Source organism: Paenibacillus massiliensis 2301065 = DSM 16942, assembly GCF_000377505.1.
Lineage (GTDB): Bacteria > Bacillota > Bacilli > Paenibacillales > Paenibacillaceae > Paenibacillus > Paenibacillus massiliensis.
On the sequence record NZ_KB898193.1, the window covers coordinates 115,343 to 173,013 of the forward strand.

Genomic DNA, 57,671 nt, shown 5'->3' on the forward strand with positions numbered 1-57,671 from the left:
GTTGTCCCGTGTGACCAGGATGCTCTCGGGACTATACAGCGCAATATCATCCAACAGCTGATGATGCGCTCCCTCCTCAACCAGTTCTGACTGCCAGTCGGAACGAGAGATGGATGTCGCCAAAAAGCGGTGCAAATAAGGCATATCTTCGGCATTGATCCCCCGTCGGCGTTCCTGCTGATGAATACCGGAGAAATCTACATACTGATGCGCAGCAGGCAATTGCTCCCGGTACAGCTCCAGCACATGCGCGGCAAGCTGCATCTGCCGCAGCTTATCTGCTGCAGGATATTGCTCAATCAGTAGTCTCAGTGCACGAAGGCGCATCGTTTTATATTCCCTGGGATTCCGAAGCTCATAATCCTCTCGCAAAATTCGTCCCAACAGCTGATGTAATGCTAGACCACCCGGGACCATGCGGATACAAGATAACCTGCTCAGCGATGCATAGTCTGATGCTGATAGCGAACGCTCCAGCAGTTGATTGAGGGTCATCTGGTCCGCAGCCGGGAATAGCGCGAGCAATTGCAGGGCCTCATACATGAACGGATCTGACACTTCTTGCAACAGTTCTGCACTAAGGATTCTTTGCAGTTGACTAGAGCGCTCCAATATGTCCTCCCCCTGACGTCGCATCATGTCAACCGTCAATGCAAGCAGTAGCGGATGTCCGCCCGTTCTATGCGCTACGTTCTGCTGCACATGCAATGGTAGCCCGCTATTATGCAAATATTCATAAATTTGCTCTCGGGTGAATAGCTCCAGAGGGAAGGTCTCGATTCGATCAGCCCATGCAGGATGTATGTGCCATTTTAGTGGCAGACCTGGTCGTGATGCCATCACCAGCAAGCATGGGGCTTGAGCCAGTCTGGGAAGCAGACTGCCCAGTAACCAGCTCTCGATTCGCTCCAGCGACTCGCAATTATCGATCAGGATCACCGTGCGCTGATGGCTCAATTCGTTTAGGACATGGGCCATCAGTGTCTCCTCTTCTCCTCGAACGCTGCCGTATTCGGTCTCAAGACACATATCCAGATGTGTCAACAGCGCTCCTGGCGTATGCAAGCAGACCTGCCCATCCACCCACAGCGTCCTTATTTCCGACCTGCGGGAAAGAGCAGCCATTTCCGTGAGCAGCGTCGTTTTCCCGATGCCACCAATCCCTGATACAGCAAAGATCTGTGCAACCGCATCAACCGTCTCCAACCATCTGGATAATGCCTTCATTTCACGGACATAGCCGACAATAGGCTGATGGGGAACGCTTCGATCCATTGACGAATAATTCATGCAGCACGCTACTTTCATTCAAATTTGAAACAAAAACGAAACATCCTATTCATCTAAATATACTATAATAATTTCGGATCAGCATAGTGCTTGAATGGAGTCAAGTGCCAATGGTTGGCACTGTAATATGTCCAGCACCACATCGGAATCTCATAATTTCAGTCTATGCCGTAATACACCATGCTAAAGGGGAAGTGGTTCATGAAGAAATCTCGAGCTGTTACAAGAATTACAAGCATCTTTCTCCTGAGCGTTATGTTCACAGGACCTCTCGGATGGATCGTTGAACCTGCCGAGGCGCAATCGAGCATTGACATTCAGGCCGTTGAACTGCCGTTAATGGACAACTGGTTGGTTGTGTCCACCACAGAACAACTCGTCTACATCAACGAGCATCAGGAGCAGTATCTAGACAACCACATCCGTCTTGATCACGACATTGATCTGACGGGAGTCTCCTGGATTCCACTCGGCGGCAATGAATATGCTCCGTTCAGCGGGATATTCGATGGGCAGGGCCATACAATTACAGGCCTAGTCATTGATGGAGATACCCGCACCAATGTCGGCTTCTTTGGCGAGGCATCTGGAAGCATCCGCAATGTTAACCTTGAGGTGGATATTACTGGCGGCTCAAGAACAGGCGGGGTTACTGGCTACCAGTCTGGGGGGAGCATCGAAGGAGTCTATACGAAAGGCAGCGTGACGAGCCTGACAGCGCTTGACCCGAACAAGGTTATTAGTACAGGGGGAATTACCGGGGGGCTCATGAATGCAACAGTCAATCGTTCCTCCTCTAGTGCCTCTGTTACCATTGGTTGGGGTTATAACATGTATGGCGCAGGAATTGCCGGTTTTAGCTCGGGTAGTACCATCAGCGATTCCTATTTTGATGGTCAGGTACGCAACGTAGCTGATGTTGGTAACTCGTTTGTGTTTTCAGCAGGAATCGGCGCCTATTTTCACAGTGGCGCAGGTAGTCAAAATACCATTAAGAATACGTACTCACGTGGTTACATGCATCCCGACAACCCCGGCTCGTTTACGGATAGATCCGCGATTATCAGTTATCCGAGCGGCACTGACATTTACAGCTCCTACTTCAATCAGGAGACTACAGGTGTCAGTGCAGGGGTGGGTAGCTACTATAATACGGATACATTCGAAGCTGTGCGGAAATCGATAGCGGAAATGAAACAACAGTCCACTTATAGCGGTTGGGATTTCAATCAGACCTGGAATATGCATCCGAGTGTTAACGATGGCTATCCTTATTTTCGTCCGAAGATACTCACCGAGGAGATCCAACCCGCAGTAGCCGGGGAGCCATATTCCCAGAAATTATCAGGATGGGACGGTGCGCATGCAGGGCTGACCTGGAGCGCAACAGGTCTTCCGCCAGGCATGAGCCTAAGCCCGACAGGAGAGTTACAAGGCATACCGCTTCAACTCCTGCCCGGCAACATGAAGTACATCGTTGTCGTCACAGCAACTGATGTAGGGGCTGCTGCCGCTGTGCATTCATTTCAGCTTGAAGTCAAGACGAAGGCACCAGAGCTTGTGAATGCGTCAGTTCAACCGGGAATCGCGGCAGGCTCGACATCCATTATGGCTCTCCCTCGACAGGCAGGACATACCTTTGCTTACGTACTCAATCATGCAGAAGCTAGTCCTCCGTTGATAGGAGACACACTCCCGGCAGATGCAATACCATATATCCCGGGAATGCCTATCCCCGGCGTGAGTCCCGGGCAGACCTTGGATGTGTACGAGGTAGATAGTCAGCAGCGCATACAAGGATGGCAGCGCTTCGTGCTGGAGGAGCAGCATATTCGACAGTTCATCCCTGTCAGCAGCATTCGTCTTGAGCCGCCTGCCCTTACTCTAATGGTTGGGGAAGCACCCACCCAGCTCATCCCAACCCTTGAGCCGGCTGAAGCCACCAATCGAACCGTTACTTGGCTATCCAACCAACCAACGGTAGCTTCAGTTAGTCCAAGCGGAGAGGTGATTCCCCTGGCACCAGGCGAAGCTGTCATTACGGCTACAGCTTCGAACGGCTCTACTGCGGATGCTATCATAACAGTGATACCTGCAACTGGCACGGTAACGGGGTCTGTATACAGCAATGTGAGCAGTTCCGTCTATGACCCAGAGCTGGTTCCGCTGACTGGTGCAGCAGTATCTATAGGCAGCAACAGGTCACTCACTGATGATGACGGAATATTCCAGCTCGATCAGATTCCCGTGGGTCTACAGACTATAATTGTAGAAGCCTCAGGATATAGAACGTTCGAACAGACCGTGAATGTTCAGAGAGGAAAGAGCACTGACACAGGGATGATCACACTCATGCTCAGTGAGACCTCGGAGCCTGAGCAGCCGCAACCTGAACCACATCCAGGTCCTGAGCCCGAGCCGGAGACGCCTCAGCCTCAGCCTGAACCGGAGCCCGGACCCAAACCGGGAACACCGCCTGTGAACGAGCCTACACCAGAGCCGGGACCATCTCCTGCACCAGATCAGGGCTCCAGGGACCGCGACGATCGTTCTTCTAATATGCAAAGTTTCCCAACAGCCTCATCATTAATAGAAATATCTATGAATGATCAGAACGTATGGGTACCAATCTCATCGGAGACAACAGCTGACGCTCAGAAGGCCATTCGCCTGAAGCCTGATGCCGCCTCACTGATCAAAGCGTTCAATGCTAGCCATGAATTGCTTATTAAGGTGGATGACAGCAGTAGCCCAGTTGTATATCTCGATCTGCCTGGTGAGGCTCTTCTTGATATGTTGAAGCAATCTGAAGCGAATGCAATGAATCAGGGGATTACGCTCGCAGTAAACAATGTAAGTTATCCATTACCCTTGGATCGCTTACGTAATCTTGGACCTACTTTGGAGGTCAACACCGTGGTTACAATGGTAATTGGCCATGCTAATGCATCTACGGTCAGCCGTCTAGAGGCTGTCCTCGCAGAGCAGGGTGCCAAGCTCATCGGCAGTCCTGTTACTTTCTCGCTTGAAATTAATGGACAGACGTCAGACAGCCTGGACAATATGAAACCGAGTATACACACACCATTGTACTCAAAGCGTTCGATGGCCCTGCCCGTTCCAGTGGACCCGACTCGCTCTACCGCTGTATGGGTGGATACCGATGCCACGATTCACTTTGTACCCACTTTATTTCATGCCAATGAAGCCATTAGCGAAGCTACAGGGGTAGGTGAACATGAGAAGGACAATACGAGGAATTCGTCTATGAAGACTTCTGCTGTAGCAACGATCTATTCGCCGCACGATGGATTATTTGCGGTGATTACATCTAATCATGTCTTTGCAGATACACATGGGCATTGGGCGCAGGACGATATCGAGCTGATGGCCAACAAACAAATCGTGCAGGGGGAAGGGAACTACATTAGCCCAGATACTCCCATCACCCGTGGCGAGCTGGCAACGCTGCTTGTTCGCTCACTAGGGGGAATTGAATCTAGTGCAGCCAGTTCTTTCACCGATATATCAGCGCAAGCCGGGTATGCCAAGGCTGTGAGTACAGCCCAAGGGATGGGCTTGATTGAAGGGTATGATGATGGAACCTTCAGACCAGACGCTTTTGTGACTCGTGAGCAGTTGGCCGTTATCCTCTCGCGAACTCTCACACTCACAGGGAAGATGCCCCCGTCGAGATCGGAAGGGCAGGAGGTATTCTCCGATCAGAAACAGATAGCTGCTTGGGCTGTCGAACCCATAGTCCAACTGCTAGATTCCGGTATCATTCGCGGCACAACAGCAGCAGAATTCTTACCTAAGGAGCCTGCAACCCGGGCCCATAGCATAGTCATGCTAAAGCGAATCCTGCAGCATCTGGAGTACATGAACTAATACTCTGACTGATACTGATTTAATGACTGGAGAGCGGGGGCGTTGGCGGAGGCAAGTAAGTCCACCCGTACGACACCCTCGCCTCGTGACCCATGCGGAACCTTAACCGCATGGGTCTTTTTCCATGTATATACATACTTAAAAGGTTGCTTCTATGATCGGCTTCGGAGCAGACTGTGCCGCCACATCAATGTGTTGGACTGGTAGCGCCGAGCTTTAGAGACTAATCGACAGTCATTCTGTCTCCCCGGGTCGTTGGCTGCGAGATGACAAGGAATTCTACATCTGCCTCCGATACATTAAGCATCTGGTGAGGAATCTGTGGCGGCACCTCTGCTCCTTCCTGTGCGTGCAGATTTACGATCTCTCCGTCAATCTCCAGCGTAGCTATCCCCTTCAATACGAAGAAAAACTGACGGGACACCTGATGCACATGTCTGATCTCAGCCGTGTGAGGCGGCATTCTTTCGTGAATTACACTGAGGTCCTGACCCTTAACGAGATGCCAGCCATCGCAGACCTCTCCCCATACATAATGCTCTGCATTATGCTTGCTGATGCTCAGTTCGCCGCTCTGTTGTACACTTGATTCTCTCTTGTCTTGCTCCACTTGCATTCCCCTTCCTTGTTGCCTGTAGCATGAAGTAGTTCTTTCTAGCTTAACTCAATATATTACACAAATTTAACAGCTCCATCACATCATGTCACGGACAATCTGGTCTACATGCGTGAAGGGCCTTGAAAATCTATACTCGGCGTATGCTCTCTTCCTTCACACATGCTCTATTATGATTTGCAGTCGTATTACCTAGGCGTTACAATAGGGACAACTTTTCGCTTACACAAGGATGATGTCATTATGCTCGAACACTTCGTACTACCGGACGGAAGGCTGGATTACAGCAAGCTGTGGTGTGGCAGACATGAGATATTATACAAAGGACTGGGCGGACGAGATGTGGAGCGATTCTACATTTCTCGGGATCAAAGCTATATCTTCAAGCCCGTCACTCAGCAAGGACAGCAGCATAAGGAACGCTGGGTTCACGATCATGTCCTGGCGCATTTTCCTCCTATTTATCCTCAGATCGTGACACACTCAAGGATGGATACAGCGCCTCACAATAGCTGGCTCATTCTGGAGGATGCTGGCCCCCTTACGCATACTTTCACCATGGAGACGGCACAGCAAGTTGCGAAGCATGCCGCCTGGTGGCATGCACTGCCGCGTGCTTCTTTTCCTGAGCTGGGTCATCAAGGGCCGAAGCCAGCCATAGCACAGATGAAAGGGCATATCCTGAAGCGGCAAAATGAAGTAGTAGAGCTGCTCAGTGATCTCCCGCTAGACGAGCAAGCAATTCAGCTCATACTCCAGCTTCTGCATGATTACCAATGTCCCTCAGAGCTGGTCATGTCACACGGTGATCTGCATCTGGGCAACTATGCCCAGACTCCGCACGGACTGGTGATTCTGGACTGGGAGCATGCTCACTGGAATACACGCTACTGGGATCTGATCCACCTGCTGGATATGTCCCATCCGCTATTTCCAAAACGCATTACACCTGATATACGTAAGCAAGTACTGCACGGTTATCTGGCGGAGACAGTATTACATGGGAGTGCGCTGGATGCACAATCCTTCATGCAGCAATACATGATGTCCGTCTGTGTGCTGTCACTCTGGATGCTTCTGCTGATTGAGACAGATCTGAGGCAGGAACAGGGACCATGGCCGAAGCATGCACTTCGAAGACAACGAATCGAGACCACAGACAGTCTCATCCAATGCGCGACGGAATTACTTAAGGATATTGATAAAGGTAAGGTGGCTGGTTAATGAACAAAGTAGGATTAATCATGCGAAAGATCCAATTCAGCGAGGCGCAGGGACCACGAGTATTCGCGGAGCGTCTGCGGCAGATCGGTCAGGAGCTGGGCGTAGAGATCATCTTCATATCTCCGGAGCGGCACGTCAGTGGCCATGACTGGATTCCTGGTTACGAGCATGAGAAGGGTGATCTGGTCAACTATGATATTGTGCTGGACCAGATCTATAGCCAAGGGATTGAGCACGTCATCTATACCGTCTCTGGCTTTACTTTTCTAAATATGTTCCTGAAAAATAGTGTCCTGTTCCCTCACAGCTTTCCCGACCCGGCACTGACTGGGTACGAGATGATGAAGCCATTTTACTCCATTGTAGACAAGGCCATCGTCCAGACTCCTTTTCTGAAGCGGGAGATGGCTGCACAGTTCGGCGTGAACGATGTGACGGTCATTCCCATAGGCTTCAATGAGCAGCTGGTAACCAAGCATTTCGATCCAACCGGCATCGTAGATAATCGCATTCTCTGGATTGGTCGGGATGAGGCCAACCGTCGCCCTGATCTGGTGCTGGAGTATGCCAGACGTAACCCCGACAAGGAGATATTCATGGTGTTCGGCGGGGAACGCTATCGGGAAAGCATGAAGAAATACGATATTCCGCATAACGTGAAGCTTCAGTTCGCCTTGACACAGGACGAGGTCTTCTCGCTCATGAACACAGCCAAGGTATACTGGAGCTGCTCCGCCTTTGATACCTTCGCCATGCCGCTGACAGAAGCAATGGCCATGGGGAAAATAATCGTCAAGCCAGAGCATCCCTGCTATGGTCACATTCGTGGCCCCCATGCCTTCGCAGGCAATGAGGCGAACTGGTTCGAGCTAGTCAATATGGCTGCCTCAAGTCCGATCAGGACCTCTCGTGAGCACCAAATCTACGCTCATGAGCAATTTTCCAGCCGAGTGATGAAGGAAGGCTATAAGCAATTCTTTGAGCGCTGGCTAAGTCATTAGGCTCACACATCCTCCTTGAGGAAAATAGATCAGGTGGCTGCCTGACAATCCTCCTTGCGCAACTTTAGAGAAGCAAAAGAAAGTCCGCTAACGAAGACCGGGTACCTGGCGAACCCGTCCTTGTCTAGCGGACTTTCTATTTCAATATCAATCTATATTACGTCGAAGGTCCCACCCGCATTTAATCAGGTCAAGCTATTCGTGTGTGAACCTGTGACTTAAACTAGCCTCCAATAACGAGCTTATTCTGCTGCGGATGGAGACGGCAATCCCAATGCCTCTGCCAGACGTGTACCGAATTCAGCATCTGCCTTGAACCAATGCCCCACCTGACGAATCTTGATCTCTTCCCGTTCTACAGGCTGCATAGCTCCTGCAATATTAGCGATCAGACGCGAGCGATCCTCTTCGGACAATAATCGGTACAAATCTCCCGCCTGGGTGTAGTGATCATCCTGATTGTAATCGGTGCTGTCGGCCATGCCGGATACCGCAAATGGTGTTGTCTTGTGCTGTGGCGCCTCCTGCGGACCACCAAAGCTATTCGGCTCATAGTATACGGCATGACCACCATTGCCATCCGAGCGCATCTGTCCGTCACGTTGATAATTCTGTACTGGGGCAGCAGGACGGTTAATCGGCAACGTATTATGGTTCGCTCCGACACGGTAGCGATGAGCATCGGAATATGCGAACAGGCGGCCCTGTAGCATTTTATCCGGTGAAGCCTCGATGCCTGGCACAAAATTCCCGGGCGAGAAAGTCGCCTGCTCTACCTCGGCAAAGTAGTTCTCCGGGTTACGATCCAGTACCATACGTCCAATCTCAATCAAAGGATAATCTTTCTGCGACCAGACCTTGGTCACATCGAACGGATCCCAGCGGTAGGCTGCTGCCTCATCGACTGGCATAATCTGCACACTCACCTTCCAGGATGGGAAGTCTCCCGCCTGAATCGCGTTGAACAGATCCTCCGTATGATAATCCGGGTTCTCGCCTGCCAGCTTGGCCGCCAGTGCCACATCCAGATTCTTGACTCCTTGCTCTGTCTTGAAATGATATTTCACCCACACAGCTTGCCCCTCGGCATTCACCCACTTGAACGTGTGGCTACCGAAGCCATGCATGTGACGATAAGTAGCAGGAATCCCGCGATCTGAGAACAGAATCGTCACCTGATGCAGGGATTCAGGGGATAGTGACCAGAAGTCCCAGACCGCGTTCGGATTTTTGAGATGCGTCTGGGGATGACGTTTTTGCGTATGAATGAAATCCGGAAATTTGATCGCATCACGAATGAAGAATACAGGGGTATTATTGCCCACCAGATCATAGTTGCCTTCCTCGGTGTAGAACTTCACAGCAAAGCCGCGTGGATCACGTACCGTATCGGACGAGCCCAGTTCACCAGCTACTGTCGAGAAGCGAATAAATACCGGTGTACGCTTGCCTACCTCTGACAGGAATGCCGCCTTCGTATATGAAGCGACATCAGCGGTCACCTCGAAATATCCGTGTGCTCCAGCACCCTTGGCATGAACCACCCGCTCTGGTACACGCTCGCGGTTGAAATGTGCTAGCTTCTCCAACAAATGTACATCTTGAATGAGTGTTGGTCCGTTGCTACCAGCTGTCATGGAATGCTGATTATCTCCTACCGGAGCTCCCCAGCTTGTCGTCATGTTCGATTGTCTGTTCATGAGATCACCTCGTCTTTAATATTTCGAGCGGAGCATATCTGACTGAACACTGTGACTGAATACAGTGGCTGCGTCCTCTATGCGTTATTTTCGTTATGGTTCACTATAGCAGAGATCATTCAAAAATCAATCTTACTTTAAAGTAATTATAAACTAGGCGAAAAGAACCAAAATCCCTTATATATCAAGGGCTTTGGGATTTTTGAAGAGCATATTAAAGCTTCTATTCATCTATTCTTCATCAGAATTTTAACTATTGTTCATGAGAACTTTATCTACTGTTCATTTCATCGTGTGTGGAACCCTAATGGATAGACGAGCACGGGACCTGCTTGTTAGGAATGAAGGAAATTGGGTAAAAAGATGGGTATATGAGTCCTCTTCGCAGGGAACAGATAAGACACACGCCAACTAACACTAATCGTCGTATGTAAGCTTTCACATGTCTGGCTATTGGAAGCTACTTCTCGAAGTCGTAAGCTGACTTACGAATACAAATCGTATGGTAGAAGCTTCGGCTTCAAATCAGGCAGGTGACGGACACTCGTGCTATATGGCTTGAACTAATAGAAGCTATTCTGTAGTTCAATTGATGTAGATCGCATAAGAAAGCGTAAGGGGAAGTGAAATGATGAGCATATCACATGAACAACGTCTTGCTTTGCACGGCTTCAACAATCTGACCAAGTCACTCAGCTTCAATATGTATGACATATGCTATACCAGGACCAAGGAGGAACGTCAGGCTTACATTGAATATATTGATGAACAATATAATGCCGATCGGTTGACCAAAATCCTGAAGCATGTGACCGATATTATTGGGGCTCACGTCCTGAACATCGCCAAACAGGACTACGATCCACAGGGTGCTAGCGTGACGGTGCTCATCTCAGAAGGACCTATCACAGATGTATCCAAGGAGACTTACTCCGAATCTCCAGGTCCGTTACCTGATTCCATCGTCATGCACCTGGACAAAAGTCATATTACCGTTCATACGTATCCTGAGTATCATCCCGATGAGGGGATCAGCACCTTTCGGGCGGATATCGACGTGTCTACCTGCGGAGAAATCTCCCCGCTGAAGGCACTCACGTACCTTATCCATTCCTTTGATACAGACATTATGGCGATTGACTACCGGGTAAGGGGATTCACACGTGATGTGAATGGACACAAGCTGTTCATTGATCATGATATTAGCTCCATCCAGAACTACATTCCTGCGGATGCCCGCGATATGTACGATATGATTGATGTGAATGTGTATCAGGAGAATATCTTCCATACTAAATGCAAGCTGCGTAGATTCGATCTCGATAATTACCTGTTCGGATATACGAAGGATAAGCTATCTGCAGAGGAGCAGTCGGAGATTACCGAGCGCCTGAAGATAGAGATGGATGAGATCTATTACGCGAAAAATATAAAATGACTATAACAAAAACCTCCCAGTCCGGTCTTTACCGCGACTTGAGAGGTCTCTGTGCCGTGCAGCTTATATTCATGGCTCTGCTACCGTCTGGAAGGATCTGAGGGGGATTCCTGTGGTACCGAAGCTGACACATTCCTTTACCGTACCTTTGCGAACCATGTACTTCAAGTAGCTGCGAACGGTCGTGAGACTGATCCCCGTTTGCTCTGCAATCTGGCGGGAGGTGAGCATGGCCTGATCGCCTCCCAATATCTCTTGAATGCGTCCAAGAATGGCCGGTTCCATCTCTTTTTTGAACATCGTTGTATTGGAAATGCTACTGGACTGCAACTTATTCTCGGGTAGTCTCGTCTTTAGTACGGATAACGAATCACGACGCATTCGATACTGCCGATAGCTCTGAAGAGTATCCTGCAGTCGTCTCGTATCGAAGGGCTTCATCAGATACCCGAAAATATCCAATTGGAGTCCCTTCATCATATAGTTCCAGATCGGCCCATTCAGAACTAATACGACATCACAGGAGAGATTCATCCGATCCATATGATGCAGCAATTGCATTCCTGATCCATCAGGCTGGCTTACCTCCAACAGGACGATATCAGGCTGCTCTGCCGAGATACGTTCCAGTGCACTTGCACTATCATCGGACAGGCCGATAAGCTCATAGCCTTCGAGCATGGTGACCGTAACTCCACATAGAGAGGCGATACCGTAATCATCTTCAACAACGAAAGTACGCAGAGGTGCGACAGACATCATGTTCCCCCTTCCAAAATGACTGTACAACCGTGATTTTTGTCACTATAATCTATGGCATAGTCACTCACCGAGCTGCAAAATACACATGCTCCTCACGCGTCTAGGTGAATGTACCCAAATTCTTAATACCAAGCATAATACAATCCACTAACACTGAACATCATGAATTTTGATTTTTCGCAAAGATCATTTGAAAGCGGTATCAAAATTACTACTTTAGTGTTATATACGGATGCTTTTCGTTATGCTTCGGAATCAAGCTATTAAAAAATTGTACAAGGGGGGCCTTCAGATGCAGAGCGGAATCGGCGGAAAGAACATCATTTTGCGTCTTGAAATTTCCATTGAACAGGTTAAATTTGGACAATTAATCACCCTTATCAATGACAATGGTGGGGACGTCATAGCCATTGACGTCATACGTACATCAGAGAGTGTTACCGTGCGAGATATTACTGTTACCTTCACTGATCCAACCATCATTGACCGGATGCTCGAACGGATTCGGCAGACCCCTGGTGTACGAGTGCTGTCGGTTTCAGACCGCACCTTCCTCCTCCACCTCGGGGGCAAAATCGAAATGCAGCCCAAAGTCCCGATCCAGAACCGTGACGATCTCTCCAGAGTCTACACACCTGATGTAGCCCGTGTATGTATGGCTATTCACGAGGATCAGACGAATGCCTTCAAGCTGACAATCAAGCGAAATACGGTAGCTGTGGTCTCGGATGGTAGTGCAGTTCTGGGACTGGGGAACATTGGACCCTATGCGGCTATGCCGGTCATGGAGGGGAAAGCCATGCTCTTCAAGCAGCTCGCTGGCGTTGATGCCTTTCCCATCTGCCTGGACACTCAAGACACCGAAGAGATCATCCGTGCAGTCAAACAGCTTGCTCCAGGCTTCGGAGGGATCAATCTGGAGGACATTGCGTCTCCCCGTTGCTTCGAGATTGAAGAGCGGCTGCGTGAGGAGCTCGACATCCCGGTATTCCATGATGATCAACACGGCACAGCTGTCGTGCTATACGCCGGATTAATCAATGCACTCAAAGTCGTGAAAAAATCCCTGGCAGAGGTCAAAATTGTCGTCTGCGGCATCGGGGCGGCAGGTGTAGCCTGCACCAAAATCCTCCTCTCTGCCGGGGCAACGAATATCGTGGGTGTAGATAAGAATGGTGCGCTCTCCGCCGACCAGCCTGACCCTCACCCGATGTGGGAATGGTATGCCCAGCATACGAATCCTCACCGGCAAAAGGGCTCGCTTAGTGAGGTGCTGCGCGGAGCTGATGTCTTCATTGGCCTGTCTGCTGGCGGCATCCTCCAGCGCGAGGACGTCATGGGAATGAACGAAGATCCAATCGTCTTCACTATGGCGAATCCGACTCCAGAGATTCAGCCAGAGCTCATCGAAGACGTGGCTGCTGTCATAGCGACCGGGCGCTCGGATTATCCTAATCAGATCAACAATGTGCTGTGCTTCCCCGGCATCTTCCGTGCAGCGCTGGACTGCCGTTCTGGCGAGATCAACGAAGCGATGAAGCTTGCCGCATCCGAAGCCATTGCTGGCACCATCCGGCCTGAGGAGCTGAATCGTCTCTATATTATTCCAGGAGTATTCAACGAGGAGGCTGTACAGCGGGTCCGGCAAAAGGTCATTCAAGCTGCGATGGAGACTGGTGTAGCTCGCCGGATTCCACGCGATTTCCGGTAGCCGTTACTGCGGCACCTTCGTAGTAACATATCAAATTAGCATGTTACGTTAACATATGAAAGAACCTTCGTGTCCACAACTAACGTGGATATCGAAGGTTCTTTTCCTGACTCGTATTTTCCTGAACTCCTATTTTCTGAACTCCTACAGCTTCCAGCGCTTAAAGAAGCCATTCGCGCGATTGGCGAATTCCTCAAGATTCATATTGGCTTTATCCAGCCGATTATACCACTTCTTGATCGTATCCAGAATTCTCGCAGGGATCGGCTTGCCCGAGATCCTTGGATAAATGGTGCGATATGCCCATACAAGATGCTCCCAGCGGTTATCATTTCCGTCCTTGATGTACTCCGATACATCCAGCACCTTGGCACGCTCTCCCTGTAACAGTACATTCTTGAGATGAATATCACGTGGGTTCAAGCCCTGTGCCCTCACATAGGTCCTGGCATCCTCTACATCCTGAATGACCTGCTCCGGGACTGGAATGCCTTGAATAAGACAATCCAGCAAAGTAGGACCTTCCTCATGACTGATGACAATATAGTGAGCTCCCCTGCCGTAATATACCGGGAAATAGGGGCAGCCACGTAAGCGCTCATACACAGCAACCTCTGCTTCAATTTTGTCCTGAGACAGCTCGGAATAGATTTTAAAGGCATATCCCGGAAGCTCCTTCAGTAGAAAGACTGCCGCATCCGTACCAATGCCTATACACACCGCGCCCTGGGGATGACCATTAATATCGACAAGCTCATTGCCTTCTGTTCCTATAATCTCAATCTGGCTTATTATACGATCTGCTTGTCTCCAGTGCTCATCCATGTCATCGCCTCTTTTCGCTAATCAGATCTCGATCTTATGAGACATCAGCAGTCCCCGCAGCTCTTCATAGCTCTCGGCTGTACCGAATGGCATGTGCTCCGTCTCCGGCGAGGTGCGCCTGTGATTGAACCATATGACTCTCCAGCCAGCCTCGGATGCTCCGACCACATCATTGCGCCAGGAATCTCCAATGTACCAGCAATCCTCCGCAGCCGTGCCTGTCAGTTCATTCACTCTGTGAAAAATTCGCGGGTCTGGCTTCGCAAAGCCAACAGCACCGGAAATGAATATATGCTCAGGCGCAACATCCGTCTCCAGTGCCAAGGCACGGATTTTACTTCCTTGGTGATGCTCCGCTCCATTGGTAATGAGGCCCACCAGTGTCCCTTCCTCCCGCAAGGCTCTAATGAGCTCCCTCGCTCCCGGGAAAGGATCAATTCGGTATTGCAGCTCCAGATACTTCTCCTGAACATCTGCTGCCTCACTCTGGCTGAGCTTAATGTCGAATTCTTCTAACGCTAACATGAACCTTCTGACACGCATCGTCGCCAATTCCTCGGGACTGGGATCACGATCAAGAAGACCGTCTGCGTCAGCAAGGATATCACTGTAGTAGCGTATTCGGTGGTACGCCTGCTCAAAAGGAAAGCTATCCTCCAGCTTCAGTACATGCTGCAAGGCTTCACGCGTAGGCTGCAAATGGTCATACATCGTATCATCTACGTCAAAAAAAACGGCACGCGGTTTTTTGGAGTTACTCAGCTTCAACACTTCCTTCATTCACATTTCAACGTGATTTATCGACTATTATATAGTTAGCATCAGCCTGTCTTCAACTGGGATCATACCACGAGGGCCTGACCTGCCGAAAATAATTATGATCCTCCAGAACCTTGTCCATATGACCTTGCATCGTATCCATCGTCTCAGGTGCAGTCTTCAACGTCCAGACGACTGAAGAGAACAACGCCATTGCCGTATAGAGAGAATACAGCGTCCAAAATTCCTCATCCGGAGCCTCTCCATCCAGATATCCTTGAATCTGGCCGATGCAATAGGGAATGCTTACATGACGACCGAAGAAGCCCAGCTTGAGGAACTCATGAATTGGATCTCCCCAATCATAGCGCTCAAAATCAATGATTCCCGCCAGATGGCGGTCCTTCACGACAAGATTAGCGGGGTGAACATCATCATGCTGGAATAGATTCGGTCTGTCCTGCATATAGCGAATATGCTCATCAATGAATGCAATAATTCGATCCTCATTGTTGATTCTTAATGGACAAGCTTCATATTGCTCCATATATCTATAGTGCTTGCGCACCTTGCGCTCATACCAGGAAGATACGTCCTCCGGCGCCTGTAGCTGATGCATTTTACGAAGCTCTACTCCCGTCTCGATCCCGATGTGTAGCTGCTCCGCATCCGAGAACTCCGGTAAATTCCGCTCCGCATCCTCTCCATCTATATAGCTCACGAGCATATAACCAGCCCAGGATGTATGACCGAGCTCTAGCGCTCGGGAGGATTTCACTCCATAATGCTCCATCTCCTGCAAGATAGAAAATTCCTTCTGTTTATTGTCCATTCTAGCAGGATCAAACACACGCAATAATCGCTTCTGCTCTCCCTCGAGGCCTACAACGTATTTACGGTCACTAGAGAAGCCACCGTAGATCGGCAAGATCCGCGCCCCTTGCAGTGACGTAATCTCCTGTCCAAGGCGTTGGATCTCCTCAGCTACTAACCTGTCCATGATCGTTCCCCCCATATGATGATCAAAATTCTTCATAATGGTCGATACAATTCATTCGTAAACGCTTCATTTATGTCCGTCTCACTTTACAATTATAGCCATCTCACTATAGCAACTTCGTCTACTAGAGTTTACTTATACGTTCTCGAATCATGCCGAGGAGAGCCTCCCTCTCCTCTTCAGGAATCCATTCACATAGTCGTGCCGCTGCGACAGGCAGCAGCCATGCGTCAATGGATGCAGCAGTGAGGCCGGATTGAAGGAGATAATGCTGCTGGTATATCTCTAACAGCTGCTCCCTTACCTCATTGAACTGCTTGACCCGTTCGGCTGGCGTCTCGTCAGGCATTGTGCCATACATGAAGAGCAGCAGAGTTCTGGCCGCATCGCCCGCCGGATTCCCCTCCATACCTGTCATCCAGTCAATGATCCAATATTTCTCATCAGGGGCCTCAGACTCAGACAAGATAATATTATCTGGATGAAAATCCCCGTGACAGAGTCGGGTACCTGTCGGTAAGCTCTCCAGATATTCGTGGATGATACGCTTCTCGTCAGCCATGAGATAGACAGAATCGTGTACCTGCCGAGAAAGCAGCTTCTTCTGGGAACGCTTAACACCTGTTCCATCATAGGTATGCAGCTCAGCATGAATCACTGCCATTTGACGGGAATATTCCTGCACCTGTCCCGGATATCGTAGCATTCGCCCGAGCATGGTATGGCCTGCTAGGTACTGATATCGTATTCCAAGCCTGCCGTCGTATTCCTCCAGGTCATAGGGTCTTGGGGTGCTCACTCCTAGCTCATACACATACTTGCTGATCTCATACTCCACTCGCGCATCCCCTTCTGGGAAGCCTTTACGTAGCAGCTTGAGAATCGTTCTGGAATCGAGTGTATAGATATCCGCAGTTCTTCCTTGACCAACGATCTTCATGACCTTATCCCCCATTAGCCTAATGTATAAGCATTAAGTATGTAGAGCACTAAATATGTAATGCGTCAAAGTATGGAAATGGACGTCTGCAATTCATTATAACCTAATATAAGTACTTAGCTGTTAACAATCAGACAGGCTACTCTCCATAGAAGACACCGATCCAACACAAGCGATGACTAGATTACATACATTGTTAACAGAACTCCTGATCAAGAAGCATTCGGCTTGACAAATCCGATTTTTTACAAAACCATGCTTTATCCTGTACAATCCCTTAAGGGCGGATTCTCCCCCAGCAAGAACAGCGCTTCCAGGGATCTCGATATTCATCGTAACAGGTGCCATAGGGCCTTAACATATTATATTTTGTAAAAATATAAAGCTATCATACTGCGAATCATGATCGTATATATAGAAATAACCCATCAAGAGAACATGCACGGATAAGGAGGAATTAGCTATGAAGTCTGGATCTGGCGGTCTTTATGGCTCCGCTACATTACTGATCCAACAGCTGATTGAATTCGAAGAGGAGCTGGAGGAGCAACGACATTCACTGGAGTTCGATCTGGGCTTGATTATGGAGCGTGAGCGTGGCATGCGTGACATGTCTACGCCACCTGATGTTATTCCTTTCGCACGTGCGGGGGTGGATGGCATTCATTATGGCTTCTGCACGGATTTCGGAGCAATCAAGGACATAGGGACGGCCCCGATCGTAAGCGTATCCCCTATTCATCGCAACGGGGTATGGCTGGTCGCGCGCAATATGCAGGATTTCCTTAGTGTCGTATATACAGATAGTCGGCCTTTAACGAATTATTATCCGCATGCTGAGGACTATGTACGTCATACCCGTGAGCATGCGGCAGGAGTATGGGATGATCGAAAGTTGCTCGTACGTGAGCTATTTCGGGAACGCTTTGCGATCACCCCTATTCAGGATATGGAAGCCTATATCTCGGAGCTGCACAAAAGTCGCCTTGAGCAGATTGTCGTTGCTACGGTGAACAACCTTGGTATTGCTGCGCTGTCACCTGGCAGCACCATGCATCGTGTACTGGAAATCAACGAGCAATTCAGTTGGGAGCACGAGCAAGCCCAGGTACTGGAGCTATTTACAGAGGGAAGTCTTGAGGCGAGATTGGCATTCATTCGGGATGCGCAATTCTATCATTTGTTCAGAGACGCCCGTGTGCGTTGCTTCGTCGCTGAACAGCTCCGGCTTATGGGACTTGCAGAGGCAGCAGAGCACCTCCATGAATCATATTATTCCGTCCTACTTGAGCCCTGAACACCGGAAAGTTGCTTCCCTGCCCTTGAGCGTAACTCACTTGAGGAGCCGCTTGATCAGCTTCAGCTTTCCCGCGTAGGGTGGATATAGAAATGGCAGATTAAGCCGGGTGCTACGGGTCAGCACGCTTTTGTGATGCGAGAACGTATCGAAGCTATACCGCCCGTGATAGGAGCCGATACCTGAATGACCCACGCCTCCAAAGGGCAGCCGTGGATTAGCAACATGAGTTATCGTATCATTGATGCAGCCTCCACCGAAGGAGACCTCGCTCATCACTTTGTCCTGCAGCTGCTTGTTCGCTGTGAACAGGTATAATGCAAGTGGCTTGGGACGCTCACGAATGAAGCTTAGTGCCTCATCAATGGAACGATAAGTCATAATCGGTAGCAAAGGGCCGAAGAGCTCATCCTCCATACTGGCAGCCTGACCGTCGTCCGCATTAATTAGCGTAGGTGCAATGAAGCGGTCTGCCTCATCGCTCATACCTCCGTGAATAATTCGGCTGCGATCCTTCTCCAGAATCGCATGGAGTCGGTGGAAGTGGCCCTGATTCACAATTCGCCCATAATCAAGATTATGACGGATATCCTGTCCGAAGAAGCTTTCTATAGTCATGATCATCTTATCTATTAAAGCATGACGAACCTGCTCATGGACGAGCAAATAATCCGGTGCAATGCACGTCTGTCCCGTATTCAGCAGCTTGCCCCATATAATTCGCTGTGCTGCCACCTCCAGATCTGCTTCGCGATCGACAATGACAGGGCTCTTACCGCCCAGCTCCAGTGTTACCGGAATGAGATGATCAGCGGCAGCCTTCATGACAATTTTGCCGACAGGGACGCTACCTGTGAAGAATATATAATCAAATCGTGCATGAATCAGGGCGGTCGTGGTCTCCTTCGCACCCTCTACCACCTGTACATATTCAGGCTCGAATACAGAGCCGATAATCTCGCGGATGACAGCCGATACGTGGGGGGTGTGCTCGGAGGCCTTCAATACGGCGGTATTGCCCGCAGCGATCGCCCCCGTCAACGGCTCAATCAGCAGCTGTACTGGATAGTTGAATGGCCCGATAATGAGCACGACACCATAAGGCTCGGAAATGACCTGGCTGGATGCTCCGATCAGCTGATACGGTGTTCTGGCCTTTTTGGGTTTTGCCCAGCTTTTCAAGTGTCTTACGGTATGCGAGATACTATCCAGCACGAAGCCAATCTCCGTCGTATAAGATTCGAATTCACTCTTGCCCAGATCCTCGTACAACGCCTCAACTAGTCGGGGTTCATATTCCTTGATAGCCCTCTTCAGCCGCTGCAGGCGCTCAATTCTCGCAGTGACTGACCGCGTCGCTCCTGTTTCAAAGAATGACTTTTGCTGCTGTAGCAGCTCCTCTACCTGCGCACTGCTCCACTCCTGCTGTACATGTATGCTATCCTCGCTCATCTGCTTTTCCCTCCTTGTGTAGTGCTATTTCTTCTTGCCACGTGTGCCTTTCTCACGCTCTTGCTATCAGAGCAGAGATTATAGACAATCTTCCTCCAGCGCAGCTACAAGCTCCTTCAGCCGCTGTACCGATGCTCCCAAGGAAGCTGCATAGTAACGCTGGGTTCCTTTTTGCTCCACCGTAATTAGCCCCTTCTCCAGCAGCAGCTTGAGGTGATGTGATACGGCTGGCCTGGATAACTCCACATGCTCCGTGATTTCATTGACGCTTAATGCACCTCGTTCATTCAGAACGAGCAGTATTCCTTGTCGATGGGGATCACTCAATACCTGAAAGAGTGGAATGCACGATTGAAAAATCGCCAGTGCTCGTTGTCCCATAGCTATCCTCACTTTTCTATATAAAAATTTTCCGAACATAGGATCATTCGTCAGATAATTCGTTCAAATGTTTAAACCTTTAAACGTTATACACATCATACTCCAACCCAATCGTCAAAATCAACCCTCCGTTACGTTACATTCACATCCTCTTTCACTTCATGTTACAATGAGTGTCATATGGCTGTGCAGCTCGTTAGAGGCCTAATCCTGCTGCCTGTCCCAAGCTCAACAGATCGAAAGAGAGATGGTTATGAACAGCGAAGCCTATTCCAGATATCACATTATAGAAGTCTGCCTGCTCGCAGCCAAGGTCATGCTACAAAGTGGAGCCGAGACCTATCGGGTAGAGGACACCATGAGCCGTATTGCAGCTGCATACGGTATTTATCATTCACATAGCTATGTAACGCCTACCGGTATTATTTTCTCGACGGACGGCACTGAGCCAGCCAAGCTGATTCGCATCATGGAACGGACTACGGATTTGCACAAGGTTGCCGAGGTAAATGATATTTCGCGTCGTATTAGCGCAGGAGAGCTGTCACCAGAAGAAGCCATGAAGCTGCTCAAGGATGTCGAGGATGAACCGCTAGCCTACACTATGAAGGTCCAATTAGCTGCTGCTGCTCTGGCAAGTGGGTGCTTCATGATCATGTTCAAGGGGACCTGGATCGACTTTCCAGCGGCTTTCATTTGTGGAGGGGTGGGATTTGCTGCGGTGCAGTATTTCCAGCGGCTGGTGCAGGTCAAATTTTTCGCCGAATTCACCGCGTCGTTCCTGATTGCATTATGCGCTTATTTGTTCGTGCTTGGCGGGATGGGACAGCATATTGATAAGATCATCATTGGCTCGGTTATGCCACTCGTTCCCGGTCTGTTGATTACGAATGCGATTCGAGATCTGATGGCAGGTCATCTGGTCTCGGGACTGTCGAAGGGAGCCGATGCTTTCCTGACCTCCTTCGCGATTGGAGCCGGCGTAGCGCTTGTCTTCTCGATTTGGAAGAACGGGGTGATCTTCTGATGGTAGCTCAGCTCATTACAAGCTTCATCGCCTCTGCTGCCTTTGGGATTCTCTTTCATGCCCCTCGCCGTTCCCTACTGCTATGTGGACTCGTTGGTATGGTGGGCTGGATCGTCTACGATCTAAGTGTGGGCAACTGGGATTCCGTGCCGGCGACCTTCGCAGCCACCTTTGTCATTGGTGTCGTGAGTCAGTTCTTCGCCAGGCTGTACCGTATGCCCGTGATTGTGTTCAGTGTCGCAGGAATGATTCCGCTCGTGCCTGGGGGAATTGCTTATGATGCCATGCGGCATTTTGTGCAAAATGACTACAGTGCCGCTACGGAGCTTGCTGCGCAGGCTCTCATGATCTCTGGCTCCATTGCGGTCGGGCTGGTGCTGTCGGAGGTATTTAACCAGATGCTGCGGCGGCGCTCTTTCAAGCTTCCACGAGAACAAGGGAAGAATTGAGACAACATCACAGCTATGAAGGCTGAGGATATGTAACATGAAGCTGTAGGTGGGGCGGCTAGTACCTTAGGCCATCAAATGTGAGTATAGAGTCGCTCCAAGCGGAGAGCCCTGTCGACCATTGTTAAGCTTGCTACTTACAAGTGCGCTAACTATATGGAAAAGTATCCTTCTTAGCCCACAGTCTGTATATCCATAATCCAGACTGTGGGCTAAGCTGTCTGCTGTGCCTACTCCACTCGCCTGCCTACAATCACCAAGTCGCGTTCAATACCATCCAGTACCGCTATACGCGGATAATGCCCCCATTGTTCAAAGCCAAATTTCTTCAGAAGTGCCAGACTCGGCTCATTATGGCCAAATACGAAGCCTAGCAGTGTGTTCACACCCAACTGTGGACACGCCTGCAGAACATGCTTGACCAGGCGGCTACCCGCTCCAATCCCTCTTGCTTCCTCATGAACGTAAATGCTTAGTTCCGCTGTCCCTTTATAGGCAGGCCTTCCATAGAAGGACTGAAGGCTGGCCCAGCCCATCATGCGTCCATGCTGGCGCAGTACCCATAGCGGTCGCTCATCGCGCTTATGCTCCTCGAACCACGGAATTCGACTCTCTACCGTTATAGGCTCCAGATCAGCCGTTGCCATTCTGCCCGGAATCGTAGCATTGTAGATATCTACAATAGCCGGAAGGTCCTCACGCTCCGCATATTCAATCACAAAATCCTGTTCCATCTTTGCGCCTCCACTCTGCACATTTCATACGTATGAGTTATATCAGTTACCTATAAATCTGGATTGCTATATTGTACAGGAACACGGTACAAGCGTCACCTGTCTATCTTGTCTAGCCTATCCGACTTGTTCATACTGTTAATGTGTTGTATTCCTATACCGAGCATTCCATAAGCCTTCTACTACTTCGTTCACATACGACTTCGTTCACATATTAGTTCGCTCATCCTTTTTGCATCCTGCATTCGCGCTACTTTATAATACAATTAACTAGGATTTGTATAGCTTGTCGCTTAAAAACAGATAAGGAGGTATGATTCATGCCTATCAGCTCACATGTAACTGTACTTAACGTTCCTATGGAATCAACCTTTGGACCTTCGGTTATTCATCCTGTCCTGCTGAAGGATCAAGATGGTCTGACTCTGGTCGATACCGGCATGATCACCCAATGGGACCGCATAAAGGATGCCATTGCCGAGCAAGGCGAGGACTACAGGCAGATCAAGCGAGTGATCCTGACCCATCAGGATATTGATCATATCGGCAATGTACACAGCCTGTTGGACGAGCTCCCGGATACAGCATTATTGGCTCATGAAGACGAGATCCCTTATTTGACAGGCGATAAGCCTTTTATAAAAATGACCCCGGAACGTATCTCGCAGCTCCAAGGGATGATGCGGCAGGATGCGGACGCCCTTCTGGCTCGCTTACCGGATCTGCGATTCGTCAAGCTGCTCCAAGACGGTGATGTCCTTCCTTATGGGGGAGGCATCCAGATCCTTCATACCCCAGGACATACGCCTGGTCATATCAGTATCTATGTTCCTCGTGAAGGGCTGCTACTCGCTGCCGACGAGCTACGGGTGGTGGATGGAGAGCTTGTCGGCCCGATGGAGGTAGCCACACCGGATATGAAGCAGGCTATTCTAAGCCTTGATAAGCTTCTGGAGCTGGAGATCCGGCAGATTTTGTGTTACCACGGCGGACTTTACTCCGATGATGATACCGCTAACACACTTCGCTCATTACGGGAGTCACTACGATAACCTTCCTTGAGAGTAGCCAAAGCTGCATATCCCAAGCCTATTGCAATGAGAGGACATAAAGGAAGTGCAAGCATCGGACCTGCCAACTACCAAAAAGCTGTGCACCAGACATAAGGGATAATCCCATATGACTGGTACACAGCTTCTTTTGTTGACTGATAACAGACAGCCAAACACGTTCGAACTGGATCAATAAGCGGTGAGTACGACCCTTTCCCTGCAGGACCTGAGGGTGAATATCCATCATGTGAACGAGTGCCTTGCTCCCCAGCTGGACGAACTATCTTCTAATTCCGTGGGACCAGGGCCAGCAGACGATCATCCTGGTCTGTAGGACTTCCACGGCCATCACGGTTGTTTGTCCAAATATAGATAGTACCGTCCTTACCCTCCATGACTCCGCGAATCCGGCCCCATTCCCCCTCAAAGCGCAGCTCTGCAGAAGGACTTGTACCAGCATCCGCTAACGTACTCCCTTCTTCCTGAGGTTCAATCAGGAGCAACCCTTCTCCTCGCAGACCTGCTACGACTAACTTGCCCTGCCAAGGTCCAGCTTGTATTAGCTCCATGCCCGAAGGCGCCCAGGTATCTTGGCCACTGTGAAGCAGTGGTGTACGAAGCTCCTCGCTACTCTCGTCACTGGCAGCCTCGTCTCCCTGGATTAGCGGCCATCCATAGTTGGCACCTGCTTCAATGACATTAATCTCATCATGGGCGGAGGCTCCATGCTCCGAGCTGTACAGCTGTCCAGACGTCAGGTCCCACGCCAGACCTTGGGGGTTGCGGTGACCCCAGCTATAGACTGGGGAATTCGCAACAGGATTGTCTTCAGGGATGGTGCCATCGAGCTTGATGCGAAGAATTTTACCTGCCAGACTCTCACGATCCTGAGCAAGCATAGCATCAGACTTGTCACCTGTCGTGACGTACAGCGTACCGTCTGGGCCGATCCGTAGTCGTCCACCATTGTGATTCGAGCTGCCAGGAATTTGATCTAGCAGCACTTTATCAATGGTGGCCTGATCCTCCTTGATATGAAGCCGCAACACCCGATTGAGTGTCTCCCCATTCTCCTCATAGGTATGATACACATATGCATAGCCATTAGTCATGAACTCCGGGTCCAGTGCGAGGCCTAACAATCCACCTTCTCCGCGACTAAGAAATGGCGCCGGCACCTCCAGAAGTGGTTCATTCCTCACCGAACCATTCTCCAGCACTCGCAAGACACCCGGACGCTCCGTGAAGTACATTTTGCCATCCTCAGCCTGCACGAATTCCCAGGGTACATTCAGTCCCTCGGCAATAAGCCTGATTTCAAAATCATGTCCAGGAACGCCTGCTTCAATATTAGCTTCTTGTCCTTGAGCCTGCTCCTGTTGTGGTGCTCCTGACTGGAGCGGCGGTGCGGCTGGAGTATCGGCTGCTCCTGAAGAACAGCCCATCGCGAATAGCAACACAGAGCCACTGATCATGGCAGATAATCTCATATTAGACACGTTGGTTGTAGCCCCCTTTTGAACCTCATCAGCTTGTACAGGTTAAACACAGAATAAGCACAGATCACACAGCTTACATCGAGCATTACCCCGACTGCTCTGGCTCTAAACGTTCATTCATAGCATTATGTTCAGGCGCAGGATGCAGATGATCTCTGCTTGAATTATAATATAGAGCATGTAAGTTCAGCAGCCTACAACAATTATGCGTCAACTCTAGGCTGCAGGAAAGGGATGAATAGAAGTGAATAATAACAAGCTGGACAACCTTCACGCCCAGATGGTAGAGCATGGATGGCAAGGCATCCTGATTACCGATCCGAAGCACGTATACTATCTGACTGGCTTCGCCAGTGAACCCCATGAGAGATTTCTTGGATTGCTCCTGCTGCAAGGAGAGGAGCCTGCACTTATCGTTCCTGCACTGGATGAAGAGGCCGCAAGACAAGCTTCAAGCGTGTCCCGAATTCTGAGTCACACAGATACTAGTGATCCATACGTACTGCTGCAGCAATTGACCGGCACAGCGATGGAGACGCTCGCGATCGAGAAGGAGCATGTCTCTGTCTCCCGCTTTGAGCTCATGAGACAAGCCATTGGAGCGAAGCAATATGCTGACGTGGGTCCAGTTCTGCGTGATATGCGGGTACGCAAATCGCCTGAGGAAATCCAGCGGCTGAAGCATGCTATCCAGCTTGTAGAGGATGTCCTTCGTCATGGACTGACCCATGTGAAGGAAGGTGTTACAGAGGTTGAACTCGTAGCTGAGCTGGAATACCACATGAAGAAGATCGGTGCTGACGGCCCCTCCTTCGATACCATGGTTTTGTTCGGCACCAACACAGGACTGCCCCATGGTGTACCGGGAACCCGCAAGCTACAGCACGGTGATCTGCTCATGTTCGATCTTGGTGTCTACGCGAACGGCTATGCATCAGACATTACACGGACCTTCGCCTTCGGACATATCGCGCCAGAGGCAGAAGCCGTCTATAATGCAGTGCTACAGGCCAATCTCGCAGGTATTCAGGCCGCTCGGCCAGGTGTAACCTGTGCATCGGTTGACCAAGCAGCTCGCTCCGTCATTGAGAGCGCAGGGTATGGCTCTGCCTTTAACCACCGCCTCGGTCATGGTCTCGGCATGGGCATTCATGAATACCCGTCCGTCCACGGAGCGAATACAGATCTATTGCTGGAAGGCATGGTGTTCACGGTAGAGCCCGGCATTTACATACCTCAGCTTGGCGGCGTAAGAATAGAGGATGACGTATACGTCACGGCATCTGGCGTTGAGGTGCTAACCTCCTTCCCTAAGGAACTGACTGTACTGTAACACCAACAAGCCCGCGCAGGCTGACCTCGGCTCACAATGCCTGTGTCACCCGCGCGGGCTCGTTTTCATTTTCAGCTATACCAGCCATTCAGGCTAGATTTAGGATTGAACTGCCGCATCCAGATCACTACCGCGGTCATTGAACACATCCTGATCGTTCTCCTTCATGATCTTGCTGGAGATCAAGCCAGAGGTCATGGAATCATTCACATTCAGAGCTGTACGCCCCATATCAATGAGTGGCTCTACAGAGATCAGAAGTCCAGCGAGAGCTACAGGCAGGTTCATTGTAGACAGTACAATCAGCGATGCAAAGGTCGCGCCCCCTCCGACTCCAGCCACTCCGAAGGAGCTAATGACAACCACCAGAATCAGTGTGAGAATGAAATCCCAGCTCGTAGGATCAATGCCCACAGTTGGCGCAATCATGACAGCCAGCATGGCAGGGTAGATTCCTGCACATCCGTTCTGTCCAATCGTGGCTCCGAATGATGCAGACAGATTCGCAATACCGTCAGACACGCCGAGCTTCTTCGTCTGCGTCTCGACATTCAGAGGAATCGTAGCCGCACTGGACCGGGACGTGAAGGCGAAGACAAGCGTCGGCATCACTTTTCTCAAGTAGGTCAATGGGTTAAAGCCGAACAGCCCGATCAGAACCAAATGAATAACGAACATCACGATCAGTGCCACATAAGACGCAATGACGAATTTCCCCAGTTTGAGAATCTCTTCTGCGTTGGTCGTAGAAGCAACCTTCGTCATCAGGGCAAGCACCCCATAAGGCGTTAGTCGCAGTACTAATGTCACAATCCGCATCACGACAGCGTACACCGCCGTAATCATGTCACGGAAGGTCTTGGCTTGCTCCGGCTTCTTCCGGTCCAGTCCAAGCACTGCAATTCCAATGAAGGCCGAGAAAATGACGACCGCCAGCGTGGAAGTACTCCGTGCTCCAGTCATATCAGCGAATGGATTCGAAGGAATGAAGCTCAATACCTGCTGCGGGATCGTCAGGTCCTCCACCTCTCCTACACGCTCCTCCAGTGCTGCTCCTCTAGCCTGCTCTGCCTCGCCACTGCTAATCTCAATCGCTGTCAGATTGAAGGACAGGCTCGTTACAATACTTACTGAAGCTGCAATCGCTGTTGTAATCAGCAGGATGGCAATGATCGAAAAGCTCATCTTGCCGACGTTCTGCTTACCCTTCAGATTCATAATGGCCGATATAATCGAGACCATAATGAGTGGAATAACAATCATCTGCAGCAGCTTCACATATCCGTTACCTACAAGATTGAACCAGTCTACAGATTTCGTGATGACCTCCGAGCCCGCCCCGTACACCACCTGAAGAATAGCACCATACACAATCCCGAGACCCAGACCAATAAAGACTCGCTTCGTGAATGATAGATGCTTCTTCTGTGTCCAGAACAAGAGGCCCAGTAAGCCCAACATAATTACGATATTAAGAATAAGCCCTAATGTATCCATTCAAGATCCTCCCGATTCTATTGAAATTGAAGCAAACTACCTACATCCTGCTTTTTAAACGAGTGTGCCAGCTTTTAAACGCCAACCTAATCTGGAAGTATGTATACGCTTCTGCTTCGATATTCCATCCCGTACATGCTGAACTACTATACCATAAAACCAATTAAACAGGTAGGCTTATTTATTAAAAAATCATTTTCGTCTTCGCAGAGATGAATGATACCTACAACTCAAGCGGGTTTTCGTCCATAATCACATGTATTCTCATGAATAAAAAATATTCTTATCAGCGTAATTACATAATATATAACATATCCGCGTTAGCTTATATGAATGATGTATAATTTTTATTCGAAAGTGGGTATTTTTTACTATTCAACCACGGGTTAATTTTGTAGAATAGTTCTTAAGCTGCTTTTTAGGGACTGTCATGATACAAACATCGCTTTTCTCCCCTTTCTTCTTGGAATAATTTCAGGTCCTCGACATGAAGATCTTACCTTATTTTTTTGAGCCCATTACATAAGGGAAACGATAATGTATTATGGCAATTCCCTGTTCGGAACTGCCAAGGACAAGCCATACAGAGAATACGCGGGCACCTCACAAGGTGCAGCGACCTTCGGAGTAACAGCCTGTACGGGGCTTCAGAGAGAAGAGAGCTTATACTTATTGAAAGGGGAATTTTTGCATGCATCGAATTTCGCGCTCGATATCAGCCAAATTGAGGCTCCTACTCCTGGTAATCCTCTTGGCTACTTCGGTACTATTCAGTCTCAGCTTTTATTTTGTGTCGATGAACATCATCAATACCCACGTGATTCCACAATACGATCAGGCATTGATGCTCGGAGCACAGGATGTCTACAAGAATATGAACACTACACAAGCGATGCAAACCAAGCAGGGTGGAGATAGCGGTCGGATGGCAGCAGAGACTTACCTGCAGCAGGAAGTCAACAAACTGAATCTGCAAACTGCATTTCTCTTGGATGCCACTGAAGAGCAGGTGGTTATTCTGGCTCGCAATCCCGACTCTACCTATCAAGTAGGAGATAGCTTCGTAGCACCAGCAGGGATTGACCTCCTGGCCCAAAGCAGCGAGCCGCAGATGAGTAACATTTACTCAGATCAGCACGGAATTCACAAGTCGATTTTCCTCGGCCTTCCTGGTAGCTCTCTCGTATTGGGCGTAAGTGTTGATTATACAGCTATCACCAGTCAGATTAGTCAGATTCTATGGATCTGTGTTGGAATAACACTATCCACACTTATCGTTGGCTGGCTGGTATCTACCTGGGTCATTGGCAGACTGACACGGCCACTGGCAGATTTGGCCAAGCTTAGTGAACAGATTGCTCTCGGTGACCTTACACATGATATTCGCGTGAAGGGTGAGGATGAGATCGCTCAGCTGGCCAAAAGCTTCCACTCCATGACCCAGAATCTGAAGCAAATGATTCGACAGGTTCTTACGGCATCCAGCTCTGTAGTAACAGGTTCCAACACCCTCTTCGAGCGAGTGGACTCCATGAATGGTCTCGTCAAAGAATCCACAGTGGCAGCAGACGAAGTATTCAATGGCAGCAGCAGTATTGCTACTGCCGCCTCAGAGAATGCTCGCGCCATGGAAGAGATCACTCAAGGTATTCAGCATATTGCCGAGTCCGCTGGTCATGTATCCGAACAGATCAGCAAGGCAACTGAAGAGGCAGTCAACGGAAATGAACTCGCTCAGAACGCCATGAACCAGATGATCCATGTGAGCCAAGCCACGGAGGAATCGACTCAATTCGTCCGTACGCTGAAGGAGCGCTCCGAAGCTGTCGGACAGGTCGTATCGTCGATCTTCGAGATTACTCAGCAGATTCAGATGCTCTCTCTTAATGCCTCCATTGAGGCAGCACGTGCCGGGGAGCACGGACGCGGATTCGCGGTCGTAGCTGGTGAAGTACGCAAGCTCGCCGAGCAATCCAAGACGGCCATGGAAGAAATCAATGACTATCTGAACTCCGTCAAGGAGGATTCCGAGCGTTCCGTCGATTCCATGATCAAGGTCCGCGAAGAAGTGCAATCGGGTAGCCAGGTCGTGCAGCAGGCTGGAACGGCATTTGGAGAACTGCTAGAACTCATCAAGAATATCAACTCGACGATTCAGTCCGTCTCTGCAGCAGCACAGCAGGTGTCCGCTGGATCAGAAGAGGTCAGTGCTTCGGTCGAAGAGACAGCGCAGATTACAGGGAAGTCTCAGCAAATGGTCATGAATATCCGCGAGACCGCCGAAAATCAGCTTGAGCACATGGAGAGCCATTCCACTACGGTCGGAGAACTTCATGAGCAAGCCAAGGCGCTGCAAGAGGCTGTTCGCAAATTTAAAATATAGATACTCGCTCTAAAATAAACAGACTCCAGTCACCTTTTACGTAGCTGCTTCTCACGGGCACGTACGATGGTGATGCTGGAGTCTGTTTTATGTTGCGTTGCTGCTGGTTTGAACGAATATGATACCAACAAGACTTACTAGACAGCCCTTAGCTAGTTGTCTCGATTTCTATCCCGTGTTGAGCCTGCAGCAGCTGATAGATGCGATCCATATCCAAATGCTCCCGCACAACAGCCGCTACACGGTCGAACTCTTGATTCTTGACCTCTCTGGCCGAGAAGGTCGTCATGCGTGGTTGCAAGCCCTTCTGCTCCCGGATCTGGTCCAGCCAAGCCCGGCGTAGCCGATCATTATCAAATATACCGTGCAGGTAAGTCCCCCATACACGGCCATCCGTTGTGCCGCAGCCTTCCTCTATCTCTGTTCCGTCTTCTCGCAGCAGGCGAAACAGCGCTCGTACAGATTCAGAAGCCGAGTATTCCGTCTTCCCCATATGAATTTCATAGCCATCAATCTCCATCCTGTGTGGAGTAGCCTCTTCCAAATCTTGATTCTCCCTACTACCAGCTGGCTTGTGCTTGGCTCCTTCAACGAAATCCGCTGCACCTGGTGCAGAATACGCCGCCATGCGAATAGGACAATCCTGTAGCGGGACCCCCTGTACTCTCACCGTCCGCTTCTCCTTCATAAAGGTGGTCGTCAACGGAAGCAGTCCTAGTCCCTGCTCTACCCTTGCCTCCTGATGCTCTACTGCATCCGGGTCAACAAGGAAATCTCCCAGCATCTGATATCCGCCGCAGACGCCGACAAGCTGGCAGCTGCCCTCACTCCATACCTGACGGATCGCCTGATCCAGACCACTGGCCTTAAGCATTTGTAGATCTCCGATCGTATCCTTGGTCCCTGGCAAGATCATGATGTCTGGCGAACCCAGCTGATTCAGCTCGGTCACATATCGCACACTGACATCCTCTTCAGCCGCTAGCGCATCCAGATCTGTAAAATTCGAAATACGCGGATAACGAATTACTGCAATGTCGATATCCTTCCCCTTCAAGAATTGACGCGGCAAAGAATCCAGTACGACAGAATCCTCCGCTTCAATCCGCAGATCCTTTACGTAAGGCAACACACCGAGCACAGGCAGCCCTGTACGTTCCTCCAGCCAATCTAGCCCTGGCTGCAGCAAGGAAATATCTCCCCTGAATTTATTGATGATGAATCCCTTCACCCGTTCTCGTTCGTGCGGCTCCAGCAGCTCCATCGTGCCTACAATCGAAGCGAATACCCCACCACGGTCAATATCCGAAATGAGCAGCACCGGGGCATCCGCCCAGCCAGCCAGATTCATATTTACTATATCCCGCTGCTTCAGATTGATCTCCGCTGGGCTACCCGCTCCCTCCATCACCACAACATCATGCTGTCCACGAAGACGATCCAGCGCCTCCATTACCATCCCCTTGGCCTCAGGCAGGAAATGATTCCGATAATCGGCAGCACTCATATTAGCAAATGGGGCACCATGGACTACAATCTGGGAATGCATATCTCTCATGGGCTTGATCAGGATCGGATTCATATCCGTTGTAGCCATGATTCCACATGCTTCGGCCTGAACGCCCTGAGCGCGTCCAATCTCCTTACCATCTGGCGTTACGTAGGAGTTCAAGGCCATATTCTGAGATTTGAATGGAGCTGTTCGATAACCATCCTGAGTGAAAATCCGGCATAATGCCGTCGTAATAATACTCTTCCCCACATCCGAGGCTGTCCCCTGAAGCATCAGGACCGCAGCCTTCTTTCCAGAACCCATTTGATCAGATGCCATCCTAACTCCTCCTTTCATGCCTGCATTCCGGGTGAACCCTTCAACGTCACAGCCATACGCCAATCCATACGTCAATAGATACCGTACAGCGCGATCAGGAATAACAGCAAAGCCGTTTCTAGCAGTTCATTCAGTGCCCCGTATATATCCCCGGTCAACCCTCCAAGACGACGATGGATATGCGCGGCAACTCCATGTCCGATCCCCCATGCCACTAATGGAAGCAGTACAGAACACAGCACATAATAGCCTGTATGAGGATAACCGATCGGCTCGAACGCCGCTAAATAATAATTGGAATTGTAAAGACTCAGTTCTCCTGCAACCAGCAAAAGGGTGATTCCACCAGCCCACAGCGTGCAGCGAATGAGCTCAGCGGTCCCCAAATCCTTGAAGAGCACAGCCAGACCTTCATCCCCACGTGCCGTCGGCCAGTGATGAATGGCCCTCACCATGAACCAACGGCTCCAGACCATGGGCAGCAGCACTAGAGCTATTATGGGACCTTCGGTAAGTACGGTATAGATCAAGGACAGCTTCAGCAGCAGTAGCAGTACACAAGCCAGCACGCCCATGGCACCGACCCGGCTATCCTTCATAATCTCAAGCATCCGTTCCCGTGTACGATAGCTTAGCAGTGCATCGGCCGCATCCATCCAGCCATCCAGATGCAAGCCGCCGGTTAGCCATACCCATACGATCAAGGTTAGTACCGCAGCAGGAAATGCCGGAAGCACCAAGGAGAAGACGATAGCGCTGAACCATACGACAACGGCGATCGCGAGGCCCACAAGAGGATAGTAGATTGTGCTCTGTCTCAGCACCTTGGGAGTGAAGTCCACTTCCTTCTTCACCGGCAAGCGGGATAGGAACTGGAATGCGGCAGCAACAGCCTCCAAATGCCCTCTGCCTCTGCTTACCATTTGTACTCCAGCCGCTTCAGCTCAACAGGGATGCCAGCCGTCACGAGGAATACTTCATCACAGACAGCAGCCATCCGCTGATTCATGACACCACTCAGGTCCCGGTACAGCCTGCCCAGCTTATATTCGGGAACGATGCCGTTACCTACCTCATTTGTTACCAGAATCAGCGGCCCCGAATATGATCGGACGGCTTCTTCCAGCGCTGTAATTCCTGCTCGTGCCGTCTGCTCGGCCATCTCTTCATTAGCTAGTACCAGATTGGACAGCCATAGCGTAAGACAATCCACCAGTAGTGCTGGTGGTGGTGATTCATCTGAGCTGTGCCCATTATGATGCAGTAGCTCAGGTAGCTGCAATGGCTCCTCTATTGTCTTCCAAGCAAAGCTTGTCTGCTCCCGCTGACGGCGATGCTCAGCGATTCGAAGCTCCATCTCGACATCGAAGGCCTGTGCAGTAGCCACATAAGTGGCTTCCTTCGCACGGCTCATGCACAAACGCTCAGCAAAGCTGCTCTTCCCGCTTCTGGCTCCACCAGTCACCAGCGACTTCATGAAGAAGCCACCTCTTTTCCCGAGACGCCCGCACTGGAGAACGTCGCCATCTCCCGCATGATGCAGGCGGCAGAATCGATCAGGTGCAGAGCCAGAACTCCTCCTGTCCCTTCGCCTAGTCGCATATCCAGCTGGAGCAAGGGCTCCAGAGCAAGCTCCTTCATCACTGCAGCGTGCCCCTGCTCATGGGAACAATGTGAAGCCAGCAGATAGTACGCGCTCTGGGGTTCAAGACTACGGGCAGCTAGCGCAGCAGCACTGGAAATGAATCCATCCAGCACGACTGGACAGCGACGGGAGGCTGCGCCGAGGATCACGCCCGTCAGTCCCGCAATTTCTAGCCCCCCAACCTTCGACAGTACATCGAGTCCGTCTGCCTGATCCGGCTGATTGACCTTCAGTGCTCTTTTGACTACATCCATCTTCCGTTCCAAGCCTGCATCATCAATACCTGTACCTCTACCGACCAGTTGTGACGGATCTTGCCCTGTGAGCGCGCTCGCTACCGCAGCACTGGCAGTCGTGTTCCCGATACCCAGCTCCCCGGTAACCAGGAGCCGATGACCACGCTCCACTGCATCAATCGCTACAGACGCTCCAGCCAGAATAGCCTGTATTGCTTCATCTCGGGTCATCGCAGGGCCTTGGGCCATATTCGCTGTCCCCTTACGGATCTTGCGGCTAATTAATGATGGATGCTCCACGTCCGCATTAACCCCTACATCGACACAGATGACTTCTGCGGTAGCCTGTCTAGCCAACACATTCACAGCAGCCCCACCCTCTAGCATGTTGTACAGCATTTGTGGGGTTACTTCAGCTGGAAATGCACTCACGCCCTCGGCACATACACCATGATCTCCAGCCATGACAATAACTGCACGCTGCGTGAACTCTGGCTGTATCTTCCCTGTAATTCCAGCAAGTCGAATGGCAAGGGTCTCCAGCTTCCCAAGACTACCAGGCGGCTTCGTGAGCTGATCCAGGTGAGCCGAAGCTGCGCTCTCGGCCTCCTGATCAGCAATATTGTGTCTAATGGTATGTAAGAGCTGCTGTAATTCTTCATTCATAGCCTGCTATCCCCTTCCATATCCTACTATCCCCTTCGCAAATGTTGTTACTGAGCAGATCAAATAGGAGTGTAGAGCCGCTGCAAGCGGGGAGCCCTGTCGACCCTTGTTAAGCTTGCTGTTCTAATGAACGAAATGGAAAAGCTGATGAACAGCAAGCTTAAAGATGGACACTTCGTTTCTCTAGGGCTTCCCCGCTCTCCGCTTACCACGCTCTCTTCAGATCATTCAAACCCACAATCGTATTCGGTCAAGGTGCTAGTACTCTCCTTGAGTCTCTATCTATGTGATCTTCTACGCAGCAGCAGCTGCGGCGCACCATGATCGGGATGCTCAATGACCAGTGAATCAATATCATACACCTTACGAAGCGTGTCCTCCGTCAGCAGCTCCGACGGCGTACCACATATACCACCTTGGCCCTCCTGCAGGATCAGCATGCGGTCACAGAACTGTGCTGCCAGATTCAGATCATGCAGCACTGCAACGATGGTGATCCCCGTTTCCTGCCGCCACTCAGACAGCAGCTCCATGAACTGAAGCTGATATCTGATATCTAGATACGTGGTCGGCTCGTCCAGCAGCAGGATTTGCGGCTCCTGGGCCATTACCTTCGCCAGTGCTACACGCTGCCGCTGACCGCCGCTGAGCTGATCCAGTCTACGCTCCGCCAGTGGGAGCAGCTCCAGCTTCTCCAGCACCTGCTCCGTGATCTGACGCGTATCACCATCATGGTCCCTACCTAGCCAATCCTGATGAGGAAAACGCCCCATGTCCACGACATCCCGCACGGTATAGCCCATCGGAGGAAGCCCCTCCTGCTGGAGTACAGCAATGATTCTGGATAGCTCCTTGCGACGATATTCCGACACAAGGCGTCCCATAATCCGTACTTCACCCTTCCCAGGCTGCTCCACCCCGGACAAGAGCTGAATTAATGTAGACTTGCCACTGCCATTCGGACCGATGACGCCCCACCATTCTCCCAGTGCTGCGGACCAGTTCAATCCCGTGATGGCAGACACCTCTCCATATTTCTTATGCAGTTGCAGCACATCCACCGCGGGACTCTTTACACCAGAGCTTACAGTAGTCTTGCTCATATCCAGCCCCCTTCTCCCCGTCGCTTGCTGCGATACAGCAAAAAGGCGAAGAACGGTGCACCGACAAAGGCAGTCACCACGCCCAAAGGAATCTCTACAGGAGCCAGTAACGAGCGGGCTGCCGTATCTGCCCAGACCATAAAGATCGCACCACCCAAGGCGGAAAGGGGAATAATGAGACGATAATCAGGACCTGTAATGAGTCGGATCATATGTGGAACGACGAGACCCACGAACCCGATCACGCCACAAATGGAAACGGCAGCAGCCGTTAATAACGTAGCTACGATCAGGACCCACAGCTTCGTGCGGTCTACCTTCACACCTACATGAGCAGCCTGACGCTCCCCGAGCGCCAGAATGTTCAGCACCCGAGCGCGATTCCACAGAAACAGGCTGCCGACTAGCACATAAGGTAGTAGCAGGAATACATAAGGCCAGCCCTTCAGGCTGAGACTGCCCATAGTCCAGAATAGAATCTCATTGACCGTCTCCTTGGACATAGCTGTTAGAAATGATACAACCGCACCCAGAAAGGACTGCATGACCACCCCGGACAAGATCAGACTATTTGTGGGAATCCGCCTACCTTCCCGAGCCAGCGTAATGACGGCCCATAGGGTCGTAACTCCTGTAACAAAAGCGATCATCGGCAATGTCCATAGACCAAAGATGGCATACTGCAATCCCCAATAAATCAGTACTGCTGCCCCAACAGCCGCCCCCGAGGACACCCCTAGGGTAAAAGGGTCCGCCAGCGGATTGCGTAGCACTCCCTGAAAGGCCGCCCCTGCCAGCGACAAGGCTGCACCAGCTAGCATACCCAGCAATACGCGGGGCAAGCGCACCTGCACAATAATCTGCTCAGCGGAAGCCTCCCAATAAGGCGTAATGCTTTCCTTCAGCCAGGGAAGCTGATGCCCCAGAATGCCTGCAATATGAGAGACGGGTAGATGCACTGAGCCAATCCCCAGGCAGACGAGCAACGTCAATAGGAGCAGCACGCCACCAAGCGCGCCATAGCCTGCTAGTGAACGGATCATTTGAAGATTTCAGGATAGATTGCTTTGGCAACCTCCTTGAGTCCTTCCGTGACACGCGGGCCTGGACGGCTGATCAGATTATCCTCCAGTCCGAATACGCGGTTGTTGCGGATCGCATTAATCTTCGACCAACCCTGTCTCCCCTTGATGATCTGCTCCAGCGTCTCTCCAGTCTTCGAATCCACTACATTACTGCCGTATAGAATAACATCTGGATTCGCAGCAATCACCTTCTCTTCACTGATCGGATTCCAGCCCGTCATGTCTGATGCTATATTCATACCGCCAGCCAGCGTAATCATTTCATCCATGAATTCGCCCTTACCGACCGTCCAGCCTGGCGAGAACTCGACATACACCTTCAGCCGCTGGTCTTCTCCGATATTTTTGACGCCTTCCTTCACCGCAGCAATATCCGCCTTCATTTGATCCGTCACGGCTTGAGCTGCTACCTGACGATCTGCAATCTGTCCATAGAGCGTAATATTAGCCATCACATCGTCGAAGGTCTTGGGATCTGTCTTGAAAATCTGGATGCCAAGCGATCTTAGCTTGTTGGTAGCTTCTTCGCTTAATGAGATACCCGCAAATACTATATCCGGTTGAGCGGCAATGATAGATTCTTCATTCGGCTTTGTAATGCCACCCATTTTGGGCTTGTCCAGCGCTGCCTGCGGGTAATCATCGTAATCTGACACCCCAACGATCTCTTCATCCAGTCCAATAGCGAAGAGTGCCTCCGTCTCCGCCGGGGAGACAGATACGATTCGCTCCGGTGCTTTCTCGAAGGTGAATTCATGCCCTGTCGCATCCTTGACAGTAAGCGGATATTCCGTAGGACCGGCCTCCACCGCCTGTTGCTGCTCCTGCTCTGCACCTTGCTGCGTCGTCCCCTGATTCGCTCCGTTGCCACATGCTGCAAGCCCCAGTACGAGTAGTAAGGACAGCAGCCCCGTCATCCATATCTTCATTGTTCTCGTCATTATGATCTCTCTCCTGTCTTCTTTAATAAAATGGAAAACAAAAAACCGGACCTCTCACGAGGACCGGGTCGTTATAGTGTTCATTCCAGTGTATACGGCATGATCCTGCTGTATGGAACATCACTAAATACACGCCGTCCTTTCCTCGAAGGATCGTGGTACCAAGCAGAGAAGGCAGGTCTCCTGACTTGCTGGGTGCAGCATCCCGGCAGCCTTCCCGTCATCTTCCGCTGACAGTGGCATATTGCCGACATCCCCTAGCATACAGTGGCGGGACCGTGCCGGAATTGCACCGACTTCCCTTTTCACAGCCTGCACTACATCTGCCACAGGCTGACCTAATCCGCTGAGATTATTGTAACATGGACAGCTTCCCTTGCACTTACTTAGTGATTATAGGCCAAATAAGATAGGCTTACAACCGCCAGCTACTGGTACAAGTGAACAAAAAACAACTTCCTTATTCCAGCTCTACAGGTCCAAGGTAGCTTCCGATGATGCCATCTGCTGTAAACGTAAGCTCTAGTCGGACAACCCCTCCCGGCTCCACCTGTACATCCCAGAAGTCTAACCCGGCAACGGTCATGGCAGCCAACTGACGAATAACTCCGCCATGGGTAACAGCCAGAACGGACAAAGGAGTCAAGGATGGCAAAGTGACTAAGAGAGTCGAGCCCTGCATATCCATCTGATCCACAGATGGGACCTGACCGCACAACAGCCGCAATGTATCCACAAAAGAGAGCATCCGGGCTTCCATGCTACTCCAGCTCTCACCCTGTGGTGGCGTGAATCGACGTGGATCATCAATCCAGGCTCGATATAGCGGGATCTCCTTAAGCGTAGCATAGGTCTCTCCCTCCCACGCGCCGAAATGCAGCTCACGCAGCCTTTCATCACGAATCGTCTTGGGCAGCAGCGCTGGAGCAGCACACTCCAGCGTCTCCAGACATCGCCGGAGATCACTGCTGTAGATACGGTCAAAGCTCTGCGCGGAGAGCCAACAGCCCAATGAACGAAGCGAATCATGTGCTTCTGCCAATAGCGGCTCGTCCGTGTGTCCTAGATAGCGTTTCTCCCGGTTCCACTGTGTAGCTCCGTGGCGAACCAGCGTTAGCTCCACTTTGTCGCGCATCGCTCGATCTCCTTTCCCATCCAAGGTGAATGGTGCAATATCCACATTCAATGATCTTGATTCATGGACCTCATAATCCGACACTGCTGAACGAAATGGATAACAAACCTCCAGATCAGCCTTTATTCATAAGCCATCCTGAGCTACACTAATTGACTTATGCGATGAGAAGCCAGATGACTGTAACAGCTAGACACAAGCCAACAAATAGATTACAGACTACGAACATAAGTCTTACTGTTCGGCGTATATGCTCAGCCTGCAGCTGCTCAAGTGGCTGTCCCATATAAGCACGGAATGAACGGACACCATGGTATACATTATATCCACCAAGCCGAATGCCCAGCGCACCTGCCACAGCCGCTTCCGGGTAACCACTATTCGGGCTGGGATGCTGACGAGCATCCTGCCGCACCGCCTGAATACTACCACTGACGCTGTTGCCATTCAGCCATGCTGCGATGAAGAGCAACAACGCAGTCAGACGTGCAGGAATATAATTGGCTACATCATCCAGACGAGCTGAAGCCCAGCCCAGATCCTTATACTTCTCGTTCTTATACCCAACCATGGAATCAAGAGTATTCACCGCGCGATAAGCCATCGCGAGCGGTACTCCACCAAGCAATGCGTAGAAGAGCGGTGAGATAATCGCGTCCACGATATTTTCAGCAACCGTCTCGACCGCACCCCGTGTAATCTCCGGCTCGTCTAGCTCGTTGGTATCCCGCCCAACAATCATGCCCAGCTCCTGTCTGGCTGCGGGCAGGTTCCCCTGCACCAGCTGCTGATATACCGCCATGCCAGCATCCTTGAGTCCTTTGGAGGCTATAGTTGTCGCTAATAGTATAATCTCAGCCCCGATAGCAAGCCACGGATGAAGTATGGCGAGCCCCGCAATAAGAAGCCAGGTTATTCCATAGGCTCCACCTGCAATGCAGAGGGGCAAGATCAGGCCAGCCCGTTTAAGCGCCTGAGGTGACTGCCATCTGCTCCGAATTCCTTTTTCCAGTAGAGTGATGCCCTTGCCCATTCCGATCACCGGATGTGGAATCCAGCGTGGATCACCGATGAGGCGGTCCAGCACATACGCTGCCGCAATAATGACACTAACGACCACTTCGTCGTTCCCCCTCCAGCACAGCTTCCATGACGGATAGCAGCACCTGATTAGCTTCCTGATCCTTGACCGCAATGCGAAAATGGCTGTCTGTCAAGCCGGGATACATAGCACAGCTGCGAATCAGTACACCACGACGTCCCAGAGCATCCTGAAGCTCTACCGCCTTCCACATTCCTGGTGCCCGAACAAGCAAATAATTAGTCTGACTCGCCGTCACTCCACAGCCCAACTCGGATAGACCGCTTAGCAGACGTTGTCTTTCCTGAACAATCAGCTTCAGCGTCTGATCTTCGTAAGCTTGTCCACTGTTCAGACAGGCTTCGCCAGCCAGTAGGGCGAGTCCGTTCACACTCCAGGTCACCTGCTGGTCCGTCATGCGACGGATGACGTCAGGTGCAGCTAGCGCATAGCCCAGTCGCAGACCCGGAATGGCATAAAATTTCGTCATGGAGCGGATCAGGATCACACGTGAATAGCGTTCGAGGTCCGGCAGTAGTGTGATGCGTTCAGTTGCTGGAATGAAATCCATAAATGCCTCATCCAGCACCAGGTAAGTCCCTGAACGCTCAGCAGCCGCGGCAACAGCGAGCAGCTCTTCTTTCCCATATTGCACCCCGTTCGGATTGTTCGGCTGCCCCATGAACAGGAGATCCACCTCCGAGATCAAGCGCTCGATATCTTCCACATCCGCTCTCCATTGAAGAGAAGCCTTACCATATACACGGCTGAGGCTTGCCCCGAACTTGAGCGACAGCTCAGCATACTCCGAGAAGCAGGGCTCGACCAATCCGACCCGTTGTGGTCTTAATCCAAGCAGAATGAGTGCCATGCTCTCAGCTGCGCCATTGCCGATACTGATTCGTTCTGGAGAGACGCGTAGCCTTCGGCTTAGCAGACTCTTCAGAGAACGGTGTCCTGGATCTGGATACCTGATGACAGACTGTAACCCGTTCATCAAAGCCTCCTTGACCTCATCGGGTGGTCCGAGTGGATTAATGTTGGCACTGAAATCAAGAAAATCCGCCGCAGGCAAGCCGTACAGCCCGGCGGCCGTCTCCCTGTCTCCCCCATGTCCGTATATTTCAATCATACCGATTCATCCTTTCTGGGCGAACATGCCCAGTAGCTGGTTCCCATTATGGGGCCGTCCTTCCTGCTCCGTCAATTCAAAATCAGATCAGGCGGTGCAGAGAGCGTCTGTGAATGTTATAATTTTGATAGAATCGACAAAATACGTTCGACTTCGATGCGCATAATGAGGAATTTCAGTATACGAACTGACTCGGTTAGCAGAGCTGTCTTGCACATCCTAGGGACATTTCACCTTTTGTGCCATGCATTTCGCGCTACATACTTCGTGTGCCTTCTTCATGAAAACTTGAGAGCCTCTTGCTGAACGTATGCATTATGCCAGACAATATTGCTTAGACGGAGGAATGAACATGCTGTTCATCGACAATCAGGGCATTACCGACCCTGCGATTAATTTGGCAATCGAGGAGTACGCCCTCAAGCATTTACCGTTGGATGATAGTTACTTGCTGTTCTACATTAATAAGCCTTCCATTATTATCGGGAAGCATCAGAATACGGTGGAAGAGATCAACGCCGAGTATGTTAAGGACAATAATATTCAGGTTGTTCGTCGCCTGTCTGGTGGCGGTGCGGTGTATCATGATCTTGGCAACCTTAATTTCAGCTTCATTACCAAGGACGACGGACAGTCATTCCATAATTTCCGTAAATTCACCCAACCGGTAGTCGATGCGCTTCACGACATGGGCGTACCTGCGGAATTGACCGGACGGAATGATCTACAGGTAGGCGAACGCAAAATCTCTGGGAATGCCCAGTTCTCTACACGCGGCCGGATGTTCAGTCACGGCACACTGATGTTCAATCTGAATCTGGATGATGTACAAGCTTCGCTGAACGTCAATCCTGAGAAATTCAAGTCCAAGAGCACTAAGTCTGTACGCAGCCGTGTAGCCAATATTGCGGATCTGATGGACAAGCCGATGACGATTGAGGAATTCCGGGCGGAGCTGCTTCGCCATATTTTTGGCATGGAGGCCGAGCAGGTACCTCAGTATCAGCTGACCGAGCAGGACTGGAACAAGATTCATGAGATTTCCAAGGAACGCTATCAGTCCTGGGACTGGAACTATGGTCTGTCACCAGCAAGTAACATCAAGCATGTCAAGAAGTTCCCGGTCGGTCTCATTGACATTCGTATGGATCTGAAGGATGCTCACATCGAGGAGATCAAGATCTATGGTGACTTCTTCGGTGTAGGTGATGTTGCGGACATTGAGGACGCTCTGCGTGGCCAGCGCTATGAGGAATCGGCTGTGAGAGAAGCCTTGTCCTCCTTGGATCTCAAGCATTATTTCGGTAATCTGGAGACAGATGACTTCATCGGATTGGTGCTGCTTGAGGACTAGTGCCTTGACCAGATCAAATGCAGCATAGACCAGTTGCAAGCGAGGAGCCCTGTCGAACATAGTTAGGCTTGCTGAATTATGCCAGACAAACAGGGTAAGTAACCCTAGAGAGAATTTACAGAGAGAATAGGAGCGAGAACCATGTACAAATTGATGGCTATTGATATTGATGACACGCTGATTAACGATGATAAGGAAGTAACCCCTGCTGTCCAGCAGGCGCTGGAGGCTGCAATCGCCAAGGATGTTATTGTGACGCTGGCTACAGGCCGCGCTTATTCATCGGCACAGGCTATTGCCCGCCAGACAGGTCTGAACGTACCGATCATTACTTTCCAAGGAGCTCTAATCAAAAATCTGCTTGATGAGCAGGTACTCTATGAGCGTTATCTCCCAATCGTAGCAGCTCGCAAGCTGTACGAGTTCTGTCTGGAGCGTAATCTTCACCTGCAGACCTACATCGGTGACAAGCTCTATTCACGTGAAGAGAATCAGAAGCTCATTGATTACTGCGCTCTGAACAAGACACCTTATTATATTGAGCCGGTATTCAGCAAAATGGTCGAGCAGCCTACACACAAGATGCTCGTCATTGATGAGCCTGAGGTGCTGGATGAAATCGCTCCGATTCTGCGCGAGATGCTGGGTAACGAGGTGCATATTACGAAGTCCAAGCCGCACTTCCTGGAGTTCATGCATCATGAAGGTACCAAGGGCCATGCCTTGTCATTCCTTGCGGACCATTATAAATGCGATCTGTCCGAGACCATTGCAATTGGGGATTCCTGGAATGACCATGAAATGCTGGAATGTGCAGGCCTTGGAGTAGCCATGGGCAACGCAATTCCTGCATTGAAGGAGCTTGCCGACTACGTAACCTTGAGCAACAATGAGGATGGCGTCAAGCATGTCATCGACAAGTTTATTTTGAACGTCAACTAAGTAAACTGCCATTGTATCGACTTTTTGGGGTTGGTACACCACAACAGCCCTGATTCCCATGAAGCTATTCGCGGATCAGGGCTGTCTATAGTCTATAGCCTTTAATCTATAGAACCTTGGTCTTATCCTATGTGAGGGTGTAAGTTATGGCCTCCCTCTGTCCGTTACTATCCACTAACGCCTAGACTCCCCAGTTCTTTCAGCTTGATCTCATATCTGGTCTGGTCACGTCACTGATGCTTAATTGAGCCAGACAGCCTCACCGAATTCTTAACCTGAACGGAGGAATATCCAATTGCGTACCCGGAGAGCTCCATTGTATATTTTGCTGTCTCTACTCGTTGTTGTCCTGAGCGCACTTGCATACCGCCAATACTACATTAGCAATCGTGATACCGAAGTCGAAAGGTATTTACTGCAGACCCAAGGATACCAGCAATCCGATATCCAGCGCATCGACACCAGCATCGGAAAAGCTCCTGTCGTTAGCACCGAGGTCATTTTCACGGATGAGCCAGAGGCAAGGTACTTCTACAAAAAAGAAAACGGGAGCATCCGCCAATATAGCAGCGCCCCCGTCCATGACGTGAATGCCCACGTCAACTACAAACATCTGGATAACCCTCAATAGGAGGCTGTGGAGGCTGTGGGCTGTAGAGGCTGAATGTCGGAGGTTTCCGATACGAAGCCCTATTTCTTTTTTCATAGGGTTATCCTGCCGTATCGTTCCCTCCACTTCGCTATCCTCCATATGACTATCCTGTCACGACATCTGCTTTGGAATAGGAGCCGTACGTCCCATCCGTGCTCTGATCCAGCGCATGACGCCTTCATTCATTGTCAGCAATCCAGACACAATTAGCACCACACCAGCCCATGTCATCCAGGTTACATGCTCACCGTAGAACACCACTCCCAGCCCTACAGCAATTGGCGGTGAAATATACAACCATGTTGCTGGAAATAAAGGATTGGTACGTGCTACCAACCAATAGAACAGGCTGTGCCCGACCATAGAGCCAATCACCGTCAAATACACCAGTGACCAGACTGCAGGCGATACAGTAATGACCGTGTAGTCCCAAGCCTCAGTGAAGCATGACAATATCCCCAGAAGCAGCCCACCGTACATCATCTGCACCGCATTCAGCGCAACAGGGTGAGATTCCTGGAACTGAACAATGACTCGTTTGGAATACAGCGCTCCAGCGGCATAGCACAGCTCACCCACCAGAATGACAATACATCCCCACATCCAAAGCCCGCCTCCTGCAATAGACAGACCCGGCAGCATTACCAGCACAACACCGGCGAAGCCCGTTACACATCCTGCAAGCATACGGACCGACATCGGCTGCCGTAGCAGCAACGTCTGGATCATCATAATCATCAAAGGACCTGTAGCCGACAGGATCGCCCCAATGCCTGAGCTGACATACTGTTCTGCCCAATATAATGCCGCGAAAGTGCCAAAGGTAAGCCCTAAGCCCGTCAGGAGCATCTCCTTGCGAAGCAGCAGCGACCACTGCGCCTTCCCCCTCAGCTTCATCCAGGTATACATTAGTATCCCGGCCACCAAAAATCGCAAGCCTGCGGACAGAAATGGCGGTAGCCCTGCTTCCACACCAATCTTAATAGCCAAGAACGTCGTGCCGAATACTAGACACATCACAATATAACCTACTGCAATCATCAGAGCCCCTCCTTCATCTGTCATTCATCATACAGCAGCCACCATAGAACAGAATGAATATGACAGAACAGATTGTGATGATTTCGAGAGGATTTGCGGTACAATAGAACACAACATCATCCAAGGTCGGGAGGCACCATATGAAAAATGGTCAGTTGCAGCATAATGGTCAGGTAGAGCAGATTCGGCCCCCATCCAGACTTGAGCCGAGCCATCGCCTGAAGCTGTATGAGCAGGTAATTGAATATTTACGGGTGCGAATGGATAGCGGTGAATGGAAGGCGGATCAGAAGCTCCCTTCTGTGCGCAGCTTGGCCGAGGAGCTAGGAGTTCACCGCCTTACGGTGTTCAAAGCGTATCAGGTGCTGAAAGAGGAAGGCAGCATCTATGTCAGAGACAAGTCTGGCTACTATGTCGGAGGTAAAGAGCCCACGGCTCCATCTGATCTGGCGGACGATCCCGCTATCTCGGTCTGGCGTCACTGGGATTCACTCCCGCGCATTCATTCATTGCAGGCGACCTACCAATTCTCTCAGTCGCTGATTGATCCGACTCTCTTACCGAACCATTACTGGAATGTACTGTTACGCTCTCTGACCGAACAGTATCCACGCTTGCTTGGCAGCTACTCCACTCTGGCTGGTGACGCCGAGCTACGTGAGGCACTCGCGATGCAACTAACGGAGAAGGAGCATCTCTATCTCACTGGCGATGAGATTCTCATTACTTCAGGAGCCCAGCAGGCTATTGATCTGACCGCGCGGGCACTCGTTCGACCTGGGGATCGGGTTCTGCTAGAGCGGCCCTGCTATGGTCCAGCTATGGAAATTTTCCGCAAACAGGGCGCACAACTGACCTTCCTCGATATCCATCCCTATGGATATGATCTGGAGGAGCTCGAACGGATATTACGAGTTGAGAAGCCCAGGGTATTTTATCTGACGCCGACGTTTCATAATCCCACGGGATTTACAGTTCCGACGGAGCAGCGCAAGTTACTACCGGAATTGGCCGAAAAATACGGCTGCTATCTGGTGGAGGATGACAGCATCTATGATATTTATTTTAAAAAACATCCCCCGGCCCCCGTCTTCGCTTACGATACCTCCGGGAAAGCCTTATATATTCGCAGCTACAGCAAGTATGTAGCTCCAGGTCTGCGCATAGCGATTCTAATCTGCCGACCTGACTTAATGCCGTTACTGCATGCGGTAAAAGCGCTGGCGGATAATGGATCGCCGCTGCTCAACCAGAAGCTCTTCCTCCAATACGTACAATCCCCACGCATGGAGCAGCACTTGTCCAAGCTCCGCACAGCCCTGCAAATGCGCAAGGATGTCATGGAAGCATGCCTGCGGGAAAGCACATGGACATGGACCAGCCCGCATGGTGGACTGAATCTGTGGGTAGAATTGCCGCCTGGAGTCGATACCGCTCACCTTCTATACCAATGTATGGAGGCATCTGTCTCCTTCGTCCCAGGGAAGGTGTTCGACTCATCACCCTACAAGCACCATGGCTGGATACGTCTATCTTACTCTTACGTAAATGAGTCGCAGATTCGGCTAGGCATCGACAAGCTGCTGGAGATTGCACAGAGGCTGTGAGGAGAAGACATGATAACAGACGCGCGAATTTAAAATAGCATTGCATAACAAAGGCACTGCAGCGATAGACTTACTGACAGTGCCTTATGAACTTGCCATGATTACTCGGAGCTTGTTCCTTCCATAAGGATACGCTTGAATTCCTCGAATGTCTCAGATTCGCACAATCGTAGCATTAATGAAGAGTCGTGCACGATTTCCTGTATGAACAGTAACAGATCCCGAGCTTCATTACTCTTGGCCTGAGCAATAACGAAGACGATCTTGACTGGTAAGCCCGACCAGTCGATGCGCTTGTTAAGAATCCCTACACCTACTTTGGTGACGACCGAGCACAGTTCAATCGGGTGAACCAGAGCAATCCAGTTGCCAAAAGCAGTACTCGCCAGATTCTCACGGATCAAACACAGCTCCTCGAAATTAGGTGGAACAATTCCTGTCTTGTCCATTCGGCTACACAACTGACCGATAGCCTCCTGCTTCACTCCCGCATCCAAAGCCCCGTAGAATAGATCCTCTGAGAAATAACGATCAATCAGCCGCTCTTTGTCCTTCCTCCGTTGATAGACAACCAGCTTCTTGCGGTCCTCTGCTGTAAAAAGGGGACTAATAATCTCAACAGGATAGCTCCCTACCTGAATAGGTACGGTGGAGAATACAATATCAGGCTCAAATTTCAGAATCTCTTCTTTATTAAAAAGCGAAAATGTCCTGACATAATGCGCATTCGGAAAGGAATGCTGAATTTTGAACTTTAATAGCTCAGAAGTGCCTTTCCCCGTGGTACACACGATCGCGATCCGATCAAAGGTCTTCCTGGACAGCTTCACATCCCGCTCCAGTGCCAAGCCAATATGCATAGTGAGGTAGGCAATATCGTCTTCTGTTAATGCTTTATTGTAGATCTTCGTAATTTCATCCGCGCACAGCATACCCAGATTGAAGGCAAACGCGAATTGCTGCTTAATCTCCTGCAGGATCGGATTTTTATAATGAACATCATTCTTGAGTCTGCTGATCAACGGCTCCAGATGAAATTGTAGACTCGTTCGTAGATGGGCGTCCTCCCATAAGGATACATCATAGATCTCTTCGATCTTCTGGAGAAAAGAATCAATAATCATGTGTACCTTGACTCTGACTTCATCCAGATCCTGCTGCTGGATAGACGCCACCTGCCCGATAATACAGGATACCAGGTAACCCTTTTCGATACCGGGTAATGTTCTTCTCAGCTCTTGTTCCAGACGATTCCAGATATGATCGGTCAATTGCAGATTGGGATTAATGTCATAGCTGTCGTGTGTGTCCAGGTTGATGACGTGTCCGTTCGTACAGCGCTCCAGCATAATCTGGATATGATAGATCAGATGCTGCAGGATCAGATCCGAGCAAGGGATGTCAAATCGACGGAACTCCTCTACCACGATCGACTCTACAACTGCATATTCCTGATGCTGGATGTACTGCTCCACTTTCAGTATGGATGCAATAGCCAGCCTGAAACCAAGCTCCTCACCTTTCAGCTTCATGCCATAATGAGGCTTGGACTTCAACGTTAATCCAAAGGGTTGGATCAACTGCTTGATGTCTCCCAAAATACCGTTCAGCTTGCTCTTACTAATGTAGAGCTGCTCACAGATATAGTCCATCGTGACGTATTCGTGTAAATCAACCATATGCCGAAATACTTCAATGACCGAGGCCTCCTCCACAGATACGGATTCCTCGAGCAGCAGCTTGACAGTAGATCTATCACGAACCACTAGATGGTAGCCTTTGCCCCGCTCCAGTACAATTTCACCCTGCCCGTCAAGGAATCCTTCGTTCAGGCTGCGGATCATGCCTCGTAACGTCTTATCGCTGATTTCCAAGCTGAGCAATAGCTGCTTGATAGGTATAGGTTGCTCTTGAATCAATAGCTGCCTAAGGAGATTAGCTTCTTTGCTTGTCAAGTTCAACGCAATCACCTTTATCTCTATAGTTCCATCAGGTTCTACGATCATATCTGTGTGGGACAACATCGCCCGTCTCGAAGAAATGCTTGAGCATTCGCTCCTTCATGCGTGCAATATCTACGGCATAACGCTCATCACCGATCAGATTATGTCTCTCGTAGGGGTCTTCCTGCATGTTATAGAACTCATCCTTCTCATACAGCCTATATACGTACTTGTACTTCTGGTCACGAATCATCATGGCTTTCGTATGCTGAGGCATTTTCTCCTGCTCGACAGTCCTCGCCCAGTATTCATTGCTTGGAGCATGACCTGCATCCTTACAGTGCTCTTCCCCATCAAGGCGACCGCCCTCGGCGAACACCACATCACGAAGCTCTTCTTCTCCTGCCAGCACTCCACGCAAAGACTTGCCAAAATGGGTGTAGGCAGGACGAATGCCTAACAGATCGAGTAAAGTGGCCTGAATATCAATTAGCTCTGTCATAGCCTCCGTCACACGAGGCTTGGCTTCGACCCCCGCTGGTGGTTTGATGATCAGTGGCACCCGTGTCAGCATATCCTCGAAAGTATTCTGGTTTTTCTCAGCTATTTCATAATCGCCTGTATAATCTCCATGATCACTGAAGAAGACTACCATCGTATCATCATACACACCCGCTGTCTTTAGCGTCTCAAGCAATTGGCCAATATATTCATCCAACTCGGTTCCCATCGCATAATAGACTCGCTTCATCTCTTGAAGCTGCTCATCTGTCCACTCGTATAGCTTCTGGTTGTTGCGAATCCCCCTTAGAATGGATGGTTTCCCGTCCCACTCTTCTTCGGTAAGTCGAATGGGTGCTGGGACCTCTGCCGGATCAATCTGGCTATACCATTGCTCCTTTACCTGGTAGGGTGGATGCGGCAATGCTAATGCGAGATAAATACAAAACGGCTCATCTGACTGATAGCTCTGCACGAACTTGATAGCGTGTTCGATCTGATTACGGTCTACATGCTCAGCCGACTCCGTAACCCCGTGATAATGTGAGTAATCGTGCTCGACTGCTTGCTCTCCACTTGAAGCCGTCTCCTGTTGTTGACGCGCCTTCAATTCTCTCATCCGCTGGAAGAATGCACGGTACTGGTCATCCCTCGTACTGCAATAATCCTCTACCTCGACATCCTCCCGTAGAAAGTCATTGCGCCCTCCCCAGTACACGTGGTAACCGTCTTCCTTCAAAGTCCGTAATATGTTGGCATCCTCCGGACCCATGAGATGGTGCATCGTGCGGAAGCCCTTTGTATGTGGATACCAGCCTGACAGAAACGAGCTGCGACTTGGTACGCACACAGGAAGCTGACAATAAGCATTGGAGAAGCTAACTCCTTCTCGCGCAAGCTCATCCAGATTAGGGGTCACAGCACCTCCGCAACCCGTATATCCGATGGAATCGGCTCTCCATTGATCAGCAACGACCATGACAATGTTTGGTTTCTTGTTCATCACTGGTCCCTCTAGTCTACGAGCTCGATCGCTCTGGACAGTAGCTTCTCCCCATTGGCAAGCGCATAGATGCGGCTGTCAATGACCTCACATGGCTTGCCCTTCTGATCGCATACCTTCTGTACGGCACGCAGTTTATGACGAATCTGTGGACCAAGAAATACAACATCATACTCATCAATCAATTGCTCCAACTGGTCTACCGCATGGGCCTCCACCTTCCAGTCCGAGCGCTCTGGCCCCATTGCATTTCGAATGCTTTTCTCCAGAATACTAGTCGAAATACCTCCAGCACACACCAATAATATATTCATATTAAAGCACCTCCATAAATTTTTCAGTCATATCCCGTATAGCTAGTGTTGTCATCAGATGATCCTGAGCATGGACCAGCAGCACGGTCATCTCCACCTTCTGCCCACCTGATTCAGCGTGCAGTAGACTGGTCTGACTACGATGTGCCGCCTTGAGTGCCTGATTAGCCTCTTTGAGTAGCTCCTGAATCTTTTCTTCATTGCGTGGCTTAAGATAATCCATCGCCTCCAGCAGGAGAGAACGGGCAAGACCGCTGTTACTAATAATGTCCATACAGATCATTTCTACATTAAACTCTTTTGTCTCAGTCATGGTATTCACCTTCCACATCTTAATAATTGCAGTGCTCTATCTATCTTTCTCTAACTATCCTCAGTCGCTATACAAATCAATGCATCCCAAGCCATTCAAGTGCCTTCGAATTCGGAGCTCTAATATCTCCTGTTCATCACGAACTTCTCAACCAATGGCTCTGGCTCTACTCACTCCACTATGCAGCTAGCTCCTGCAGCTCTTCGTTGATCATTTTCTTCTCCAGACGCTTGAAGAACGGGAAGTAGATGGCAAGGTCTACCAATATAATGAACAGAGCAACTAATCCGGCCTTGAACGAGGCAGAAGCCGCCATAGCAATCAAGATGACTGGAGTCTGGCTAGGCACATTTAATATAGGAGCATTCAGAATATTGAACCAGTCAAAGGCTGCATAAGTAATGATGGTATTGACCACAGGCACCGTCAGGAACGGCACGAATAATAACGTGTTATAGGTTACAGGGGTACCGAACATCGTCGGCTCGCTGACATTAAAGATTGCCGGGATAATCCCAATCTTCCCAACCTGCTTCAATCCCTTGGATTTACTGAAGAAATTAAGCAACGCCAGTGCGAAAATCCCCGCACCACCGATCATGATGAAACCGAACTGCACCGGTGTGGTGAACACCTTATCGTAAGGAAGACCTGCAGAATAGTTATTTAGATTCGATGCAATATTTTGTAGTTCAATCGGAAGTAAGATCGGCATGACGATACTTCCACCATGAATCCCCATGAACCAGAAGAGGTTGATGAGAAGCATGAAGAATCCGACCATATATACATTATCAAAGTTTGATACCAGCGGACCAAAGATTGCCGTGATTAGTTGTGGAAGACGAATATCAAAGGCCGTCAGCAGTATCCGGTCCAAGCCGGCAAATACGATTACCGAAGCGACACCTGGCAAGATGGCGTTAAATGACGTCTGTACATAGCTTGGAACAGAATCCGGAAATTTGAAGCCAATATTGCGGCTGTGGAACAATCGAATAATCTCAACAACCACAATCGAGATCAGGATACCGGGAAAGATGCCCGTGGCTCCAAAGTTACTCATGGCCATCTGTAGCGTAGGAGCATCGTTCACCATCACCGTCTGTGGTTGACCTACGGTCATGAAGTAGATCATGGCACTATTGATTACTGCTCCCGCCTCATTTAGCTTATAATGACGGGCCAGACTGTAGGTAAAACCGAGCGTGAAGGCGATGCCGATAATTCCTGTCGATACATCATTAATAATGCGGAGCCAGGCATTTTCGGCGCCCCACGCTGCCCAGCCTTGCAGCAGAGATGGAACAAAGCCGTCTGACTGCATGACTATCTCTGGAATGGGCGGCTTTCCGATCAATACCGCAAGTGCTCCTACAATCGTGAGTGTAAGCGTACCTAGAATTGCCGTCATAATCGAGCGCAGATAGCGGTTATTGGAGGCCCAATCAGCCGCTGGACTCATGAACTTTTCTATAGATGCCATCATTTTATCAAACATATTCTAGACCCTCCTCTTAGCTGATACTTTAAGTATAAAAAAAATGATAACGCATTCAATTTGAATAATTCCGTTCGAAGTCGGAAAAAAACAAATGAAAAATCGCCCCTCCTGTCCAATTTGCTCACAGTCCCACTTGAGCTATAACGCTTATCATCAGGCTATAACGTTCTAAGACAGGAGCCTAGCTATGAATCGAATCTCGTCACCAGCCGACTCTCCCTATATCAAAGAGTCCAGCCCATCAGCAATACCACAAGCGATTATGTGGAAAACCGTATCCGAACAATGTAACCTGGCATGCAAGTATTGCTACTATAGTCATTGTCAGGGCCAGCTTCGTGGAGGCGTACAACGAATAGCACCGGATTTGCTGCAAAAGGTCATTCGCGAAATGATGTCCGCAGCCCGCGGTAACGCGACATTCTTATGGCAGGGGGGTGAGCCGTTGCTTGCAGGTCTTCCATTTTTTGAGCAGATCGTATCCTTCCAAGCCCAGTATGCCCGTCCCCATACGCTGATACACAACGCAATCCAGACCAACGGGACGTTAATTACCCGGCGCTGGGCAGCTTTTTTCAAGAGATATGCCTTTGTCGTAGGGGTCAGCCTGGATGGTCCTCAGCATATTCATGATGTGCAGCGGATCACTTCGTCTGGTGCTGGCACTTACTCGGCTGTGATGAAGGGGGTGCATACTTTGCGCGCAGAAGGCGTAGACCCTAATATACTGATGGTGCTGCACGAGGATCATATTCAGCGTCAGGAGGAGTTGTTCGATTGGATGGACAGGGAGTCATTCCGGCATGTCCAATTCATACCATGTATGAGCTTCACATCGCAGCAGTCCACTACGGACGCCAGTTACGCCATCAGCGCAGAGCAATATGGTACATTCCTGTGCAGAGCCTTTGATTGGTGGTATCGTGGGGGAAGACCTGAAGTCTCTATCAGATTGTTCGAGGACTGGCTACAGCAGATGCTCGGTCTGGAAAGCTCAAGCTGTATTCATGCTTCCAGCTGTCCGAGAGTGTTGGTATTGGATCATCTGGGTAATGCTTATCCGTGCGATTTCTTCATTCAGCCCAGCTTCAAGCTCGGCAATGCCAACACTCAGACATTAGCTGAACTGAACCAGGCTGCTGCCTGGGAATTCTTTCGTCAGGCCAAATCCGATCTTCCTCTATCCTGCAAACGGTGTGAGTACGTTCATTATTGCCGCGGAGGTTGCCCTCGCAACCGTCCTGTATCGGATTCTTCTGCAAGTATAGGTTGTGATTATTTCTGCAAAAGCTACCGCATGCTGTATGCTTACGCCGAGGATCGTATGCGCTTGCTTACTCAGCGGATCTTATCCAGCATGTTTTAGTTGATACAGCGCTTCTAACAGAAGCAGCACTAATCTCTGCTCTACGAGAAAAGGCTCCCGTTCCACAATGATGTGAGACGGGAACCTTAGAACAACACAATTCCAACTGCAGCAGACAGTAGGATAACTGCAAAAGGATGAAGTCTGTATTTCGCAATCGCGACCAGACAGGCACCACAGATGAATAGCATACCTATCGTATTCCAGCTCATGATGGGCTCCTCAGACACAGCCCCCATTCCAAAATGAATGGCCGCATATACAATCAGACCTGTGACAATGGGCCTCAGTCCATAGAAGGAGGAGTTCATCCAGCGATTATCCTGCAATCTTAAGAAAAAGGCTGCACAGCAGATCACGATAATCAATGAAGGCATGATAATGCCTGCTGTCGCTACAATAGCTCCTAATATCCCAAACTTAGAATAGCCTATCAACGTCGCTGTATTCGTAGCAATAGAGCCAGGTGCCATACCTGCGATTGTCACCATTTCCTGAAACTGACTTGGTTCAATCCAGCCCCGTGCCGTGACCTCTCGCTGTATCAGCGTCATTACTGCGTAGCCACCTCCGAACGAGAAGGCTCCTATTTTGAAGAACAACAGAAAAAGCTGCCAAAGCATTATGCATCACCTTCAAATGTAATATTCAGGATAAGTCATGTCCTGCTGCCGTTTGGCAGGTCGTTTCTCAGTTGCCGTGTTCATGCCCAGTGCCGACTTGATGGCAATCACGAGTACACCCACAATCGGGCCACCCAGCACCAGATAGAGTGAATGAACAGAGGTGAAGAGCAATATTGCTACACAAATTCCTGCAATGATGAGCGTAGATATATCAAAAATAGAGGACTTGAACATCTTGAAAGCAGCGATCAGAATTAACGCAACGATTGCTGCATGTACTCCCTTGAGTGCTGCTTCTACTTTGGGGACATCCTTGAACATCATACCAAAAATGCTAAGGCAAAATACGATAACAAACGTCGGTAAAGTAATACCCACGACTGCTATAATAGCTCCGAGCACACCCTTGAGGCGATATCCGATAAAAGTAGCCGCGTTTACCGCCACACCGCCAGGTGCTGAGCCGACCACCGAGATCATATCCGCCATTTCGGAGGGCTGCATCCACTTTTTGTTATCTACAATTTCGCGTTCAATGGCTGCCAGCATGGCATACCCGCCACCGAAGGTAGACGGACCAAGCTTTAGAAATACCATAAACAATTCAAGAAGTGAGGTGTTGTAATCTTTTTTTTGCGTAAGCTGATTCATAGCTTCTCATCCATTCTGGTGATGTCTTAATCATTCTCTAGTAACCCCATTATAGCACGTTTATTTCATTTTGGAATAAAGTAAGATTAAAAAAGCACATAAAAGGCGAATAAAGTCCTTTAAACTAACCCATAATGCCATAAATCGGAAAGTTAATTCCATTTTGGTATAAATAAGGACTATTCCTATCTTAATGCTATGAAAAAAACACCTTCAGGCTGAGAAGTCTACTCCTCTCGCTCAAAGGTGTGTGTACATCATTCTTAAGCATCGGCCACACAGCGAAAGCCTGTATTGCCAGACGAGCTGTCTGGAGTATTCTTGTTGCGTGCCGCGACGCGATACCTATTGCAGTAAGAATGGTGGCATAAGTATGAGCCTCCTCGCATGGAACGTGCATGGCCTTGGCTTGGTCCCAGGGGATTATGTTGGCTGGATTTTACATGGTAACGTGGGTCGAACCAGTCCGAGCACCATTCCCACACATTGCCGGCCATGTTATACAAGCCATAACCATTCGGCTCAAATGAATGAACAGGAGCTGTACCGATGTAGCCATCCAATGCTTCATTGTGGCTAGGGAACTGTCCCTGCCAAATATTGCACATATGCCGCCCCTCCGGGGTCAGTTCATCCCCCCATGGGTAGCGTGCCTGTTCAAGACCACCACGTCCCGCATATTCCCACTCTGCTTCAGTGGGTAGACGCTTCCCCGCCCACTGACAATATGCCTCGGCATCGTTCCACGATACATGAACTACTGGGTGATCCATTCGTCCCTCGAGATTGGACAACGGCCCCTCAGGCTGGCTCCAATTCGCTCCTTGAATAACATGCCACCAGGGAGTCTGCGGCACACTCGTGGAACGGTCAGCGCGCTGCTCGGAGGTCAACAATAAATGGAATACGAAGGAATTGCCGTATCGCTCGGCCTCGGTCTTATACCCTGTAGCGTTCACAAATGCTGCAAAATCCGCGTTCGTGACAGCATAGGGATCAATATAAAAAGGCGACACGAACACCTCTCTGACCGGTCCTTCTCCATCCTGTGGGAACCCTTCTTCATCCTCAGTTCCCATAAGGAATGATCCCCCTTCCAAGCGAATCATGGAGGCATACTTCTTTTGCTTTTTCGTACAGCAGCTATCCGTTTTATGGGTAATTAATTCCTCCGTCTGCGGCTGTTCTCGTCCGGGTGTACAACAGGAACTCGGCTTCTCTTGATGTTGTTGATCCATTTTAATCATCCTTTGCTCTAGACTCTACTACTTCCTGTGGAGGTTATCCTGAATCTCCTTTTTTGCTACCTAGCTTTCGCCAAATCAATCGCCAGCCCGGTATGCGCCAGTTGAATACCTGGACTCAGATCGTAGCTCTTACGAAGATCCACATCATGCGACATATGTGTAAATATCGTCCGCTTGGGCTTCAGCTCCTTCAGCAGCTCTACAGCCTCCCACATGTCGTACACCGAGCGCGTCTCGAACGCAGCCAGCTCATGCACAAAGCTCGTCCCCAGCACGAGCAGGTCCAGTCCTGCCAATGGTCTCTTCTCTTCCAGCTTCAGATTGATGGCATCCGAGCAGTACGCCCAGACGTAATCGCCTTTCATCAGACGAAAGGCATAGGAGAATCCATTCTTCCCATGACATACCTTCCAGGAATGAATGTGCCATCCGTTCAGTTCGATATCTCCATCGGTCTCCATGAAATCCATATGGCCACGAAGCCATGGGAACTGCTGTGCAATCGTGAGCAGCACCTCCTGCGGTGCGTACAGCTTGCCACGAATACCTAGCCAACGACAAGCGTCCGCCCATTCTGGAAGACCGCCAATATGATCAAAATGAGCATGTGTGATCAGGATCGTCGAAATCATACGCATGCCCTGTGCCTCCATCTGCTCTCTCCAATCCGGGCCACAATCAATCATGAATGGCTCTCCGCTACCGCTTATCAATACTGAGGAGCGTCGGCGGCGGTTCAGCCCGGTACTACGAGCCTCCTCACAGACCCCGCAATCGCAGTACACGCGTGGGACTCCCATAGCATCACCTGTCCCCAGAAAAATAAGCTGATCGTGATTCATCGTACAAGCCCCTCTCTATGTCTCATCCTGCTTCTACGATGATTCTAAGCCTCCTTGATTTTTTTTGCAAAAAAAAGCCGCTAAGTGCCGCTGGAACATTTCGGCTGACCCTTAGCGACAATCTTTTATGAATGCAAGCTTATAGAGGAGTTCCCTCTGTATGAAACGAATTTATTCGTACAAGAGCTACATATTTATTGCCTTAGGCCAAGACGTTCGAACTCTTCCTCAGGGGCTGCTATTTCCTTCATTTTCCGGATCAGCTTTTCAATCATTTTTTGCTCCAGGTCAGGCTCCTGTAACGGATGCTCCTGATTCGGGTCCTGCTCCATATCGAACAATAAATGTCCGATTTGATAAGAATTAATGTAATTAGGCACTGATAATTGCAGGACTGGCATGCCATTGCTGAAGCGATTCCCCTCCACCAGCTTGATCTGGGACAGGGATTGATCGTCGAAGAACCCTCTCATTCGTGTTACGGCCAGAGTCTGATTAATAAGCGGACCATTATCTGGCCTTACAGAGCTACGCATATACAGATATCTCCCATCATAAATGCTGACATGCCCACCGTTGACTCCGAATAATATTTCCGCATGCTGCTTCTCTTCCCTGATCATAGATAGCAAGGATGTGCCATCACGAT

General features: G+C 50.0%; 50 protein-coding genes and 1 riboswitch (2 of these 51 running past the window's edge). Of the genes, 16 read left to right on the top strand and 34 right to left on the bottom strand.

The genetic code is table 11. The features are described from left to right. Positions 1–1,290, bottom strand: the 5' portion of a protein-coding gene (locus D328_RS29390; protein ID WP_154659188.1) for an ATP-binding protein. Its footprint begins 837 nt before the window's first position; 1,290 of the gene's 2,127 nt are visible here — the first part of the coding sequence; the start codon lies at positions 1,288–1,290; the stop codon falls past the left edge of the window. A 201-nt stretch (positions 1,291–1,491) separates the two neighbouring features. On the opposite strand from D328_RS29390, the gene D328_RS30370 reads away from it, so the two are divergent. Continuing rightward, positions 1,492–5,181, top strand: coding sequence for an S-layer homology domain-containing protein (locus D328_RS30370; protein WP_018886526.1), 3,690 nt, complete (start codon positions 1,492–1,494; stop codon positions 5,179–5,181). A 223-nt stretch (positions 5,182–5,404) separates the two neighbouring features. On the opposite strand, the gene D328_RS0118490 is transcribed toward D328_RS30370, so the two are convergent. Beyond that, positions 5,405–5,797 carry a cupin domain-containing protein gene (locus tag D328_RS0118490; RefSeq protein WP_018886527.1) on the bottom strand — a complete coding sequence of 131 codons (393 nt, stop codon included), beginning with the start codon at positions 5,795–5,797 and terminating at the stop codon, positions 5,405–5,407. A gap of 243 nt (positions 5,798–6,040) precedes the next feature. On the opposite strand from D328_RS0118490, the gene D328_RS29400 reads away from it, so the two are divergent. Together D328_RS29400 and D328_RS0118500 are read left to right on the top strand one after the other, a co-directional pair. Beyond that, on the top strand, positions 6,041–7,021 hold the full coding sequence (locus D328_RS29400; protein WP_018886528.1) for a phosphotransferase: 981 nt from the start codon (positions 6,041–6,043) through the stop codon (positions 7,019–7,021). Continuing rightward, on the top strand, positions 7,021–8,022 hold the full coding sequence (locus tag D328_RS0118500; protein WP_018886529.1) for a glycosyltransferase: 1,002 nt from the start codon (positions 7,021–7,023) through the stop codon (positions 8,020–8,022). Before D328_RS29400 ends, D328_RS0118500 begins: the two co-directional genes overlap by 1 nt. A gap of 242 nt (positions 8,023–8,264) precedes the next feature. On the opposite strand, the gene katA is transcribed toward D328_RS0118500, so the two are convergent. Then, a complete protein-coding gene (gene katA / locus D328_RS0118505; protein WP_018886530.1) occupies positions 8,265–9,722 on the bottom strand; it encodes a catalase KatA in 1,458 nt (485 codons plus the stop codon). A 631-nt stretch (positions 9,723–10,353) separates the two neighbouring features. Between katA and speD the strand changes: the two genes are divergently transcribed. Then, complete coding sequence (gene speD, locus D328_RS0118510) at positions 10,354–11,160, top strand: adenosylmethionine decarboxylase (protein ID WP_025680446.1); 807 nt, start codon at positions 10,354–10,356, stop codon at positions 11,158–11,160. Between the two features lie 69 nt (positions 11,161–11,229). On the opposite strand, the gene D328_RS0118515 is transcribed toward speD, so the two are convergent. Next, entirely contained in the window at positions 11,230–11,919 is a 690-nt protein-coding gene (locus D328_RS0118515; protein WP_018886532.1) for a response regulator transcription factor, read from the bottom strand. Between the two features lie 295 nt (positions 11,920–12,214). On the opposite strand from D328_RS0118515, the gene D328_RS0118520 reads away from it, so the two are divergent. Beyond that, positions 12,215–13,633, top strand: a complete 1,419-nt coding sequence (locus D328_RS0118520; protein WP_018886533.1) for an NAD-dependent malic enzyme — start codon at positions 12,215–12,217, stop codon at positions 13,631–13,633. 144 nt (positions 13,634–13,777) lie between these two features. Here the strand turns inward: D328_RS0118520 and D328_RS0118525 are convergent, their stop codons facing one another. From D328_RS0118525 to D328_RS0118540, 4 genes are all read right to left on the bottom strand, one after another. Continuing rightward, positions 13,778–14,458, bottom strand: coding sequence for a protein kinase family protein (locus tag D328_RS0118525; protein WP_018886534.1), 681 nt, complete (start codon positions 14,456–14,458; stop codon positions 13,778–13,780). Between the two features lie 21 nt (positions 14,459–14,479). Continuing rightward, on the bottom strand, positions 14,480–15,238 hold the full coding sequence (locus D328_RS0118530; RefSeq protein WP_051091167.1) for an HAD family hydrolase: 759 nt from the start codon (positions 15,236–15,238) through the stop codon (positions 14,480–14,482). A 52-nt stretch (positions 15,239–15,290) separates the two neighbouring features. Then, positions 15,291–16,217: an aminoglycoside phosphotransferase family protein gene (locus D328_RS0118535; RefSeq protein WP_018886536.1), complete on the bottom strand. Its 927-nt coding sequence runs from the start codon at positions 16,215–16,217 to the stop codon at positions 15,291–15,293. A gap of 124 nt (positions 16,218–16,341) precedes the next feature. Next, the gene (locus D328_RS0118540; RefSeq protein WP_018886537.1) at positions 16,342–17,157 is read right to left on the bottom strand and encodes a phosphotransferase family protein; all 816 of its coding nucleotides are present in this window, start codon (positions 17,155–17,157) and stop codon (positions 16,342–16,344) included. Between the two features lie 463 nt (positions 17,158–17,620). Between D328_RS0118540 and D328_RS0118545 the strand changes: the two genes are divergently transcribed. After that, positions 17,621–18,454, top strand: coding sequence for a hypothetical protein (locus tag D328_RS0118545; protein ID WP_018886538.1), 834 nt, complete (start codon positions 17,621–17,623; stop codon positions 18,452–18,454). A 36-nt stretch (positions 18,455–18,490) separates the two neighbouring features. On the opposite strand, the gene D328_RS0118550 is transcribed toward D328_RS0118545, so the two are convergent. Together D328_RS0118550 and D328_RS0118555 are read right to left on the bottom strand one after the other, a co-directional pair. After that, positions 18,491–19,906, bottom strand: a complete 1,416-nt coding sequence (locus D328_RS0118550; protein ID WP_018886539.1) for an aldehyde dehydrogenase — start codon at positions 19,904–19,906, stop codon at positions 18,491–18,493. Between the two features lie 78 nt (positions 19,907–19,984). Continuing rightward, positions 19,985–20,287 (bottom strand): ArsR/SmtB family transcription factor, encoded by a 303-nt coding sequence (locus D328_RS0118555; protein ID WP_018886540.1) that lies wholly within the window; start codon positions 20,285–20,287, stop codon positions 19,985–19,987. Positions 20,288–20,540: 253 nt separating this feature from the next. On the opposite strand from D328_RS0118555, the gene D328_RS0118560 reads away from it, so the two are divergent. Together D328_RS0118560 and D328_RS0118565 are read left to right on the top strand one after the other, a co-directional pair. Beyond that, complete coding sequence (locus D328_RS0118560) at positions 20,541–21,314, top strand: threonine/serine exporter family protein (protein ID WP_018886541.1); 774 nt, start codon at positions 20,541–20,543, stop codon at positions 21,312–21,314. Continuing rightward, positions 21,314–21,763 (top strand): threonine/serine exporter family protein, encoded by a 450-nt coding sequence (locus D328_RS0118565; protein ID WP_018886542.1) that lies wholly within the window; start codon positions 21,314–21,316, stop codon positions 21,761–21,763. Before D328_RS0118560 ends, D328_RS0118565 begins: the two co-directional genes overlap by 1 nt. A gap of 230 nt (positions 21,764–21,993) precedes the next feature. On the opposite strand, the gene D328_RS0118570 is transcribed toward D328_RS0118565, so the two are convergent. Beyond that, a complete protein-coding gene (locus D328_RS0118570; protein ID WP_018886543.1) occupies positions 21,994–22,497 on the bottom strand; it encodes a GNAT family N-acetyltransferase in 504 nt (167 codons plus the stop codon). A 320-nt stretch (positions 22,498–22,817) separates the two neighbouring features. Between D328_RS0118570 and D328_RS0118575 the strand changes: the two genes are divergently transcribed. Next, positions 22,818–23,549, top strand: coding sequence for an MBL fold metallo-hydrolase (locus D328_RS0118575; RefSeq protein ID WP_018886544.1), 732 nt, complete (start codon positions 22,818–22,820; stop codon positions 23,547–23,549). 287 nt (positions 23,550–23,836) lie between these two features. On the opposite strand, the gene D328_RS0118580 is transcribed toward D328_RS0118575, so the two are convergent. Continuing rightward, positions 23,837–25,039, bottom strand: a complete 1,203-nt coding sequence (locus D328_RS0118580; protein WP_154659200.1) for a PQQ-dependent sugar dehydrogenase — start codon at positions 25,037–25,039, stop codon at positions 23,837–23,839. 253 nt (positions 25,040–25,292) lie between these two features. Between D328_RS0118580 and D328_RS0118585 the strand changes: the two genes are divergently transcribed. Further along, on the top strand, positions 25,293–26,381 hold the full coding sequence (locus D328_RS0118585; RefSeq protein ID WP_018886546.1) for a M24 family metallopeptidase: 1,089 nt from the start codon (positions 25,293–25,295) through the stop codon (positions 26,379–26,381). A gap of 99 nt (positions 26,382–26,480) precedes the next feature. Here the strand turns inward: D328_RS0118585 and D328_RS0118590 are convergent, their stop codons facing one another. Then, positions 26,481–27,878, bottom strand: coding sequence for an L-cystine transporter (locus tag D328_RS0118590; RefSeq protein WP_018886547.1), 1,398 nt, complete (start codon positions 27,876–27,878; stop codon positions 26,481–26,483). 691 nt (positions 27,879–28,569) lie between these two features. On the opposite strand from D328_RS0118590, the gene D328_RS0118595 reads away from it, so the two are divergent. Then, positions 28,570–30,261: a methyl-accepting chemotaxis protein gene (locus tag D328_RS0118595; protein WP_018886548.1), complete on the top strand. Its 1,692-nt coding sequence runs from the start codon at positions 28,570–28,572 to the stop codon at positions 30,259–30,261. 148 nt (positions 30,262–30,409) lie between these two features. Here the strand turns inward: D328_RS0118595 and D328_RS0118600 are convergent, their stop codons facing one another. The 10 genes from D328_RS0118600 to cobD form a co-directional block, all read right to left on the bottom strand. Further along, a complete protein-coding gene (locus tag D328_RS0118600) occupies positions 30,410–32,092 on the bottom strand; it encodes a cobyric acid synthase (RefSeq protein ID WP_018886549.1) in 1,683 nt (560 codons plus the stop codon). Positions 32,093–32,163: 71 nt separating this feature from the next. Beyond that, the gene (gene cobS / locus D328_RS0118605; RefSeq protein ID WP_018886550.1) at positions 32,164–33,015 is read right to left on the bottom strand and encodes an adenosylcobinamide-GDP ribazoletransferase; all 852 of its coding nucleotides are present in this window, start codon (positions 33,013–33,015) and stop codon (positions 32,164–32,166) included. Continuing rightward, positions 33,009–33,569 carry a bifunctional adenosylcobinamide kinase/adenosylcobinamide-phosphate guanylyltransferase gene (gene cobU, locus D328_RS0118610; protein ID WP_018886551.1) on the bottom strand — a complete coding sequence of 187 codons (561 nt, stop codon included), beginning with the start codon at positions 33,567–33,569 and terminating at the stop codon, positions 33,009–33,011. The genes cobS and cobU overlap by 7 nt, the downstream gene beginning before the upstream one ends. Beyond that, entirely contained in the window at positions 33,566–34,639 is a 1,074-nt protein-coding gene (gene cobT / locus D328_RS0118615) for a nicotinate-nucleotide--dimethylbenzimidazole phosphoribosyltransferase (RefSeq protein WP_018886552.1), read from the bottom strand. Before cobT ends, cobU begins: the two co-directional genes overlap by 4 nt. Positions 34,640–34,917: 278 nt before the next feature. Beyond that, a complete protein-coding gene (locus tag D328_RS0118620) occupies positions 34,918–35,742 on the bottom strand; it encodes an ABC transporter ATP-binding protein (protein WP_018886553.1) in 825 nt (274 codons plus the stop codon). Next, positions 35,739–36,785 (bottom strand): FecCD family ABC transporter permease, encoded by a 1,047-nt coding sequence (locus tag D328_RS0118625; RefSeq protein ID WP_018886554.1) that lies wholly within the window; start codon positions 36,783–36,785, stop codon positions 35,739–35,741. Before D328_RS0118625 ends, D328_RS0118620 begins: the two co-directional genes overlap by 4 nt. Next, the gene (locus D328_RS0118630; RefSeq protein WP_154659190.1) at positions 36,782–37,771 is read right to left on the bottom strand and encodes an ABC transporter substrate-binding protein; all 990 of its coding nucleotides are present in this window, start codon (positions 37,769–37,771) and stop codon (positions 36,782–36,784) included. The genes D328_RS0118625 and D328_RS0118630 overlap by 4 nt, the downstream gene beginning before the upstream one ends. Before the next feature lie 153 nt (positions 37,772–37,924). After that, positions 37,925–38,125, bottom strand: a riboswitch (cobalamin riboswitch). Positions 38,126–38,228: 103 nt separating this feature from the next. Next, the gene (locus tag D328_RS0118640; protein WP_026281258.1) at positions 38,229–38,903 is read right to left on the bottom strand and encodes a histidine phosphatase family protein; all 675 of its coding nucleotides are present in this window, start codon (positions 38,901–38,903) and stop codon (positions 38,229–38,231) included. 157 nt (positions 38,904–39,060) lie between these two features. After that, complete coding sequence (gene cbiB / locus D328_RS0118645) at positions 39,061–40,023, bottom strand: adenosylcobinamide-phosphate synthase CbiB (RefSeq protein WP_018886558.1); 963 nt, start codon at positions 40,021–40,023, stop codon at positions 39,061–39,063. Further along, positions 40,013–41,116 (bottom strand): threonine-phosphate decarboxylase CobD, encoded by a 1,104-nt coding sequence (gene cobD / locus D328_RS0118650; protein ID WP_018886559.1) that lies wholly within the window; start codon positions 41,114–41,116, stop codon positions 40,013–40,015. Before cobD ends, cbiB begins: the two co-directional genes overlap by 11 nt. A 352-nt stretch (positions 41,117–41,468) precedes the next feature. Here cobD and D328_RS0118655 point away from each other — a divergent pair, with 352 nt between their 5' ends. From D328_RS0118655 to D328_RS30760, 3 genes are all read left to right on the top strand, one after another. Then, positions 41,469–42,470 (top strand): lipoate--protein ligase, encoded by a 1,002-nt coding sequence (locus tag D328_RS0118655; protein WP_018886560.1) that lies wholly within the window; start codon positions 41,469–41,471, stop codon positions 42,468–42,470. A gap of 141 nt (positions 42,471–42,611) precedes the next feature. Continuing rightward, a complete protein-coding gene (locus D328_RS0118660; protein ID WP_018886561.1) occupies positions 42,612–43,412 on the top strand; it encodes a Cof-type HAD-IIB family hydrolase in 801 nt (266 codons plus the stop codon). Between the two features lie 295 nt (positions 43,413–43,707). Then, positions 43,708–44,043, top strand: coding sequence for a DUF3139 domain-containing protein (locus D328_RS30760; protein ID WP_169445807.1), 336 nt, complete (start codon positions 43,708–43,710; stop codon positions 44,041–44,043). 132 nt (positions 44,044–44,175) lie between these two features. On the opposite strand, the gene D328_RS0118670 is transcribed toward D328_RS30760, so the two are convergent. After that, positions 44,176–45,105, bottom strand: coding sequence for a DMT family transporter (locus tag D328_RS0118670; protein ID WP_018886563.1), 930 nt, complete (start codon positions 45,103–45,105; stop codon positions 44,176–44,178). 140 nt (positions 45,106–45,245) lie between these two features. Between D328_RS0118670 and D328_RS0118675 the strand changes: the two genes are divergently transcribed. Beyond that, complete coding sequence (locus D328_RS0118675) at positions 45,246–46,712, top strand: aminotransferase-like domain-containing protein (RefSeq protein WP_018886564.1); 1,467 nt, start codon at positions 45,246–45,248, stop codon at positions 46,710–46,712. A gap of 101 nt (positions 46,713–46,813) precedes the next feature. Here the strand turns inward: D328_RS0118675 and D328_RS0118680 are convergent, their stop codons facing one another. From D328_RS0118680 to D328_RS0118700, 5 genes are all read right to left on the bottom strand, one after another. Beyond that, entirely contained in the window at positions 46,814–48,667 is a 1,854-nt protein-coding gene (locus D328_RS0118680; RefSeq protein WP_033413266.1) for a BglG family transcription antiterminator, read from the bottom strand. A gap of 34 nt (positions 48,668–48,701) precedes the next feature. Beyond that, positions 48,702–50,159, bottom strand: coding sequence for a sulfatase-like hydrolase/transferase (locus D328_RS0118685; protein ID WP_018886566.1), 1,458 nt, complete (start codon positions 50,157–50,159; stop codon positions 48,702–48,704). Positions 50,160–50,170: 11 nt separating this feature from the next. Continuing rightward, positions 50,171–50,473, bottom strand: a complete 303-nt coding sequence (locus tag D328_RS0118690) for a PTS sugar transporter subunit IIB (RefSeq protein WP_018886567.1) — start codon at positions 50,471–50,473, stop codon at positions 50,171–50,173. Position 50,474: 1 nt separating this feature from the next. Next, entirely contained in the window at positions 50,475–50,786 is a 312-nt protein-coding gene (locus D328_RS0118695; RefSeq protein ID WP_018886568.1) for a PTS lactose/cellobiose transporter subunit IIA, read from the bottom strand. Between the two features lie 178 nt (positions 50,787–50,964). Then, a complete protein-coding gene (locus D328_RS0118700) occupies positions 50,965–52,287 on the bottom strand; it encodes a PTS sugar transporter subunit IIC (protein ID WP_018886569.1) in 1,323 nt (440 codons plus the stop codon). A gap of 190 nt (positions 52,288–52,477) precedes the next feature. Between D328_RS0118700 and D328_RS0118705 the strand changes: the two genes are divergently transcribed. Next, complete coding sequence (locus D328_RS0118705; RefSeq protein ID WP_018886570.1) at positions 52,478–53,656, top strand: anaerobic sulfatase maturase; 1,179 nt, start codon at positions 52,478–52,480, stop codon at positions 53,654–53,656. A gap of 86 nt (positions 53,657–53,742) precedes the next feature. On the opposite strand, the gene D328_RS0118710 is transcribed toward D328_RS0118705, so the two are convergent. From D328_RS0118710 to D328_RS0118730, 5 genes are all read right to left on the bottom strand, one after another. Further along, positions 53,743–54,279: a chromate transporter gene (locus D328_RS0118710; protein ID WP_018886571.1), complete on the bottom strand. Its 537-nt coding sequence runs from the start codon at positions 54,277–54,279 to the stop codon at positions 53,743–53,745. A 12-nt stretch (positions 54,280–54,291) separates the two neighbouring features. Next, positions 54,292–54,933 (bottom strand): chromate transporter, encoded by a 642-nt coding sequence (locus D328_RS0118715; RefSeq protein ID WP_018886572.1) that lies wholly within the window; start codon positions 54,931–54,933, stop codon positions 54,292–54,294. 263 nt (positions 54,934–55,196) lie between these two features. Next, positions 55,197–56,171, bottom strand: coding sequence for a formylglycine-generating enzyme family protein (locus D328_RS0118720; protein ID WP_018886573.1), 975 nt, complete (start codon positions 56,169–56,171; stop codon positions 55,197–55,199). 65 nt (positions 56,172–56,236) lie between these two features. Further along, positions 56,237–57,022: an MBL fold metallo-hydrolase gene (locus tag D328_RS0118725; RefSeq protein ID WP_018886574.1), complete on the bottom strand. Its 786-nt coding sequence runs from the start codon at positions 57,020–57,022 to the stop codon at positions 56,237–56,239. Between the two features lie 194 nt (positions 57,023–57,216). Further along, positions 57,217–57,671 carry the final stretch of a sulfatase-like hydrolase/transferase gene (locus D328_RS0118730; protein WP_018886575.1) on the bottom strand. 1,018 nt of this gene lie beyond the right edge of the window, so 455 of the gene's 1,473 nt are visible here — the last part of the coding sequence; its start codon lies beyond the right edge, outside the window; the stop codon is at positions 57,217–57,219.

Bases quoted from the DNA above. Each gene is read 5' to 3' on its own strand.
- D328_RS0118720 (WP_018886573.1), bottom strand. From the start codon at position 56,171: ATGGATCAACAACATCAAGAGAAGCCGAGTTCCTGTTGTACACCCGGA.
- D328_RS0118695 (WP_018886568.1), bottom strand. From the start codon at position 50,786: ATGACTGAGACAAAAGAGTTTAATGTAGAAATGATCTGTATGGACATT.
- D328_RS0118575 (WP_018886544.1), top strand. From the start codon at position 22,818: ATGCCTATCAGCTCACATGTAACTGTACTTAACGTTCCTATGGAATCA.
- D328_RS29400 (WP_018886528.1), top strand. From the start codon at position 6,041: ATGCTCGAACACTTCGTACTACCGGACGGAAGGCTGGATTACAGCAAG.
- D328_RS0118625 (WP_018886554.1), bottom strand. From the start codon at position 36,785: ATGATCCGTTCACTAGCAGGCTATGGCGCGCTTGGTGGCGTGCTGCTC.
- speD (WP_025680446.1), top strand. From the start codon at position 10,354: ATGAGCATATCACATGAACAACGTCTTGCTTTGCACGGCTTCAACAAT.
- D328_RS0118580 (WP_154659200.1), bottom strand. From the start codon at position 25,039: ATGAGATTATCTGCCATGATCAGTGGCTCTGTGTTGCTATTCGCGATG.
- D328_RS0118555 (WP_018886540.1), bottom strand. From the start codon at position 20,287: ATGGGACAACGAGCACTGGCGATTTTTCAATCGTGCATTCCACTCTTT.
- D328_RS0118525 (WP_018886534.1), bottom strand. From the start codon at position 14,458: ATGGATGAGCACTGGAGACAAGCAGATCGTATAATAAGCCAGATTGAG.
- D328_RS0118560 (WP_018886541.1), top strand. From the start codon at position 20,541: ATGAACAGCGAAGCCTATTCCAGATATCACATTATAGAAGTCTGCCTG.
- cobS (WP_018886550.1), bottom strand. From the start codon at position 33,015: ATGGTAAGCAGAGGCAGAGGGCATTTGGAGGCTGTTGCTGCCGCATTC.
- katA (WP_018886530.1), bottom strand. From the start codon at position 9,722: ATGAACAGACAATCGAACATGACGACAAGCTGGGGAGCTCCGGTAGGA.
- D328_RS0118520 (WP_018886533.1), top strand. From the start codon at position 12,215: ATGCAGAGCGGAATCGGCGGAAAGAACATCATTTTGCGTCTTGAAATT.
- D328_RS0118655 (WP_018886560.1), top strand. From the start codon at position 41,469: ATGCTGTTCATCGACAATCAGGGCATTACCGACCCTGCGATTAATTTG.
- cobD (WP_018886559.1), bottom strand. From the start codon at position 41,116: ATGATTGAAATATACGGACATGGGGGAGACAGGGAGACGGCCGCCGGG.
- D328_RS0118710 (WP_018886571.1), bottom strand. From the start codon at position 54,279: ATGCTTTGGCAGCTTTTTCTGTTGTTCTTCAAAATAGGAGCCTTCTCG.
- D328_RS0118550 (WP_018886539.1), bottom strand. From the start codon at position 19,906: ATGAGCGAGGATAGCATACATGTACAGCAGGAGTGGAGCAGTGCGCAG.
- D328_RS0118545 (WP_018886538.1), top strand. From the start codon at position 17,621: ATGAAGTCTGGATCTGGCGGTCTTTATGGCTCCGCTACATTACTGATC.
- D328_RS0118715 (WP_018886572.1), bottom strand. From the start codon at position 54,933: ATGAATCAGCTTACGCAAAAAAAAGATTACAACACCTCACTTCTTGAA.
- D328_RS30370 (WP_018886526.1), top strand. From the start codon at position 1,492: ATGAAGAAATCTCGAGCTGTTACAAGAATTACAAGCATCTTTCTCCTG.
- D328_RS0118590 (WP_018886547.1), bottom strand. From the start codon at position 27,878: ATGGATACATTAGGGCTTATTCTTAATATCGTAATTATGTTGGGCTTA.
- D328_RS0118535 (WP_018886536.1), bottom strand. From the start codon at position 16,217: ATGGACAGGTTAGTAGCTGAGGAGATCCAACGCCTTGGACAGGAGATT.
- D328_RS0118595 (WP_018886548.1), top strand. From the start codon at position 28,570: ATGCATCGAATTTCGCGCTCGATATCAGCCAAATTGAGGCTCCTACTC.
- D328_RS0118705 (WP_018886570.1), top strand. From the start codon at position 52,478: ATGAATCGAATCTCGTCACCAGCCGACTCTCCCTATATCAAAGAGTCC.
- D328_RS0118690 (WP_018886567.1), bottom strand. From the start codon at position 50,473: ATGAATATATTATTGGTGTGTGCTGGAGGTATTTCGACTAGTATTCTG.
- D328_RS0118660 (WP_018886561.1), top strand. From the start codon at position 42,612: ATGTACAAATTGATGGCTATTGATATTGATGACACGCTGATTAACGAT.
- D328_RS0118570 (WP_018886543.1), bottom strand. From the start codon at position 22,497: ATGGAACAGGATTTTGTGATTGAATATGCGGAGCGTGAGGACCTTCCG.
- D328_RS0118675 (WP_018886564.1), top strand. From the start codon at position 45,246: ATGAAAAATGGTCAGTTGCAGCATAATGGTCAGGTAGAGCAGATTCGG.
- D328_RS0118500 (WP_018886529.1), top strand. From the start codon at position 7,021: ATGAACAAAGTAGGATTAATCATGCGAAAGATCCAATTCAGCGAGGCG.
- D328_RS0118600 (WP_018886549.1), bottom strand. From the start codon at position 32,092: ATGGCATCTGATCAAATGGGTTCTGGAAAGAAGGCTGCGGTCCTGATG.
- D328_RS0118620 (WP_018886553.1), bottom strand. From the start codon at position 35,742: ATGAGCAAGACTACTGTAAGCTCTGGTGTAAAGAGTCCCGCGGTGGAT.
- cobU (WP_018886551.1), bottom strand. From the start codon at position 33,569: ATGAAGTCGCTGGTGACTGGTGGAGCCAGAAGCGGGAAGAGCAGCTTT.
- D328_RS0118640 (WP_026281258.1), bottom strand. From the start codon at position 38,903: ATGCGCGACAAAGTGGAGCTAACGCTGGTTCGCCACGGAGCTACACAG.
- cobT (WP_018886552.1), bottom strand. From the start codon at position 34,639: ATGAATGAAGAATTACAGCAGCTCTTACATACCATTAGACACAATATT.
- D328_RS0118530 (WP_051091167.1), bottom strand. From the start codon at position 15,238: ATGAAGGAAGTGTTGAAGCTGAGTAACTCCAAAAAACCGCGTGCCGTT.
- D328_RS0118670 (WP_018886563.1), bottom strand. From the start codon at position 45,105: ATGATTGCAGTAGGTTATATTGTGATGTGTCTAGTATTCGGCACGACG.
- D328_RS0118565 (WP_018886542.1), top strand. From the start codon at position 21,314: ATGGTAGCTCAGCTCATTACAAGCTTCATCGCCTCTGCTGCCTTTGGG.
- D328_RS0118515 (WP_018886532.1), bottom strand. From the start codon at position 11,919: ATGTCTGTCGCACCTCTGCGTACTTTCGTTGTTGAAGATGATTACGGT.
- D328_RS0118490 (WP_018886527.1), bottom strand. From the start codon at position 5,797: ATGCAAGTGGAGCAAGACAAGAGAGAATCAAGTGTACAACAGAGCGGC.
- D328_RS0118685 (WP_018886566.1), bottom strand. From the start codon at position 50,159: ATGAACAAGAAACCAAACATTGTCATGGTCGTTGCTGATCAATGGAGA.
- D328_RS0118700 (WP_018886569.1), bottom strand. From the start codon at position 52,287: ATGTTTGATAAAATGATGGCATCTATAGAAAAGTTCATGAGTCCAGCG.
- D328_RS0118540 (WP_018886537.1), bottom strand. From the start codon at position 17,157: ATGAAGATCGTTGGTCAAGGAAGAACTGCGGATATCTATACACTCGAT.
- D328_RS0118725 (WP_018886574.1), bottom strand. From the start codon at position 57,022: ATGAATCACGATCAGCTTATTTTTCTGGGGACAGGTGATGCTATGGGA.